This window comes from Pseudomonas sp. B21-041, assembly GCF_024748675.1.
Classification (GTDB): domain Bacteria; phylum Pseudomonadota; class Gammaproteobacteria; order Pseudomonadales; family Pseudomonadaceae; genus Aquipseudomonas; species Aquipseudomonas neuropathica.
Genome location: NZ_CP087175.1, coordinates 1909361 through 1967031 on the forward strand (window position 1 = coordinate 1909361; position 57671 = coordinate 1967031).

50 protein-coding genes, 4 tRNA genes and 2 pseudogenes (2 of these 56 running past the window's edge) are annotated in these 57671 nt (G+C 58.7%); 23 read left to right on the forward strand and 33 right to left on the reverse strand.

Annotated features, from left to right (window positions below):
- Both LOY43_RS08520 and LOY43_RS08525 read right to left on the reverse strand, forming a co-directional pair.
- Nucleotides 1-2296 carry the 5' portion of a PAS domain-containing hybrid sensor histidine kinase/response regulator gene (locus tag LOY43_RS08520; protein WP_220558347.1) on the reverse strand. Its footprint begins 1175 nt before the window's first position, so 2296 of the gene's 3471 nt are visible here — the first part of the coding sequence; the start codon lies at nt 2294-2296; its stop codon lies off the left edge, out of view.
- Between the two features lie 258 nt (nt 2297-2554).
- Nucleotides 2555-3097 carry a TetR/AcrR family transcriptional regulator gene (locus tag LOY43_RS08525; RefSeq protein WP_038364021.1) on the reverse strand — a complete coding sequence of 181 codons (543 nt, stop codon included), beginning with the start codon at nt 3095-3097 and terminating at the stop codon, nt 2555-2557.
- A 91-nt stretch (nt 3098-3188) separates the two neighbouring features.
- Here LOY43_RS08525 and LOY43_RS08530 point away from each other — a divergent pair, with 91 nt between their 5' ends.
- The 4 genes from LOY43_RS08530 to LOY43_RS08545 all read left to right on the forward strand — a co-directional run bounded on the left by LOY43_RS08530 (nt 3189) and on the right by LOY43_RS08545 (nt 7981).
- Entirely contained in the window at nt 3189-4376 is a 1188-nt protein-coding gene (locus LOY43_RS08530) for an MFS transporter (RefSeq protein WP_258709462.1), read from the forward strand.
- A 50-nt stretch (nt 4377-4426) separates the two neighbouring features.
- Nucleotides 4427-4738 (forward strand): cupin domain-containing protein, encoded by a 312-nt coding sequence (locus LOY43_RS08535; protein ID WP_095051094.1) that lies wholly within the window; start codon nt 4427-4429, stop codon nt 4736-4738.
- A 105-nt stretch (nt 4739-4843) separates the two neighbouring features.
- Nucleotides 4844-5995, forward strand: coding sequence for a TDT family transporter (locus LOY43_RS08540; protein WP_095124995.1), 1152 nt, complete (start codon nt 4844-4846; stop codon nt 5993-5995).
- Between the two features lie 99 nt (nt 5996-6094).
- Nucleotides 6095-7981 carry an MFS transporter gene (locus tag LOY43_RS08545; protein WP_258709463.1) on the forward strand — a complete coding sequence of 629 codons (1887 nt, stop codon included), beginning with the start codon at nt 6095-6097 and terminating at the stop codon, nt 7979-7981.
- Nucleotides 7982-8082: 101 nt separating this feature from the next.
- Here the strand turns inward: LOY43_RS08545 and sugE are convergent, their stop codons facing one another.
- The 3 genes from sugE to rdgC form a co-directional block, all read right to left on the reverse strand.
- On the reverse strand, nt 8083-8397 hold the full coding sequence (gene sugE, locus LOY43_RS08550; RefSeq protein ID WP_003223093.1) for a quaternary ammonium compound efflux SMR transporter SugE: 315 nt from the start codon (nt 8395-8397) through the stop codon (nt 8083-8085).
- A 118-nt stretch (nt 8398-8515) separates the two neighbouring features.
- A complete protein-coding gene (locus tag LOY43_RS08555; RefSeq protein ID WP_160056940.1) occupies nt 8516-9481 on the reverse strand; it encodes a bile acid:sodium symporter family protein in 966 nt (321 codons plus the stop codon).
- Nucleotides 9482-9642: 161 nt separating this feature from the next.
- Entirely contained in the window at nt 9643-10563 is a 921-nt protein-coding gene (gene rdgC / locus LOY43_RS08560; protein WP_064390914.1) for a recombination-associated protein RdgC, read from the reverse strand.
- A 159-nt stretch (nt 10564-10722) separates the two neighbouring features.
- On the opposite strand from rdgC, the gene LOY43_RS08565 reads away from it, so the two are divergent.
- The 4 genes from LOY43_RS08565 to LOY43_RS08580 all read left to right on the forward strand — a co-directional run bounded on the left by LOY43_RS08565 (nt 10723) and on the right by LOY43_RS08580 (nt 11257).
- Nucleotides 10723-10798: transfer RNA gene (locus tag LOY43_RS08565), tRNA-Val, on the forward strand.
- Between the two features lie 19 nt (nt 10799-10817).
- A tRNA-Asp gene (locus LOY43_RS08570) sits at nt 10818-10894 on the forward strand.
- Between the two features lie 191 nt (nt 10895-11085).
- Nucleotides 11086-11161 (forward strand) — tRNA-Val (locus LOY43_RS08575).
- Between the two features lie 19 nt (nt 11162-11180).
- Nucleotides 11181-11257 (forward strand) — tRNA-Asp (locus LOY43_RS08580).
- A gap of 114 nt (nt 11258-11371) precedes the next feature.
- Here the strand turns inward: LOY43_RS08580 and LOY43_RS08585 are convergent.
- Nucleotides 11372-12538 (reverse strand): catalase family protein, encoded by a 1167-nt coding sequence (locus tag LOY43_RS08585; RefSeq protein ID WP_095051097.1) that lies wholly within the window; start codon nt 12536-12538, stop codon nt 11372-11374.
- Entirely contained in the window at nt 12535-14343 is a 1809-nt protein-coding gene (locus tag LOY43_RS08590; RefSeq protein ID WP_258709464.1) for a di-heme-cytochrome C peroxidase, read from the reverse strand. The genes LOY43_RS08585 and LOY43_RS08590 overlap by 4 nt, the downstream gene beginning before the upstream one ends.
- Before the next feature lie 270 nt (nt 14344-14613).
- On the opposite strand from LOY43_RS08590, the gene LOY43_RS08595 reads away from it, so the two are divergent.
- From LOY43_RS08595 to LOY43_RS08625, 8 genes and pseudogenes are all read left to right on the forward strand, one after another.
- Complete coding sequence (locus tag LOY43_RS08595; protein WP_007919751.1) at nt 14614-15330, forward strand: FKBP-type peptidyl-prolyl cis-trans isomerase; 717 nt, start codon at nt 14614-14616, stop codon at nt 15328-15330.
- 294 nt (nt 15331-15624) lie between these two features.
- Nucleotides 15625-16080 (forward strand): YkvA family protein, encoded by a 456-nt coding sequence (locus tag LOY43_RS08600; RefSeq protein ID WP_095051099.1) that lies wholly within the window; start codon nt 15625-15627, stop codon nt 16078-16080.
- Nucleotides 16081-16192: 112 nt separating this feature from the next.
- Nucleotides 16193-16534, forward strand: a complete 342-nt coding sequence (locus LOY43_RS08605; protein WP_095051100.1) for a helix-turn-helix transcriptional regulator — start codon at nt 16193-16195, stop codon at nt 16532-16534.
- The gene (locus tag LOY43_RS08610; RefSeq protein ID WP_003223109.1) at nt 16531-16902 is read left to right on the forward strand and encodes a hypothetical protein; all 372 of its coding nucleotides are present in this window, start codon (nt 16531-16533) and stop codon (nt 16900-16902) included. Before LOY43_RS08605 ends, LOY43_RS08610 begins: the two co-directional genes overlap by 4 nt.
- Nucleotides 16903-17310, forward strand: a complete 408-nt coding sequence (locus LOY43_RS08615) for a tetratricopeptide repeat protein (protein WP_095051101.1) — start codon at nt 16903-16905, stop codon at nt 17308-17310.
- Nucleotides 17311-17551: 241 nt separating this feature from the next.
- A pseudogene (locus tag LOY43_RS08620) lies at nt 17552-21857 on the forward strand (RHS repeat-associated core domain-containing protein); the annotation flags it as partial.
- A gap of 38 nt (nt 21858-21895) precedes the next feature.
- Entirely contained in the window at nt 21896-22324 is a 429-nt protein-coding gene (locus LOY43_RS28820) for a hypothetical protein (protein WP_408980848.1), read from the forward strand.
- Complete coding sequence (locus tag LOY43_RS08625) at nt 22321-22698, forward strand: hypothetical protein (protein ID WP_134175106.1); 378 nt, start codon at nt 22321-22323, stop codon at nt 22696-22698. The genes LOY43_RS28820 and LOY43_RS08625 overlap by 4 nt, the downstream gene beginning before the upstream one ends.
- Nucleotides 22699-22734: 36 nt before the next feature.
- Here LOY43_RS08625 and LOY43_RS08630 read toward each other — a convergent pair whose 3' ends face one another.
- From LOY43_RS08630 to LOY43_RS08640, 3 genes are all read right to left on the reverse strand, one after another.
- The gene (locus tag LOY43_RS08630; protein WP_258709465.1) at nt 22735-24531 is read right to left on the reverse strand and encodes a bifunctional diguanylate cyclase/phosphodiesterase; all 1797 of its coding nucleotides are present in this window, start codon (nt 24529-24531) and stop codon (nt 22735-22737) included.
- 151 nt (nt 24532-24682) lie between these two features.
- A complete protein-coding gene (locus tag LOY43_RS08635; protein WP_258709466.1) occupies nt 24683-25507 on the reverse strand; it encodes a hypothetical protein in 825 nt (274 codons plus the stop codon).
- Nucleotides 25508-25615: 108 nt separating this feature from the next.
- Complete coding sequence (locus tag LOY43_RS08640) at nt 25616-27700, reverse strand: carboxy terminal-processing peptidase (RefSeq protein ID WP_258709467.1); 2085 nt, start codon at nt 27698-27700, stop codon at nt 25616-25618.
- 138 nt (nt 27701-27838) lie between these two features.
- Here LOY43_RS08640 and LOY43_RS08645 point away from each other — a divergent pair, with 138 nt between their 5' ends.
- A complete protein-coding gene (locus LOY43_RS08645) occupies nt 27839-28801 on the forward strand; it encodes a zinc-binding dehydrogenase (RefSeq protein ID WP_095050905.1) in 963 nt (320 codons plus the stop codon).
- A gap of 145 nt (nt 28802-28946) precedes the next feature.
- Here LOY43_RS08645 and LOY43_RS08650 read toward each other — a convergent pair whose 3' ends face one another.
- The 6 genes from LOY43_RS08650 to LOY43_RS08675 form a co-directional block, all read right to left on the reverse strand.
- Nucleotides 28947-29600, reverse strand: a complete 654-nt coding sequence (locus LOY43_RS08650; RefSeq protein WP_095124942.1) for an HAD family phosphatase — start codon at nt 29598-29600, stop codon at nt 28947-28949.
- Between the two features lie 34 nt (nt 29601-29634).
- A complete protein-coding gene (locus LOY43_RS08655) occupies nt 29635-30624 on the reverse strand; it encodes an ABC transporter ATP-binding protein (RefSeq protein ID WP_127926393.1) in 990 nt (329 codons plus the stop codon).
- Nucleotides 30621-31421 (reverse strand): ABC transporter permease, encoded by an 801-nt coding sequence (locus LOY43_RS08660; protein ID WP_258709468.1) that lies wholly within the window; start codon nt 31419-31421, stop codon nt 30621-30623. Before LOY43_RS08660 ends, LOY43_RS08655 begins: the two co-directional genes overlap by 4 nt.
- Nucleotides 31408-32244, reverse strand: coding sequence for an ABC transporter permease subunit (locus tag LOY43_RS08665; RefSeq protein ID WP_172604543.1), 837 nt, complete (start codon nt 32242-32244; stop codon nt 31408-31410). The genes LOY43_RS08660 and LOY43_RS08665 overlap by 14 nt, the downstream gene beginning before the upstream one ends.
- A gap of 5 nt (nt 32245-32249) precedes the next feature.
- Nucleotides 32250-33056, reverse strand: a complete 807-nt coding sequence (locus LOY43_RS08670; protein WP_095050908.1) for an alkaline phosphatase family protein — start codon at nt 33054-33056, stop codon at nt 32250-32252.
- A 180-nt stretch (nt 33057-33236) separates the two neighbouring features.
- Nucleotides 33237-34304, reverse strand: coding sequence for an ABC transporter substrate-binding protein (locus tag LOY43_RS08675; RefSeq protein ID WP_007916337.1), 1068 nt, complete (start codon nt 34302-34304; stop codon nt 33237-33239).
- 351 nt (nt 34305-34655) lie between these two features.
- Here LOY43_RS08675 and LOY43_RS08680 point away from each other — a divergent pair, with 351 nt between their 5' ends.
- The gene (locus tag LOY43_RS08680; RefSeq protein WP_064121017.1) at nt 34656-35369 is read left to right on the forward strand and encodes a UTRA domain-containing protein; all 714 of its coding nucleotides are present in this window, start codon (nt 34656-34658) and stop codon (nt 35367-35369) included.
- Nucleotides 35370-35772: 403 nt separating this feature from the next.
- On the opposite strand, the gene LOY43_RS08685 is transcribed toward LOY43_RS08680, so the two are convergent.
- The 4 genes from LOY43_RS08685 to LOY43_RS08700 all read right to left on the reverse strand — a co-directional run bounded on the left by LOY43_RS08685 (nt 35773) and on the right by LOY43_RS08700 (nt 41076).
- Nucleotides 35773-37107 carry an amidohydrolase gene (locus LOY43_RS08685; protein ID WP_258709469.1) on the reverse strand — a complete coding sequence of 445 codons (1335 nt, stop codon included), beginning with the start codon at nt 37105-37107 and terminating at the stop codon, nt 35773-35775.
- A 64-nt stretch (nt 37108-37171) separates the two neighbouring features.
- Nucleotides 37172-39325, reverse strand: coding sequence for a mechanosensitive ion channel family protein (locus LOY43_RS08690; protein ID WP_258709470.1), 2154 nt, complete (start codon nt 39323-39325; stop codon nt 37172-37174).
- A 77-nt stretch (nt 39326-39402) separates the two neighbouring features.
- Nucleotides 39403-39579, reverse strand: coding sequence for a hypothetical protein (locus LOY43_RS08695; RefSeq protein WP_162835980.1), 177 nt, complete (start codon nt 39577-39579; stop codon nt 39403-39405).
- 207 nt (nt 39580-39786) lie between these two features.
- Nucleotides 39787-41076, reverse strand: a complete 1290-nt coding sequence (locus LOY43_RS08700; RefSeq protein ID WP_007919200.1) for a M18 family aminopeptidase — start codon at nt 41074-41076, stop codon at nt 39787-39789.
- Between the two features lie 363 nt (nt 41077-41439).
- Between LOY43_RS08700 and LOY43_RS08705 the strand changes: the two are divergent.
- Both LOY43_RS08705 and LOY43_RS08710 read left to right on the forward strand, forming a co-directional pair.
- Nucleotides 41440-41811, forward strand: a pseudogene (locus LOY43_RS08705) (transposase); the annotation flags it as partial.
- A gap of 207 nt (nt 41812-42018) precedes the next feature.
- Nucleotides 42019-42960 carry a transposase gene (locus tag LOY43_RS08710; RefSeq protein WP_220558825.1) on the forward strand — a complete coding sequence of 314 codons (942 nt, stop codon included), beginning with the start codon at nt 42019-42021 and terminating at the stop codon, nt 42958-42960.
- A gap of 49 nt (nt 42961-43009) precedes the next feature.
- Here the strand turns inward: LOY43_RS08710 and LOY43_RS08715 are convergent, their stop codons facing one another.
- The 4 genes from LOY43_RS08715 to minC form a co-directional block, all read right to left on the reverse strand.
- Entirely contained in the window at nt 43010-43645 is a 636-nt protein-coding gene (locus tag LOY43_RS08715; protein WP_007960625.1) for an RluA family pseudouridine synthase, read from the reverse strand.
- Nucleotides 43646-43735: 90 nt separating this feature from the next.
- Complete coding sequence (minE, locus tag LOY43_RS08720) at nt 43736-43990, reverse strand: cell division topological specificity factor MinE (RefSeq protein ID WP_003223146.1); 255 nt, start codon at nt 43988-43990, stop codon at nt 43736-43738.
- Nucleotides 43990-44802, reverse strand: a complete 813-nt coding sequence (gene minD / locus LOY43_RS08725; protein WP_258709471.1) for a septum site-determining protein MinD — start codon at nt 44800-44802, stop codon at nt 43990-43992. Before minD ends, minE begins: the two co-directional genes overlap by 1 nt.
- 169 nt (nt 44803-44971) lie before the next feature.
- On the reverse strand, nt 44972-45709 hold the full coding sequence (gene minC, locus LOY43_RS08730; RefSeq protein WP_026000431.1) for a septum site-determining protein MinC: 738 nt from the start codon (nt 45707-45709) through the stop codon (nt 44972-44974).
- Nucleotides 45710-45826: 117 nt separating this feature from the next.
- On the opposite strand from minC, the gene LOY43_RS08735 reads away from it, so the two are divergent.
- Together LOY43_RS08735 and LOY43_RS08740 are read left to right on the forward strand one after the other, a co-directional pair.
- Nucleotides 45827-46759, forward strand: a complete 933-nt coding sequence (locus LOY43_RS08735; protein WP_258709472.1) for a lipid A biosynthesis lauroyl acyltransferase — start codon at nt 45827-45829, stop codon at nt 46757-46759.
- A 35-nt stretch (nt 46760-46794) separates the two neighbouring features.
- The gene (locus LOY43_RS08740) at nt 46795-47967 is read left to right on the forward strand and encodes a patatin-like phospholipase family protein (protein ID WP_258709473.1); all 1173 of its coding nucleotides are present in this window, start codon (nt 46795-46797) and stop codon (nt 47965-47967) included.
- Nucleotides 47968-48104: 137 nt separating this feature from the next.
- On the opposite strand, the gene LOY43_RS08745 is transcribed toward LOY43_RS08740, so the two are convergent.
- The 8 genes from LOY43_RS08745 to puuE all read right to left on the reverse strand — a co-directional run bounded on the left by LOY43_RS08745 (nt 48105) and on the right by puuE (nt 56262).
- The gene (locus LOY43_RS08745; RefSeq protein ID WP_007913962.1) at nt 48105-48890 is read right to left on the reverse strand and encodes an outer membrane protein OmpK; all 786 of its coding nucleotides are present in this window, start codon (nt 48888-48890) and stop codon (nt 48105-48107) included.
- Between the two features lie 374 nt (nt 48891-49264).
- Nucleotides 49265-50050 carry an outer membrane protein OmpK gene (locus LOY43_RS08750; RefSeq protein ID WP_016982869.1) on the reverse strand — a complete coding sequence of 262 codons (786 nt, stop codon included), beginning with the start codon at nt 50048-50050 and terminating at the stop codon, nt 49265-49267.
- Between the two features lie 154 nt (nt 50051-50204).
- Complete coding sequence (locus LOY43_RS08755; RefSeq protein WP_095114338.1) at nt 50205-51563, reverse strand: nucleobase:cation symporter-2 family protein; 1359 nt, start codon at nt 51561-51563, stop codon at nt 50205-50207.
- Between the two features lie 170 nt (nt 51564-51733).
- Nucleotides 51734-53044, reverse strand: coding sequence for a urate hydroxylase PuuD (locus tag LOY43_RS08760; protein ID WP_095050914.1), 1311 nt, complete (start codon nt 53042-53044; stop codon nt 51734-51736).
- 51 nt (nt 53045-53095) lie between these two features.
- On the reverse strand, nt 53096-53599 hold the full coding sequence (locus LOY43_RS08765; protein ID WP_034151759.1) for an ureidoglycolate lyase: 504 nt from the start codon (nt 53597-53599) through the stop codon (nt 53096-53098).
- Between the two features lie 141 nt (nt 53600-53740).
- The gene (gene alc / locus LOY43_RS08770) at nt 53741-54736 is read right to left on the reverse strand and encodes an allantoicase (RefSeq protein ID WP_007913974.1); all 996 of its coding nucleotides are present in this window, start codon (nt 54734-54736) and stop codon (nt 53741-53743) included.
- A gap of 87 nt (nt 54737-54823) precedes the next feature.
- Nucleotides 54824-55339: a 2-oxo-4-hydroxy-4-carboxy-5-ureidoimidazoline decarboxylase gene (uraD, locus tag LOY43_RS08775; protein ID WP_047292945.1), complete on the reverse strand. Its 516-nt coding sequence runs from the start codon at nt 55337-55339 to the stop codon at nt 54824-54826.
- A complete protein-coding gene (puuE, locus tag LOY43_RS08780) occupies nt 55336-56262 on the reverse strand; it encodes an allantoinase PuuE (protein WP_093441662.1) in 927 nt (308 codons plus the stop codon). The genes uraD and puuE overlap by 4 nt, the downstream gene beginning before the upstream one ends.
- A 421-nt stretch (nt 56263-56683) precedes the next feature.
- Here puuE and uraH point away from each other — a divergent pair, with 421 nt between their 5' ends.
- Nucleotides 56684-57037, forward strand: a complete 354-nt coding sequence (gene uraH / locus LOY43_RS08785) for a hydroxyisourate hydrolase (RefSeq protein ID WP_003223171.1) — start codon at nt 56684-56686, stop codon at nt 57035-57037.
- A gap of 133 nt (nt 57038-57170) precedes the next feature.
- Here the strand turns inward: uraH and LOY43_RS08790 are convergent, their stop codons facing one another.
- On the reverse strand, nt 57171-57671 hold the end of the coding sequence (locus LOY43_RS08790; protein ID WP_258709474.1) for a hypothetical protein. It continues 1386 nt past the right edge of the window; 501 of the gene's 1887 nt are visible here — the last part of the coding sequence; its start codon lies off the right edge, out of view — the gene reads right to left on this strand; it ends in the stop codon at nt 57171-57173.

Here is a 57671-nt window from a genome sequence, read left to right on the forward strand (position 1 = left end):
CCAGCCCTTCATTGGCTTCGGTCAGTGCCTGCTCGGCTTCGCGGAACGCGGTGATGTCGGTGAAACTCATGACGAAACCGCCCCCCGGCATCGGGTTGCCGATCAGTTCGATCACCCGGCCGTTGGGGAACAGCCGTTCAGAGGTGTGCGCGCGGCCCTGACGCATCCAGTGCAAGCGGCGGGCAACGTGGACTTCCGCTTCGCCGGGGCCGCACAGGCCGCGCTCGGCGTTGTAGCGAATGATGTCGGCAATCGGCCGACCGACGCTGATCAAGCCGTCGGGGTAGTTGAACAGCTCCAGATAACGACGGTTCCAGGCCACCAGTTTCAGTGACTGGTCGACCACGCTGATGCCTTGGGTGATGTTCTCGATCGCACCCTGCAGCAAGGCACGGTTGAACTGCAGCACCTCGGAGGCTTCGTCGGCGATGCGCACGACGTCCTCCAACTGCATTTCCCGACCTTCGATGGCGGCTTTTACCACTGCGCGCGTCGACGAAGCGCCGAGTACACCGGCCAGCAAGCGCTCGGTATGGGCGATCCACTCGCCGTCGGCATTCTGGTTGGGGTTGAAGCCTTTGCCCTGGCGATAGGCGAAGCGAATGAAGCTCTGGCGCGCACGTTCCTCACCGACAAAACGCGCGGCCAATTGCAGCAAGTCGTCGATTTGCACCGCCAGCATCGAGCGTGCGCTCGGCCGCGCACTGATCTCCTGACCGATGAAACGTCCGGCCTGCCAGTGTTCCGATACGCGGGTACGCGACAGCACCGAAACCCAGGCGAACAGAGTGAAGTTGCCGGCCAGCGACAGCACTACGCCTTGGGTCAGCGGGGTAATCGGCAGGTTCAGCGGATTGCTGTGCAACCACGCCAGCCCTGGAAAACTGCTTAACGACCAGCCAAGGCTGTGCGCGGCGATCGGCAGGATCAAGGTGTAGAACCACAGGAAAGTACCGGCGGCCAAACCGGCGAAAACGCCGCGCCGGTTGGCCTGTTTCCAGTACAGCGCACCGAGCATGGCGGGCGCCAGTTGAGTCACGGCGGCGAACGCGATCTGGCCGATGGTCGCCAGGCTTGCGGTCGAGCCGAGCAAGCGATAGCTGACGTAGGCCAGCAACAGAATCACGACGATGCTGACGCGGCGTACCGAGAGCATCCATTGGCGGAACACTTCGAACGGGCGCTCGGCGTTATTGCGCCGCAGCAGCCACGGCAACAGCATGTCGTTGGAGACCATGGTCGACAACGCCACACTGGCGACAATCACCATGCCGGTCGCCGCCGACGCGCCACCGATAAACGCCAGCATGGCCAGCGCCGGATGGGCCTGCGCCAGTGGCAGGCTGATCACGAAGGAGTCGGGCAGCACATCGCGTGGCAACAGCATCTGACCAGCGAGCGCGATCGGCACGACAAACAGCGCGGCCAAGGCCAGATAGGCCGGAAATACCCATTTGGCCAGGCGCAGATCTTGCGGGTCGATGTTCTCAACCACGGTGACGTGGAACTGCCGGGGCAGGCAGATGATCGCCATCATTGCCACGCCGGTCTGCACCACCATCGACGGCCAGTTGATGGTTTCTTTCCAGTATTCCTCGAGACGCGGTGCGAGCATGGCCTGGTTGAACAGGTCATCGAAACCGTCATACAGGCCATAAGTGACGAAAGCGCCGACGGCGAGAAAGGCGAACAGTTTGACCAGCGATTCGAAAGCAATCGCCAGCACCATGCCACGGTGGTGTTCGGTGGCATCGAGGTTACGCGTGCCGAAGACGATGGTGAACAGCGCCAGCACCAGCGACACGATCAGCGCGGTGTCCTGGGCGCGAGTGCCCATGGCGTCGGCACCGGCGCCGATCAGCAGGTTCACGCCGAGGACGATGCCTTTGAGTTGCAGGGCGATGTAGGGGAGGACGCCGACCAGACAGATCAGCGCCACGACCACCGCCAGCGATTGCGATTTGCCGTAGCGCGCGGCGATAAAGTCAGCGATGGAGGTGATGTTCTCCTGTTTGCTGATCATCACCATTTTCTGCAGGACCCACGGCGCGCCGACCAGAAGCAGGATTGGCCCGAGGTAAATCGGCAGGAATGACCACAATTGCTCGGCGGCTTGACCGACAGCGCCGAAGAACGTCCAACTGGTGCAATAAACCGCCAGCGACAGGCTGTACACCCAGGCACGCACGCGCGGCGGCAACGGCGCGCTGCGGCGGTCGCCGTAGAAGGCGATGGCGAACATGATGGCCATATAGGCCAGGGCGACGGCGGCGATCAGCCCGGTGGACAGCGACATGCAACACTCCCGACAAAAGACTCCCCGGCAATCCTGCCCGGGCGGACAGTCTCGCATGCGCGGGGCGGTTAGTCAGTGTCGACCAAGGTCGTGGCGTGGTGGGGTGTCGCAGGTTTGAATGGAGGCGTTGTGCGTTGACATTGCCAGGCATCGAACCCTGTAGGAGCTGTCGAGTGAAACGAGGCTGCGATCTTTTGATTTTTCAAAATCAAGATCTAAAGATCGCAGCGTGCCGCAGCTCCTACATGAATATCGGTGTCAGTCCTGACGCAGCGCAATATCGATCAGCCGATGTAGCTCATCCACCTCCAGCGCCGCCGCCGAAAACAGAATCCGGAACACCACCGGTGCGACCACCAGATTGATCAGCCGATCAACACTCGGAGCCACTTCATCCGGATGCCGCTCAATGATCGTCTGCAACTGCGCGCCAATGATCGTCACGCAATAGCCCGGCGTAGCACTGGCCTGCACGTCGCGCATCATGTTGCGCCCAGGCTCCGAACTCATCTCATCGAGATACTGCTCAGCCCACGCACGAATATCACTGCGCAAGCTGCCGGTTTGCGCCGGTTCGCTGTCCGGACGCATGCGGGCGAGGGCGACGTCGGCCAACAATGCCGACAGGTCACCCCAGCGCCGGTAAATCGTCGACGGTGTAACGCCTGCACGCGCGGCGATCTGCGGGACGGTCACGCTCGAGCGCTCCTGTTCTTGCAGGAGCGCACGGACTGCCGAATGAATTGCATCTTGCACCCGGGCACTGCGGCCGCCGGGGCGTAAACCTTCTTTAATAGCCATGGCGCAGACCTTAACACAAAGAATTTGCTTTAAGCGCGAGGCAGTAGCACACTCCGCAAAAGCAAAAAATTAGCTTTTGCGGAGTGTGCCCATGACCAGCCTTGCTTCCAATCGATCCAGCCTGTGGTTTCTGGCGATTACTTTACTGAGTTTTCTCGCCGCCTCCACGGCGCCAACGCCGCTGTATCACCTGTATCAGGATCAGCTGCACTTCTCGGCAACCATGCTGACGCTGATCTTCGGCGTTTATGCGCTCAGCCTGTTGGCGGCTCTATTAACAGTCGGTTCGCTGTCCGACCACTTGGGACGCAAACCGGTGATCTTCGCCGCCGTGCTGCTCAACGCGTTGGCGATGTTGCTGTTTATCTACGCCGACAGCGTGGCGTGGCTGATCAGCGCGCGTGTTCTGCAAGGGTTTGCCACCGGCATGGCCACCGCTGTTTTAAGCGCGACATTGCTCGACGCCGATCGTCAGCAGGGGCCGCTGATCAACAGTGTGGCTCCGTTGCTCGGCATGGCCTTGGGCGGCATGGGGTGCGGTTTACTGGCGGAGTTTGCGCCGGCACCTATGCAGCTGACCTATTGGCTGCTGCTCGCACTGTTTGTATTGCAAGGCATTTATGTCTGGCGCTTACCGGAAAGCGTCACTCCGCAAGCGGGGGCGTGGGCCTCGTTGCGGCCGACACTGCACGTGCCGATTCAAGCGCGGGCCACCTTGTGGCGCGTGTTGCCACTGAACACGGCAACCTGGGCGCTCGGCGGTTTCTACGCCTCGTTGGCACCGTCATTGGTGCGCACCGCCACCGGTTCGACTTCCAATCTGATCGGCGGCGCAACCGTGGCCGCCCTGACAGTGACCGGTGCATTGATGATTTTCACGCTGCGCAATCGTCCCGCCGCACGGGCGTTGCAGTTGGGTGCGAGCCTGCTGCCGATCGGTCTGGTATTGATTCTGCTGGGCGTGCACAGCGCCAGCCTGTCGCTGTTTTTCCTCGGCACGCTGGTGGCCGGTTGCGGCTTTGGCTCGGGATTCCTCGGCGCCGTGCGCAGCCTGGTGCCGCTGGCCTTGCCCCATGAGCGGGCAGGATTGATGGCGGCCTATTACGTGCTCAGTTATCTGGCGTTCTGCCTGCCGGCGTTGCTCGCCGGGCACTTGTCGCGTAGCTACGGTTTGCTGGCAACCACCGATGGTTACGGGGTGGTGTTGATCGTGTTGGCCATTGGTGCGCTGTTACTCAGCCTGCGCCCAGCCGCAGCCAAAGTGTGCCGCGCTCCATAACCCCCTCGATTTCGGTTAGCCTTGCCCAGCCTTCTCTCACGGATCGCCCCATGAAGATTATCCGCAGCAAGACCTTCACTGCCGAGCGCGCCTGGGGCGCGCTGGACATCGCCAACATGAACGGCATCACCACGCGCCTGCACTGGACGGATCAGCCGTACAAATGGCACATCAACGATGGTGAGGAAGTATTTGTGGTGCTCGATGGCCAAGTGCTGATGCATTACCGCGATCTGGGCGAAGAAAAACAGGTGCAGCTTGAGGTCGGTGACATCTTCTATGCGAGTGTCGGCACCGAGCATGTCGCCCATCCGCAAGGCGCAGCGCGGATTCTGGTGATCGAGAGCGAAGGCAGCGTCTGACTGCTTATTGGTAAAACAGATAACAGTTAGAGAAATTACCCGTTATATAGATATTCGATTCGGTTCTACCATGGACTCAACCTCACCAGAGGAGAGGACTCCATGATGACTTGCCCCAACAGCGCCAAACCCGGCATCAAACCGTTCCGCCAGCTTCAGCACCCGCGTGAAGTGATTCGCCAGTTCACCCCCAACTGGTTCGCCGCGACCATGGGCACCGGTGTGCTGGCGTTGGCGCTGGCGCAACTGCCATTGGCCATTCCAGGCCTGCACGCTATCGCCGAAGGTTTGTGGTTGTTCAACATTCTGTTATTCAGCCTGTTTACCGTCGCATACGCCGCGCGCTGGATGCTGTTCTTCGACGAGGCCCGGCGGATTTTCGGCCACTCCACGGTTTCGATGTTCTTCGGCACGATTCCCATGGGCCTGGCGACCATCATCAACGGCTTTCTGGTGTTTGGCTTGCCGCGCTGGGGTGACGGCGTGATTCACCTCGCCGAAGTGCTGTGGTGGATCGATGTGGCCATGTCGCTGGCTTGCGGCGTGTTGATCCCTTACATGATGTTTACCCGTCAGGAACACAGCATTGATCAGATGACCGCCGTCTGGTTGCTGCCGGTCGTGGCGGCAGAGGTGGCGGCGGCCAGCGGTGGTTTGCTCGCACCGCATCTCACCGATGCCCACTCACAACTGGTGATACTGACGACGAGCTACGTGCTCTGGGCCTTTTCCCTACCGGTAGCATTCAGCATTCTGACCATCCTGCTGCTGCGCATGGCCCTGCACAAACTGCCCCACGAAAATATGGCGGCGTCGAGCTGGCTGGCCCTCGGCCCGATCGGCACCGGTGCGCTGGGCATGTTGCTGTTGGGCGGTGATGCGCCGGCGATATTCGCGTCGAACGGTCTGCCCGGTATCGGTGAAATCGCCTCGGGTGTGGGGCTTATTGCCGGGATAACCCTGTGGGGCTTCGGGCTGTGGTGGATGCTGATGGCGCTGCTGATCACCGTGCGTTACTTGCGTGACGGCATCCCGTTCAACCTCGGCTGGTGGGGCTTCACCTTCCCGTTGGGCGTGTATTCGCTGGCAACTCTGAAACTGGCGAGCACCCTGAACCTGACGTTTTTCAGTGTCGTCGGCACGCTGTTGGTGATGTTGCTGGCGCTGATGTGGCTGATCGTCGGCAAACGTACCGTGCAAGGCGCCTGGCGGGGCGAGCTGTTTGTCTCGCCGTGCATCGCAGGTTTGAAGAAATAACCTGAAAAGTTTAGGTAAGGTGTGGCCTGGATCGCGGTTCGAGAATCCAATAAGCAGTACCCAGGCCTCTCTACCTTAAACATCAGGGAAACACGGAAGATGAGTCACCCCTCACAGTTCAACCTGCTGCGCACCCGGCGCTTCTTGCCGTTCTTCATCACGCAGTCGCTCGGCGCGTTCAACGACAACGTGTTCAAACAGTCGCTGATCCTCGCCATTCTCTATCGGCTGACCATCGAGGGTGACCGTTCGATCTGGGTCAACCTGTGTGCGTTGCTGTTTATCCTGCCGTTTTTCCTGTTCTCGGCACTGGCCGGGCAGTTCGGGGAAAAATTCGCCAAGGACGCGCTGATCCGTCTGATCAAGCTCGCGGAGATCGCGATCATGGCCGTAGGATCGGTCGGTTTTCTCTTCGATCACTTGTCGCTGATGCTGGTGGCGCTCTTCGCCATGGGTACCCATTCGGCGCTGTTCGGGCCGGTGAAGTATTCCATCCTGCCGCAGGCCTTGCGCGAGGATGAGCTGGTGGGCGGCAACGGCCTGGTGGAGATGGGCACGTTTCTGGCGATTCTTGCCGGGACGATTGGTGCCGGGGTCATCATGTCCTCTTCGCACTATGCACCGTTGGTGTCCTGCGCCATCGTCGGGATCGCCGTGCTGGGTTATCTGGCCAGTCGCAGCATTCCGCGCGCGGCGGCATCCTCCCCGGAGATGCGCCTGAACTGGAACATCTTCAGTCAATCGTGGGCCACGCTGAAGCTCGGTCTGGGCCAGACGCCAGCGGTGTCGCGCTCGATTGTCGGCAACTCGTGGTTCTGGTTTGTCGGGGCGATTTACCTGACGCAGATTCCCGCCTACGCCAAGGAATGGATGCACGGCGATGAGACTGTGGTCACCCTGATTCTCACCGTGTTCTCGGTCGGGATTGCGCTGGGTTCGATGCTTTGCGAGAAGCTGTCCGGGCGCAAGGTCGAGATCGGTCTGGTGCCGTTCGGTTCGTTCGGTCTGACCGTATTCGGTTTGCTGCTGTGGTGGCATTCCGGCGGGATTCCCGACAGCGTCAGCGGCCACAGCTGGATTGAAGTGCTGGGCTTCGTGCACACCTGGGCGGTGTTGGTCGACATCCTCGGCCTCGGCATTTTCGGTGGTTTCTACATCGTGCCGTTGTATGCCTTGATCCAGTCGCGCACCGCCGAGAACGAGCGGGCAAGGGTGATTGCCGCCAACAACATTCTCAACGCACTGTTTATGGTGGTCTCGGCCATCGTCTCGATTGTGCTGTTGAGTGTGGCCAAGCTGTCGATCCCGCAGTTGTTCCTGGTGGTGTCGCTGCTGAATATTGGCGTCAACGCCTACATCTTCAAAATCGTCCCCGAGTTCAGCATGCGCTTCATGATCTGGCTGCTCAGCCATTCCATGTACCGTGTCGAGCACCGCAACCTTGAAGCCATTCCGGATGAAGGCGCGGCATTGCTGGTGTGCAACCACGTGTCGTTTGTCGATGCGTTGTTGATTGGTGGCGCGGTGCGTCGGCCGATTCGCTTTGTCATGTACTACAAGATCTACAACCTGCCGGTGCTGAACTTTATCTTCCGCACGGCGGGGGCGATTCCGATTGCCGGACGGAATGAAGACATCCAGATCTACGAAAAGGCTTTCACCCGGATTGCTCACTATTTGAAGGCCGGTGAGTTGGTGTGCATCTTCCCGGAAGGCAAGTTGACGGCGGACGGCGAGATGAATGAGTTCAGGGGCGGGCTCACGCGGATTCTCGAAGAGACACCGGTGTCGGTGATTCCGCTGGCGTTGCAAGGGCTGTGGGGGAGTTTCTTCAGTCGCGATCCGAACAAAGGGTTTTTTCACCGATTGTGGTCGCGGGTGACGTTGGTGGCAGGAGCGCCGGTGGGCGTTGATGCTGCTGAGCCGGCGAAGTTGCAGGGGTTGGTCGGGAGTTGCGCGGGGCAGTTAGATAGCCGGCGATTTTAAGGTCCTCTTCGCGAGCAGGCTCGCTCCCACATTCGATCGCGTTCCGTCAGAGGAATACGATCAACTGTGGGAGCGAGCCTGCTCGCGAAAGCGGTAGTGGCTTAAGCGCTGACCTTAAGCCCAATCAACCCGGTAATGATCAACGCCACACTGGCCAGCCGAATCAACGCCATCGACTCGCCAAACAGGATGATTCCGGCAATCACCGTGCCCACCGCACCGACGCCGGTCCAGATCGCATAGGCGGTGCCCAACGGCAATTCCTTCATCGCAAGGCCGAGCAGGCCAAGGCTGATGGCCATGGCCGCAACGGTCAGAACGGTGGGGAGCGGGCGGGTGAAACCGTCGGTGTATTTCAGGCCGACGGCCCAGCCGACTTCAAACAGGCCGGCGAAAAACAGAATGATCCAGGACATGAAAGACCTCCATCGATAGACGGGGTCGTCCCCAGATTAATGACTCGATCGAGCCGCAGGGTCGTCCCCGCGTTGCGCGCTAGTTTGACCAGCATTAACCCGGGATCAAGTTTCGAGGTCAGTCAGCCGCTTGCTGCGCCAGTGTCTCGCGATCTTCCTTTTCACTCATGCGCCGGAAGTACGTCGACAGCAGGGCGCCGGAAATATTGTGCCAGACGCTGAACAGCGCGCTCGGCACCGCTGCCAATGGCGAAAAATGCGCACTGGCCAACGCGGCGCCCAATCCCGAATTCTGCATGCCCACTTCCAGTGCCAGCGACTTGCGTTGGGCCAGCGGCAGCTTGAACAGGCGTCCGGTGAAGTAGCCCAGCAGATAACCGAAGCTGTTGTGCAACATCACTACGGCCATGATCAGCAGGCCGGATTCGGCGATTTTCGCTTGGCTGGCGGCCACCACGGCGGTGACGATGATCACGATGCTGACCACCGACACCAACGGCAACACATCCACTGCGTGGCGCACTTTGTCGCCGAGCAAGCGTTGGGCAACCACGCCGAGAATGATCGGCAGCAACACCACTTGCAGGATTGACCAGAACAGCTCCATGAACGACACCGGCAACCACGCCGAAGCCAATAGCCAGATCAGCGCCGGCGTCAGCAGCGGGGCGAGGAGGGTGGTCACGGCAGCAATGGCCACCGACAACGCCAGATCACCTCGGGCCAGCCAGGTCATCACGTTGGACGAGGTGCCGCTCGGGCAGCAGCCAACCAGAATAACCCCGACGGCGATTTCCGGCGGCAGATGAAACACCTGGCAGAGCAACCACGCCACACCGGGCATGATCACGAAATGTGCAACCACGCCCAGCGCTACGCGCCACGGGTGGCGGGCAACGGCAGCGAAGTCGTCGAGTTTGAGGGTCAGGCCCATGCCGAACATGACAAGCCCGAGCAGCGGTACGATCGCGCTTTTCAGGCCGAGGAACCACGCCGGTTGCAGGAACGCTATCACCGCGAAAATCAGAACCCAGTAAGCGAAGGTATTGCCGACAAAGCGGCTGAGTGCAGCCAGTGCGCGCATGGCTTGTTCCTTATTGTTTGTTACACCACAAAACATTGTGGGAGCTGGCTTGCCAGCGATGGCGGCGTGTCAGACTCCCTATAAGCCATCTGTAACACCGCTATCGCTGGCAAGCCAGCTCCCACATTTGAACCGGTTCCATCAGTTGGAACTGGTTGGATTTAGATCCCCTGCGGAGTCTCTTCCCCACCCAACGCTTCAACCAGCGCTGGCAGGAAATCACCGAAGGTCAGCATCATCAGCGTGAAGCTGGCATCCAGTTGACCCAGCGCCTCGTCGCCACCGTCCTGCTCCGCCTGATCCTGCAACAGATCTTCGAACTTCAGACGTTTGACCGTCATCTTGTCGTCGAGCATGAACGACAGTTTGTCCTGCCAGGCCAGCGACAACTGAGTGACGACTTTGCCAGTGCTCAGGTGCAGCTGGATTTCTTCGCTGGTCAGGTCCTGACGCTTGCAACGCACGATGCCGCCATCTTCGTGGGTGTCGCGCAGTTCGCACTCGTCCAGTACATAGAAGTCATCAGCGGCTTTTTGGGTGGTGACCCAGTCAGTCATGACCGCAGTCGGTGCCATTTTCACGGTCAGCGGACGGACGGGCAGGGTGCCGATCACTTCACGCAGGGTCGACAGCAGGTCTTCGGCACGTTTCGGGCTGGCCGAGTTGACCAGGATCAGACCCTGTTTGGGTGCGATAGCGGCAAAGGTCGACGAGCGACGAATAAAGGCGCGCGGCAGGAACGCCTGGATGATTTCATCCTTGATCTGATCGCGTTCCTTCTTATAGACCTTGCGCATCTGTTCGGCTTCGATCTCTTCGACCTTTTCCTTGACCGCGTCGCGCACGACGCTGCCCGGCAGAATGCGTTCTTCTTTACGCGCGGAAATCAGCAGGAAGTCACCGCTGACGTGCACCAGTGGAGCATCTTCGCCTTTGCCGAACGGCGCGACGAAACCGTAGGTGGTCAACTCCTGGCTTGCACATGGACGCGCCAGTTTGGTGGCCAGTGCAGTTTCCAGCGCCTCGGCATCGACAGGCAGGTCTTGGGTCAGGCGATAGATAAGCAGGTTTTTGAACCACATGGGGTGAGTCTCTCCTTTATACAAAGGGGGGCATTATTGTCTTCGCCGTCCCATAGGCCAACCCTTCTCTAAGCCTTTGGAAGGCCTGAGAAAATTATTTAAAAAAGTGCTTGCCAGAGGTTGGGTCGCTCCGTAGAATGCGCGCCACACCGAAGCGAAGGGTGATTAGCTCAGCTGGGAGAGCGTCTGCCTTACAAGCAGAATGTCGGCGGTTCGATCCCGTCATCACCCACCATTCGTTTCAAGTGTTTAGCGCAGCGGTAGTTCAGTCGGTTAGAATACCGGCCTGTCACGCCGGGGGTCGCGGGTTCGAGTCCCGTCCGCTGCGCCATATTCGGTAACCTGGACCACTGAACGCCAGGTCACCACGGAAAAACCCGCCAAGGCGGGTTTTTTTCTGCTCCAAGGTTGTACCCGCGGGATGTGTCGTTTTACTGGTTTTCGGATTTATTTGAAAAAAAATTCAATTAAATCAACACTTTACGAAAACTTGTGGCATAATGCGTCCCGTAACGAAGCGAAGGGTGATTAGCTCAGCTGGGAGAGCGTCTGCCTTACAAGCAGAATGTCGGCGGTTCGATCCCGTCATCACCCACCATTCGTTTCAAGCGTTTCGCGCAGCGGTAGTTCAGTCGGTTAGAATACCGGCCTGTCACGCCGGGGGTCGCGGGTTCGAGTCCCGTCCGCTGCGCCATATTCGGAATCTGGAACACTGAACGCCAGATTCCACAGAAAGCCCGCCTAGTGCGGGCTTTTTGCTGTCCTGGATTTATTGATTCCATGTCCTCAAAGGTGCTTTGACACCGCTCTACTGCGCGGCATTCTGGCTGTGCCGATAATCGCTCACTGCCTCATACACCGCTTTACGCAAGCGGTTGATTCCGCCAATCGGCCGATGCGCCTCAAGCCCGAACCACGGATTGAACGAAAGATTGTCACACGCCAGATTCAGCGCCGGTGTATCGAAGTCCTGCGGTGGCAGAGTGATCCGCGCTACGGTTTCAAACGGCGAATCCTGCTCGCGCCATTCGATGCTGGTGTCTTCGATCGGCATGTACTTGTTGGCATCCTGACGCTGGATCTGCAGGACGAAACACGCCGGTATCCGGTCCGTCGACAGTTGCTGGTTTAAGGCGCTGCGCAAGAAATTCGGTAAATCATGATTCTGTTTTGGCAGTGTGTAGTCCGGGCAGTTGTCCGGGGCCGGCGCCACCCGAAACTTTGCATTGGCTTCACCAAATTTGTACGGCGATACCGAAAAATAAGTGGTCGCGGTCGGACTGTCCGGCGGCGGTGACAGGGTTGCCAGCGCAATAAACAAATGGCGGACCTGCCATGTGCGCGGGTCCCATCCCGGAAAAAATGCCATGACCTTTTTGCCGTCAGCCTGCGCCGACACGTTCTGACGATACTCGGCGACATCGCTGACAAAAAAGTTCGGGTGGCTGAACATCACAAAATCCTGCTCAGGCTGTGACTGGCGGTTGCCGAGCAGCTGTTTTCCCGAAACGTCCAGCAGTTTGATCGCCATCCCCCGGGCGTCGCGCAGGCTGTCGAACTGTGGATAGGCATTGCCATTGGACAGGCGAATCATCGCTTGCCAGGTTTTTCCGGGCTCACTGAACACGCCCTGTCGCAGCGGTTGCGCCAGTTCCGGCAGCACTTGCACCTGCGCCTTCACGCAGCCATGGGCCTTGGCATGGGCGTCGCGCAGATAACGGGTGCCTTCGCGATGCTGATCGACGATGCGCACGGCGGTCTGGATCACGTCCTGTGTCATCGCCGCTTCGCCAGGCGGAACCTGCTCCAGCGCCGACACCGGGCCGCGGTGATGCCAGGCAAACCATGCTGTGGCGATGGCCCAGCCGAACAGGCCGATGACGAGCGCTATCAACAGAACCTTGCCCAGTACACGACCCAGCCACAACCAGATTCTGGCCAGCAGCGACTGTTCTTTCTTGAAGGTTGAGATCATGGCAGTTGCGCCTCCAGTGGGCCGCCGAGGACTTTCAGGTACTCAAGAAGTGCCCAGCGTTCTTCGGGCTGCAATAGCCGGCCAATCACGCCGTTGCCACGTTCGCCGGCGCGGAACTCATGGCCGCTGTTGTGGTTGCCGGTGATGCGCGTGTCGAACAGGAAGCCATTGGTAAACGCTTCGGTGCGATAACCCAGATGTCGCGGATCGTATTCAACGGTGCCTTTGAAAAAGGTCGTGACGCGTTCATCCTGCGGCGACAGCAACTGATAAATGCTCGGCACTGAACCGTTGTGCAAAAACGGCGCGGTGGCCCAGACACCGGCCAGTGGGCGCGCCTTGTAAGCGACTTTTTCGCGTACGCCGATGGGTAGGCCGAAGCCGTCCAGGCGTGGTTTTTCCTGCGGCGTGACGTTGGCTTCGCGATAGGCGCGGTCTTCGACGAAGGCGGTGACGTAAGCCAAGCCCTTGGCCACCGATAACTGGCTCAAGTCCAGTGGCTCCTTGGGTGTCGGATGCAGCTTGACGTCCATTTTTTCGAGTTCTTTCAGATCCCACTGCAGGGCTGTGAGGTCGAAACGGTGGTTGGCGATATTGTCGGCAGCGGTCGGGTCGGTGCCGATGACAGCGACTGGCAGCATGTGCAAATGCTGCACCCAGCGCTCACCTTCCTGAGTCTGGCGCGGTACGTGACAACCGGCGCAGTTCTCGACAAACAGCGTGCGGCCCTTGGTTGCCAAGGGTTTGTCGATGGCGCCAAACAGATCCTCTGGCCAGGCTGGTGGCTTGAGCCTTTGCAGGGTTTCTTCGATTTTGTGCAGATCACGCACACGCACGCTGGAGGCATAGCGTGCTTCGCCCTGCAGTGGCTGGCCGTTGTCATCGAAAAAATTCAGGGTGGCGCCGACGCCCAACGCTTCACCGATATTGCGTGCCATCGGCTGCTGCGCCGAGCCGTTCCACTGCACCCAGTCGAATGACCACATATCCCAGAGCTGTGGATAATCCACCGGGGCATTGGCCACGCGGTAGTTGGCGGGGGAAATCGCATCGCCAAACGTCGCGTTGGCAATGCGTCCGAAGGCATCGGCGCGGCCGGGGCCTTCTTCGGTCGGGTAGAGGCCGCGATGGGTATCGTTCCAGGCGACTTTGAGGAATGTATTCAGTGAGGTTTTGAAGTCTTTGCGCAATTGCTCGTGACGCGCGTCGTAGTCGTCGCCCAGTACGGTTCTGGCGAAACGTTCGAATTTCCATGGGTTGTAGTAAGTGGAGGTCAGACTTGCCACCAATGCCTGTCCGAAACTGCCGCCGCGCAAAGTAGGCACACTGGACGGCAGCACATGTTGCGCGGTACCCCCGTCAATTCGCACGGCCTGACCTTTGAAGCGCAATTCGCCGGTGTGGCAAGCGGCGCAAGTGATGTCCAGATATTGTTCGGTGCTGCCGGGGTTCTGATGTCGGGCAAAACCGACGGGGAGGTTGCCGGGGTTGGTCGTCGTGGCTTTCTGCTGCGGGTCGATCAGAAAACCGAAACGCGCCAGGTAATCAGGCGAGGCGAAACGTTGCGCCGAGAAGGGCAGTTCCAGCGCCTGGAACCACTCATAGCGCAGGCCTTTGACCTGCGTACCCTGGGGCGTGAAATAGTAGGTTTGCCGGTCTTCGTCACTCCACTGATCGAGGTAATGCACCTGCTCGGCGGGGGTGTAGAAGGGCAGTTTCGGATTGGCGACGTAATACAGGACCACGGCGAGAACCAGTCCCAGCAGCGCGATGATCAGGGTCAGCACACGGAATAAAAGGCGCAAGTTAAACATCCTTGTCGAATTGTTCCGCTGTTATGCCTGAGCCGGACCCGATGCGGCAAGTGGCCATTACGCCAGAAGATGTAAGCAGAGACGCCAGTAATTGTCGGGACAAGATGACAGAAGCTTCATCGTCGCTTCGCCCCAATGCGTTTTAATCCCTGAACTTATCGGAAGATTCCTGCTCTCATGCCGGTAGCCATTGGTCGTGGCGGCCTGATAAGCTCGCGGCTTTACTCGATTGCCCTTTCGGCGCATGAACAAGGAAATAGCATGAAACAGCATCGGTTGGCGGCGGCGGTTGCCCTGGTTAGCCTGGTCCTCGCGGGTTGTGATTCGCAGACCAGCGTAGAGCTGAAAACCCCGGCGCAAAAAGCTTCCTACGGTATCGGCCTGAACATGGGCAAGAGCCTGGCTCAGGAAGGCATGGATGATCTGGACTCCAAAGCGGTAGCCCAGGGCATCGAAGATGCCGTCGGCAAGAAAGAACAGAAGCTGAAAGATGAAGAACTGGTCGAAGCCTTCGCCGCGCTGCAGAAGCGTGCTGAAGAGCGTATGGCCAAGATGAGCGAAGAGTCGGCAGCCGCCGGCAAGAAATTCCTCGAAGAAAATGGCAAGAAAGCAGGTGTGACGACCACCGCTTCCGGCCTGCAGTATGAAGTCGTCAAGAAAGCTGATGGCCCACAGCCTAAGCCGACTGACGTAGTGACCGTTCACTACACCGGCAAGCTGACCAACGGCACCGTCTTCGACAGCTCCGTCGAGCGCGGCAGCCCGATCGATCTGCCGGTGAGCGGCGTGATCCCGGGTTGGGTTGAAGGTCTGCAACTGATGCACGTTGGCGAGAAGTACAAACTGTACATCCCTAGCGATCTGGCTTACGGCGCTCAGTCGCCAAGCCCGGCAATCCCGGCCAACTCGGTTCTGGTCTTCGACCTGGAACTGCTGGCCATCAAGGATCCAGCTAAAGAAGCCGCTGCTGCCAAGTAATCGGTAACGGGTCTGACAACAACGCCTCGCTTATGCGGGGCGTTGTTGCATCTGGACCCTGCCAAGGGTAAACAGAGCGAACCGATGGCGGTCGAGAGAGTCATAGCCAATGAGACTGCCATCGCTAGCCGCCCTGAGCAGCCAAGTCAATGAAATATTGGGGTTTTTTATGTGAGTAAAAAACGCCCGATCTGAGCGCAGCCCTTATGAAACGGGGCTTTCAGCGCTGAAATGCAGCTCTGTTCACAAGGTTATCCACAATTTGTGTGGATAACATTTCAACGGGAGGAATAGATGAAAGCTCCGTGGAATTTCGCTCGATTCCTGCCCTTGGCCGGCCGTCTGTTGGCGCGTGGCCGTTTACCGACCTTACTGTTTGCGGTTGCCAGCAAAGGCGCCGCGCAAGGCAATCGTCTCGGTAAACTCAAGGACGATTTACGCTTGCTTCAGGCATTGTGCCTGGCCTACTGGCGCGGCGAGTACCGCGCTATCAGTGGCAAAGCCCTGGTGTCGGTGGTGGCGGGTTTGATGTACTTCCTCAGTCCGGTGGATGCGATTCCAGATTTCATTCCCGTGTTTGGCATGTTCGACGACATCGCCGTCCTCGCCTGGCTGATGAAAACCCTCGACGATGAACTCAATGCGTTTCGCCTGTGGCGTAACCGTCAGCAACCGGAAAAACTGGCAGTCGTCGAACGCCTGCCGGATACCCCCGAACAACTGCAACTACAGGGGCCGAAAAAAACCTGATTCTCAGCACCCACCTACAGATAGATACCCCCCGCGACCTTGGCCGCTGTTAGGATTACACTTCTAGGGAAAAGTGCCGACTCGCTAAGTGTTGTTGTCCTACGGGGTAGTCATGGATATTCAGATAATTGCACGCGATGGCGAACCCGAATACGCGGTTCTGCCGTGGGCTCAGTATCAGGCTCTACTAAAAGCAGCAGGCATCAACGAAACACCGTCGCGTCCGGCAGCCACGCCGCTCACGGCCTCACCAGACGCGATACTTCCAGGTCTGGATCAACTACGCAGTTTGCGCGAAGGGAAGGGCATCGCCATTGAGGCGCTGGCCCGCACGGTAGGCATCAGCCCGTCTTATCTGGCCATGATCGAAAGTGGCGAGCGTCAGCCCGACGCCGCGATTCGCCGCAGCCTGGCCTGGGAATTGACGGTGCCAGGGTGGAGGGATGAATCGTGAGCGTACGCATCAGTCGTCAACATTGGGACGGATTGCTCGGGGAACTTGATCAGGCGCGTCGCCAGCGCCATCTGCTGACTTATCGGGCGTTGCTCGAGCGGTTGCAATTGCCGACGCCGGCCATGCAAACCCTGACGGCCGCGCTTGAACATCTGGCCGCGCTGGATGCCAAGGCCGAACAACCGTTGCGCAGTTCGCTGGTGATCAGCCAGGGCGCCAGTCGCCTGCCGCGCACAGGTTTCTTCGAATGTGTTGAACGTCTGGGGCGTTTTTCCGGGCCATCCGACGGCGTTGCCGCGGCTTCCTGGCATGCCTCGGAAGTGGTCAGGGTCTTCGAGTACGAGTACCCGGAATCGGCAGAGGCCTGAGTGTTTTTACGACTCAAGGCGCGGGCCAGTTACTGGCTGGCCCGCAGGCTGTTTCACTGGTCGTGGTTTGTCCGCCAACCGCGAGGCTGGCGCTGGCTTGAAGGGCAGTTTGCGCGCATGGCCAACCTTGGCGATGTTGGTGCACAAAGCTTCTACGGGCACATCCTGACCTTTCGTGGTGTCGGCCTGGGTGCACGTGAAGAAGGTGTTCGCCTGTTGCGGCTGGCCGCGCTCGCGGGTGATGGCAAAGCGGCTTATCAGGTCGGCGTGATCAGTTTGGCCGGAACGCCGAGCAAACCGCCGGATCCTGTCGAAGCCGCCCGCTGGTGGGGCATGGCGGCCAAAGCCGGACACCCGTTGGCGGAGCTCAAATTGAAAGAGCTGAGTACTCGCGACTCAACACTGTAAATCCATTTGTGTCTGCCCGAACAAACGCGGCGTGAGGTTTTCCTCACGCCGCGTTTGCGTTTTTGCGCGCCTGTTTATCTGTGAGCTGTTTTTTACAGACAAGTCCTACAGTCATCGCCTACTTGCCTGACTTCTTTCCCGATTGATCCCCCGCACAGTTCCCGCGCCTAATTTTTTTGCGCGAGGGAACGCCCATGTTTGATCCGCTTATCCAGTCCACTTCGCCCATCCGCGTGCGTTGATGGACGCCGTCACCCGCATCGAGCAAGCACTCGACAGCTTTCCCGACACCCTCAGCGTTTACCGCGAACAGCTCAAACATTGGGCCAATCGCGCGGCGGAGGAGGTCAGCCACGCGGCGGATCTGCCGTCACTGATGGGCATGGAGCGGATCATTCGCTTCGGCTCCGATAGCACTGCCGTCAGCAGCACCGACAACGCGTTTTTCTCCGGTGTCGTCCAGTGCCCGAAGAGTGGCCCGATGCTGATCGAAAGCAAATTCGAGTCGGTCTACGACATTCCGCTGGGCAACATCGTGGTCGATGTGATCGCCATGAACAGTGGCGAAACCGCCCCCATCACCCTTGATGCGCAAGGCAAAGGCTCATTCAAAGGAATACCTGGCAAGTTCTACCGGGTGCAGGTGCACAGCGCTGTCACTTCGGGTCAGGTCGAGGACCTGTTCAAAGCCTATGACGGCCTGACCGCGGAGCTGGATGGCTGGCTGCGCAGTGAATGGCAGAGTTTCAAGCCACAGTGGTCGCAGTCGGTGGCGACGGCGGCGGGCAACGGCATGCTGGCCGGGAGTTGGGCGGCGATCGAGGGCGTGTGGGACAGCATTGGTTTGCTCTCGGACATCCTCAAGGATCCCGGTCAGTTTGCTGAGCGCTTGGGCAGTGGCGCGGCGGATCTGATCGAGCTGGCGAAAACCGCGCCCGAGGTCATGGAGAAGCTGCAACTGCTGGTCAGTGACGAGGCGGCGCTGTGTCTATTGCTGCGCACTGCCAGCTTTTGGCTGGAGATGCTGCCACCCAGTGAAATCGCCGGCAAAACTGCTGAAGCGGCGTCGATGATGATGGTCCAGTTGCTCATCGATGTGCTGATCAGCGTCGTCTTGACGTTCGTCAGTGGTGGCGCAGGCATCGCTTATCTGACGCTGCGTCTGGCGGATCGCGCCGTGCAATTGCTCTCGGCGGTAAAGCGTTTGGTGAAGGCGATGTTTGGCATCGTCGAAGGGTTCATCAAATACGTCGATCAATACAAAACCGTTGCCGCCCGTGGCATCGCCGCCGGGGTGAAAAAAGGCCGGATGCAATTGCGCTGGGATGCGCAGCGCAACACCTTGTTGAAGAAAGACGAGCATCACGACGACTCGCCGGATCAGGCGAAAAACCCCAACGGCGACAGCGCCGATTGCGTGCCGCGCACCTGCACCAACGGCTGCCCGGTGTCGATGGTCACCGGCGAAGAACTGCTGACCCTGACTGATGCGGTGCTCGATGGCGTATTGCCGTTTGAGTTCACGCGGTTGTATCGCTCCAGCGCCGCCGAAATCGATGTCGGGTTGGGGTTTGGCTGGAGTCATTCGCTGGCGCATCGGCTGGAATTTGCCGGCGACGAGGTTGTTTGGGTCGATCACGAAAACCGGCGTACCCGTTTTCCGTTGCCGAGCGTTGAGCGGCCGGCGATTCACAACAGTTTGTCGCGGGCGGCGATTTTTCTGGGCGATGAGCCGGAAGAGCTGATCCTCGCGCTGGCCGGGGACACCGCGCGGTTTTATCACTTTCGCGCAGGACGGCTGACGGCGATCAGCGATGCCTATGGCAATCGTCTGACGGTGCAGCGCGATCGCTCTGACCGTGTGCAGCGACTGGATAACGGCGCCGGGCGTTCGCTGCTGTTGCGCTATGAGCAGGCGCAGTTGGTCGGGGTCGATTACCAGGTGTTTCGCGAAGGTGACTGGGGCACCGAACAGGCGCTGGTCAGTTACAGCTACGACGCTTATCAACACCTGATCGAAGCCACTAACGCCGTTGGTGACAGCGAGCGTTACGACTACGACGACGCTCACGTGATTCTGCAGCGGCAACTGGCCGGCGGCGCGAGCTTCTTCTGGGAGTGGGAGCGGTCGGGGAAAGCCGCGCGCTGCGTGCGTCACTGGGCATCGTTCTCGCAGATGGACACGCGCTACGTCTGGAACGATGACGGCAGTGTCGCGGTGCATTATGTCGATGGCACCGAAGAGACCTACGTCCACGACGAGCGTGCGCGGCTGGTGCGTCAAGTCTCGGCGGATGGTGGCGAGCAACTCAAGGCCTATGACGATGCCGGGCGCTTGATCGCCGAGCAGGATGCCTTGGGCGCTGTCACCGAATACCGCTACGACGAGGTCGGACGGCTGATCGCGCTGATTCCGCCGGACGAGGCGCCCACGTCCTACGAGTATCGCAACGGTTTCCTGCATCGGCGTTCGCGCGGCGAGGCGGTGTGGATCTACCGGCGCAATGCCGAGGGTGACGTCACCGAAGCGGTCGACCCCGACGGTCAGGTCACCCATTACTACTACGACACCCGGGGGCAATTGCTGTCGATCCGTTATCCGGACAGCAGCCGGCATCGTTTGGTCTGGAACAGCCTTGGCCAGTTGACCGAGGAAACCCTGCCCGATGGTGGCGTGCGGCGCTTTTCCTACGATGCACTGGGGCGGCGGACCACAACTGCGGACGAACACGGTGCGGTCACCCGGCAACATTGGGATGCCGTTGGCCGACTGATTCAGACGACATTTCCTGGCGGCAGCACCCGCGCCTACAGCTACGGCGCCTACGGTCAGGTCACCGCCGAGCGCGATGAACAGGGGCACATCACCCGTTATGAGTATGACGACGATCTGCACCTGGTTTCGCGGCGGATCAACCCCGACGGCACGCGGGTGCAGTACCGCTACGACCATGCGCAACTGCTGCTCACCGAGATTGAAAACGAATCCGGGGAAAAGTATCGGCTGGATTACACGCACCACCGGGCTGATTCGTCAGGAAAGCGGTTTTGACGGCCGCCGCACCGCGTACGCCTATGACCTCAACGGCCATCTGCTGGAGAAGACCGAGTTCGGTGATGACGGCTCTTGTTTGCTCACCGCTTATGAGCGCGATGCTGCCGGGCCGGTTACTCGTCAAAACCCTGCCCGACGGCATCAAGGTCAGTTACCAGTACGACCGTCTCGGTCGTCTGATCGGTGTCGACGACGGCCAGCAACACCCTTTGGCCTTCGAGTACGACCGTCAGGACCGGCTGATCACCGAGCATCAGGGCTGGGGCACCCTGCGTTACCGTTACGACGCCTGCGGCCAGCTCAAACGCATGCGTCTGCCGGACAACAGCGTGCTCGACTACCGCCACGCCAAGGGCGGCGCGCTGAACGGGATTGACCTCAACGGCACGCCGTTGACCCGCCATGTCTATCAGTCCGGTCGCGAACTGCAACGCCAACAAGGTCTGCTGCTCAGCGAATACTCCTACGACGATCAAGGACGATTACTCGCCCACGCCGTAGGCCATCAGCGCGATGCCCTGTACCGCCGCGATTATGCCTACAGCGCCAACGGCAATCTCGCGCACATCGCCGACACCCGCCACGGCCAGCGCACCTACGGCTACGACGCCCTCGACCGGCTGATCCGCGTACGTCACTCGCGCGACGAACTGCCGGAATCCTTCGCCCACGACCCGGCCGGCAACCTGCTGATGCAGGACCGCCCTGGCCCGAGCCAGATAAAGGGCAATCGCCTGCTGATGCAAGGCGATCGTCATTACGACTACGACGCCTTCGGCAACCTGATCCGCGAACGTCGCGGCCGCGCGCAGACACTCGTCACTGAATACCGCTACGACTGCCAGCACCGCCTGATCGGCCTGACCCGCCCGGACGGCCAGACCGCCAGTTACCAATACGACGCCTTCGGCCGGCGTATCCGCAAAATCGTCGACGGCGAGATCACCGAGTTCTTCTGGCAGGGCGACCACCTCGTCGCCGAAAGCAGCGAAAGCGAATACCGCAGCTACGTCTACGAACCCGGCACCTTCCGTCCGCTGGCGTTGCTCGACGGCAAAGGCCCGAAAAAAGCCTGTCCCGTTCTACTACCAACTCGACCACCTCGGCACCCCGCAGGAACTCACCGACTACAGCGGCGACATCGTCTGGTCCGCGCAATACGACGCCTACGGCAAAGTCGCCGCCCTGACCCTGGCCGGCGACGACTACCTGAACCAGCCGCTGCGCTTTCAGGGGCAGTACTTCGACGGGGAAAGCGGGCTGCATTACAACCGGCACCGGTATTACGACCCGAGGTTGGGGCGGTATCTGACGCCGGATCCGATCAAGTTGGCGGGTGGGTTGAATCAGTACCAGTACGTGCCGAATCCGACGGGGTGGGTGGATCCGTTGGGGTTGAACTCCAACTGCCCGCCGCCGAATAAGCCTGGGTGTGAGGTGCCGGGTGGAAGTGATGGGGCTAAGGTTGATGAGGGGGAGCCCGCCCTGCCGGAGATGTCGGCGCAGGAACGGCGAGCGAGGATTGATGACTTGGCGGAGGCAAATGCTTTTAGGCGTTTGGATGAAATGGAGAAAGCCACACCAGGCGCACACTTCGTAGAAAAACATGGCAAACAAACCACATTGGCCTCTCAGCAAGAACGTTCAGTGACGGGAAGAAATCCATCGACCGGAGTCATAGAGCTTTACACCAATGGAAGGCGAGCAGGGCAGCCAAAAATTCCCAGTGCAGCCACTCACTTTTTTAGTAATCGAGACCAACTGAACGCCATACATCGTGCCCAGCTTATTTTTAGGCGGAACGGACAGATCGCGTCGAAGGAGCCAATGAATATGGGCAAAATTGTAGGTGAAGGGTACAAGAGGGGGGGAGTCATTTACGGACAGCAAACACATGCGGTAGTAATTCTTGATAGAGCTGGCAAGCCGATAACCTCTTATACGGAATTTATGGAATGAAACGTAAACCTGAGTATTTTGTTTTGCGTGGTCTGCTGTTTCTATTTGATATAGAAAATACTGACGACGACGCTCGTGAAAAAATCATTGTTTCAAAGAACGTGAATGATAAGAAGGAGCTTGCCGAGCTATTCGATATTCTTATGAAGCCTGAGTTTCTCTCTTATAGCGTTGAAGAGCGCGAGTGGTGTGTTGAAACTTTGAAACACTATTTGGACGTCGATGATGACTTTGATGCGGTATTCACGAAAATCACCACCTATTTCGATGATGATGTAGAGGATCAACGGCAGTTTATGCAGGTTTTGTTGAATTGTTTATTGAGGTATCAAATCGAAAATCTAAAGGTTGACCCAGTAAAGAATTTTGATTGAGCTGCCTCTTCGCGCGGCCAGAGGGTTTGGCAGCTTTCAGGAATCAACATTGGCCAATAGCTGCGATTGGCGCAGGGCGGGCGCGGCAAGACTATCAATCAAATGCACGCTACACCCCGGAACATTCTTCGCATGATGCTTCGCCTGCGAAGCCATTTCCGCGAGTTGACTGGCATCCAGGTGTGCGCAAGCCTCGGGATGCAAATGCACCACGCCAATGGAAAGCGACAACAACGGAAACTCCTGCCGCACCCCTTGGCGATTCGGCGCAATAAAACATCCCGCCTCAAGGTGTTCAGGCCGGTAGAACCGTCGGCATTGGCTCTGAAAGTCATCAAGCAGTTGATTGAGTCGTTTGCGCCAGTCTTCAGGGCCAAGGACGAGGAGGAAGTCGTCGCCGCCGATATGGCCAACGAAGTCGCGGCTCGGGTCTACCCGCTCGTTCAGGCATTGCGCCAGGCACAGCAAAACTTCATCACCACGCCCGTAGCCATAGATATCGTTGAAGGGTTTGAAACTGTCGATGTCGACATAGCAGATGACCGACTCGCGCCCCTGCTGCAGCAACCGCGTCAGGCATTGCTGGATCGGCACATTCCCCGGCAACAAAGTCAGCGGATTGGCATACCGCGCCTGTTGAATCTTCAACTCGGTGATCAGTTTAAGCACGTCGATCACCCGGCCAAGACCCAGGTAGCCGCCGTTAAGAGTAATGATGAAGTCTTCTTCAATGCGTTGCCGCGCGCGGCTGGTGATCAGGCGACTGACCTGTTGCAGTGACTGGCTCATTTCCACGGCGAGGAAATCGTCGTTCATCAGGCGGCTGATCGGTTTACGGGCGAACAGGTCGGTGGCGAAAGGTTTGAGCAGGGCATCCGACAACGAGTGGCGGTGGACGATGCCGCAGGGTTGACCTTGTTCGTCGAGTACTGCCAGTGAGTTGAGGTTGGCCTGGCGGCGGAAGGCTTCCAGCACGGTGGCGGTGGGTGTGTCGCGATGCACGGCCGGTTGGTCGTTGAGCAGGGCGCTGAGGTCACTGCCTTCGTCGTTCAGCGCAACGCTGCTGCTGTCGTGTTTGGGCATCAAGGCGCGGGCATCGCGCGGTGGGTGTTCTTGGGGGCGGCCAAGCAGGTAGCCCTGCACCAGATCGACGCCCATTTCCGTCAGCACCGCGAGTTCTTCCGGCAACTCGATGCCTTCGGCAATGACTTGTGCGCGTGAGGCTTTGGCGATTTGCAGGATCGAGCCGACGAACTCGCGCTTCAACGCATCTTGATGAATGCCATCGATGAAGTGCCGATCGATCTTCACATAATCCGGGCGCAGTTCCGACCATAACCGCAAGCTCGAATAGCCGGCACCGAGATCATCCAGCGCAATGGAAAAACCCATGGCCCGATAGTGATGCAAGGCGGTTTGCAGCAACTGAAAATCGTCGATGGGCGTCTGTTCAGTCAGCTCGATCACTACCTGACTGGGCGGAATGCCGAAATCCTGCAGCAACTGCAACGTGCGCCCCGGTTGATGCGCGGCTTCAAGCAAGGATTCCGGCGAGACGTTGAGAAAGAGTTTGCCCGGCAGTTGCTGCTCGTTGAAGCGGCGGCAAGCGCTCTGGCGGCAGGCGATCTCGAGTTCGCTCAAACGCCCGGCCTGACGGGCCACGGCGAACAGCGCGATGGGCGAGTGAAGAGGGCTGTTGGAAGGGCCGCGAGTGAGGGCTTCGTAACCGAGGATGCGCCGTTCCGAGAGGCTGATGATCGGTTGGAACAGGCTGTGTAAACCGCTTTGAGTCAGGATCGAGCTCAAGGCACTCAGCTGTTCGGTCGTGGTCATGGCAATCTCTGGCGATAAAAAAAGGACTGGGAGCGCTCTCGATGAAGAGAGTGGCTCCCAGTCCTTTATTGCACGACAGAATGATGACTGTTTGATGACTAATTTGGATTTTAGCTACGGAAATAGTGAGCTCTGGGCAATCTCATCAATGCTATTTTTTTTTCGGCGAAGTAGGCACGGTTTCCGCAGAGGATTTTTCTAAACACGCGATGCTAAGAGATAGTGCATCATGTGGGGAAAATATTATTAGTCCAGAACCATCGATTGATGCAACAGTGTGTTCGCTCGTTTGAAATATGGTTTCATTACTTTCAACTAAAATCGGAGTTCCAAACTTCTCGGTAAATATTTTTATCAAGGTTTCCTGTTTTTTTAGAGCGGATTTTTTTTCCTCTTCTTCAGTTGGTATAGGTCGTGATTGATCACCAGTTAAGTAGTCGTCAAATAGTGTTTTGTAGTGGAAGAAGGCCTTGTTTACAAGGTTGGTTTCATTGCATTGGAATTGATAGTATGTAATTCGACTGAATAGACTATCTGAAATGTCGGTCGAGCTGAAAATCCTTTTTTCTGTGTAATCGGTGTTTTTGTATATAACGGGTACTTTGGTGTAATCATCGAAAATTTTGATTTCGCGAAACCCTTTCGGAAATGGATTTTCGGCGGAAAATCTGTCTTCTTCTTGAAGTCTAATCACCTTTTTTTCGAGTTCATTCTTGGAAGCCTCAAGGTTGATTATTTTTGACTCAAGTCGACTGGTGAGCGTGGCTGTCTTACTTGCGTTATCATTTTTTATATTGGTGTTTTTCTCGACGCTTTCTTTGAGCTCGTTTTGAGTTGATGTCAAAGTGTTTGTTAGTTCTATGATTTTATTGTTGTTCTGTTTTTCATATATTGGGACTATGTATTGATGAAATATAGCTATTGTTGCTGCGATGGCAGACGCGCCGACAAATAATGGGTGCTTTGTGAATTCCATTTTATCCGCACTTGACTAGTGAGTTGGAGTTTAAAAAAACAGGGCTAATAAAACTAGCCCTGATTTTTATTTCGAAGGATGGGGAAACTTGAACGTTTAAATCGCCCTCTACTTCTTGGCCACCTGATTGCTCAGCTTCAGGTAATCCAGCAGCACGCGCCCGGTTTCGCTCAGGTAAGCATCGTCTTCCGGTTTGACCTTGTCCGGGTCAGCGGCCGCAAGGGCGTCTTCGTCTTCTTTCTTCAGTTCTTTGAGCGGCTCTTCGCCTTTGGCCTTGCGACGGATGTTTTCCATCACTAGTTGCTTGGCGTCGATGTCGTTGTGCTGGGCACGGCGTTCGGCTTCGTTGAGGCTGACGGTTTTTTCTTCCATCAGTTTCTGCGCCAGGGCGAGCTTGTCACGGATGAACACGAACTCGGCATCCTTGGCGGTGCGCGTGTCATGCTCGGACTTGAGCTGCGCCAGGAACGGCTTGAACGGATCGGCCGCCGGTTTGATCGCTGCGCGGATGGTGTCCCACGGCATGGCTTCCGGCAGTGCGCTCTCGCCGATTTCCTTGGTGTCGATCAGCGACGGGTAGTCGATGTCCGGCAACACGCCCTGATGCTGGGTGCTCTGACCGGAAACCCGGTAGAACTTGGCCAGAGTCAGCTTCAGTTCGCCATGGTTCAGCGGCTGAATGGTCTGCACGGTGCCTTTACCGAAGGTCTGGCCACCGATGATCAGCGCGCGGTGGTAGTCCTGCATGGCGCCGGCGAAGATCTCCGAAGCCGAGGCGGACAAGCGGTTGACCAGCAACGCCATCGGACCTTTGTAGAACGCGCCCGGGTTTTCATCTTCGAGGACGTCGACACGGCCATCGGCATTACGCACGAGGACGGTCGGCCCCTTGTCGATAAACAGACTGGTCAGCTCCGTGGCTTCCTGCAGGGAACCGCCGCCGTTGTTGCGCAGGTCGATGACCACGCCGTCGACTTTGTCTTTCTGCAGTTCGGTCAGCAGTTTCTTGACGTCGCGAGTGGTGCTCTTGTAGTCCGGATCACCAGCGCGGAACGCCTTGAAGTCGAGGTAGAAGGCCGGGATCTCGATCACGCCGAGTTTGTAGTCCTTGCCGTCCTGTTTCAGGTTGAGCACGGACTTCTTCACGGCCTGGTCTTCAAGCTTCACCGCTTCACGGGTGATCGGCACGATCTTGGTGGTCTGGTCGTTCGGCGCATTGCTTGCCGGAATCACTTCCAGACGCACCACGGTGCCTTTCGGGCCACGGATCAGCTTGACCACTTCGTCCAGACGCCAGCCGACCACGTCGACCATCTCTTTGTTGCCTTGGGCAACACCGATGATCTTGTCGGCCGGGGCAACCTGTTTGGTCTTGTCAGCCGGGCCTGCCGGCACCAGACGCACGACCTTGACCTGGTCGTTGTCGCTCTGCAACACGGCACCGATGCCCTCGAGGGACAGGCTCATGTTGATGTCGAAGTTTTCCGCGTTATCCGGCGACAGATAGTTGGTGTGCGGATCGTACGACATGGCGAAGGTGTTGATGTACGCCTGGAAGATATCTTCCGGACGGGTCTGGTCCAGGCGCGCCAACTGGTTCTTGTAGCGCTTGGTCAGGGTTTCCTGGATCTGCTTCGGCTCTTTGCCGGCGATCTTCATCCGCAGCACTTCGTCCTTGACGCGTTTGCGCCACAGGTCGTCGAGTTCAGCGGTGGATTTGAGCCAAGGTGCGTCCTTGCGATCAATCAGCAAGGTCTCCTTGGTGGTGAAGTCCATCTTGTCGACGCCTTTGTTCAGCTCGGCAAGGGCGAAGTCCAGACGCGACTTTACGCGGTCCAGATAGCGCTTGTAGATGGTGAACCCGGCGTTGAGGTCGCCGCTTTTGAGGAAGTCGTCGAACTGGGTCTTCCACTTGTCGAATTCGGTGATGTCGCTGGCCATGAAGTAGCTGCGCGACGGATCCAGCAGCTTGAGGTAGCTGTCGTAGATGATCACCGAGCGCGCATCGTCGAGCGGCGGCTTGCTGTAGTGGTGACGCTTGAGCAACTCGACGACGTTCAGGCTGGCGATGACTTCATCGCGATCAGGCTGCAACTTGTCCCAGCTGTTGGCTGCGAATGTAGTGCCCGACACCGGCAACAAACCGATACCGATGAAAAGAGCGAGGGCGGTGCTGGGGAGCAAATGCTTCATGCTGATTCGACGCGGGGACAATTGATAACGCATATTAGGCCGTCTTTGAAGTCGCCGGTTCTACGAGAGCCGGTCGCATAATGCAAAAAGCCCGGCGCTACAGCTTCGGGCTCAGTCCAGACTCACTATGGAGGCACTGTGAAGGCATTGCAAGGCGTTGACGGTCAAGTGGCATGGGTTGAAGAGCCGAGTCCTACGTGCGATGTAGGACAAGTCCGCATCCGAGTGGCGGCAGCGGGCCTCAATCGCGCCGATTTATTACAGAAAGCAGGGCTTTATCCGCCCCCACCAGGTGCCAGCCAAGTGCTTGGGCTTGAGTGCTCCGGGGTGATCAGCGAGGTCGGCGCCGGCAGTGCCTGGCAGGTTGGCGATAGGGTTTGCGCCCTGCTGGCCGGGGGTGGCATGGCCGAAGAGGTAGTCGTCGACGGCCGGCATGTGCTGCCGGTTCCCGAAGGCGTCTCGCTGATCGAGGCCGCCGCATTGCCTGAGGTTTATGCAACAGTCTGGCTGAATGTGTTTCAACTTGCGGCGCTCAAACCGGGTGAGAAAGTTCTCCTGCATGCCGGCGCAAGTGGAATCGGTTCAGCCGCCATTCAGTTGTGCAAGGCGTTCGGCAATCCATGTTGGGTAAGCGTCGGTTCGGCCGAGCGTTTGGCCTACTGTGAGGCGCTGGGTGCGCAGGGCGGGGTGCTGCGCACCGATGATCTGGAGAGCCTGCGTGATTTCGGGCCGTTCAATGTGATTCTCGATCCGGTCGGCGGCAATTATTCGGCGCTGAACCTCAAACTGATGGCGCTGGACGGCCGTTGGGTGTTGATCGGTTTGATGGGTGGCCGTGAGGCCAAACTGGATCTGGCGCAGGTCTTGGCCAAGCGTGTGCAACTGCTGGGCTCGACGTTGCGCAGTCGTGACGATCAGTTCAAGGCGGATCTGTTGAGTGATCTGGGCCAGCAGGTGTGGCCGTTGTTTGCCGAAGGGCGGTTGAGTCCGCAGTTGGCCAAGGCGTTTGCGGTGAAGGATGCCGAGGCGGCGTTTACGGAGCTGGCGAGCAACAAGGTGGCTGGCAAACTGGTGTTGGTGATTGACGAAAGTCTGAGCTGAGACCAGGGCAAAAAGCCCCTCACCCTAACCCTCTCCCAAAGGGAGAGGGGACTGACTGAGTTGTTCTGTCGAGGTACATCGACCTGACACATGGTGTCGAACTCGGGTTCGGAATGTCAGCCTGCAATTGCAGATTAAATCTTTGTCATTTCCACAGGTGGATTGGCCAGCCGGCTTTTTCGGCGTGCTCCAGAAGCACTGGATCCGGATTCACCACGTGTGGGAAATCCACCTTCAGCAACAACGGCAAATCATTACGCGAGTCGGAATAGAAACTCGCACCCTCCAGGTTTTCCTCTTCAGCATCCAGCCATTCCAGCAAACGCGTGATCTTGCCTTCGCGGTAGGTCAGGGTGCCGACGGTGTGGCCGCTGTAAACGCCATGGGCGACTTCCAGTTCAATCCCCAGAACTTCATCAATGCCCAATCGATCGGCAATCGGTCTGACCAGATGCGTGCCCGACGCCGAGATCACCAGAATCCGGTCTCCCGCCTTGCGGTGGGCGGCGATGGTCTTGGTCGCGTCGCTGAAGATGATCGGTTCGATAAAGTCTTCCACCCACGGCCCGACCAGATGATCGACTTCTTCTGGCGTACGGCCGATCAGCGGTTCGAGGCTGAACTCCATGTACTCTTCCATGCGCAATTTGCCATGGCTGTAGGCGTCCATCAGTTCGTTGTTCTTGCGCATGAACGACTCGGGATCGACCCAGCCCAGGCGCCCCATCTGCTCGCTCCAGAGGGTGGCGCAGTCGCCGTGGATCAAGGTTTCGTCCAGATCAAAAATTGCCAGGGCCATCAGTGCAGTTCTCTCTTCAACGTCAGCAAAGTCATCAGGCTACCTCACACAGGGCCGTTGGATCGATGGAAAGCGCCAGTCGCTGACCGTCGGGATGGAGATCGGCCGCCGAGCGGTTGAGCACATCCACCACCAGTTCCACGCCGCGCGCTTCGATCCGGTAACGGATGACGTTGCCGAGCAGGCTGTGGCTGCGGATCTGCGCGTCGAGTTCGCCGTTGAGGCTCAGTTCGATGGCTTCCGGGCGAATGGCGATGCGGTGGCTGATCGGGCGCTGCAGCAGCTTCGACGCATCGTCGGCATCGAGCAGGTTGTAGTTGCCGATGAAGCCTGCGGCGAACACATCGACCGGTGCGGTGTACAGGGTTTCGGCATCGCCGCTCTGGACGATTTTTCCCTGATTCATCAGGAAAATCCGGTCAGACATGGTCAGCGCTTCTTCCTGATCGTGGGTGACGAAAATAGTGGTCAGGCCGAGTTCGCGCTGGATCTGCCGGATCTGTTCGCGCAGGTGCTTACGAATCCGTGCATCGAGCGCCGACAGCGGCTCGTCCAGCAGCAACAAACGCGGACGTGTCACCAGTGAACGGGCAAGGGCAACCCGCTGGCATTGACCACCGGATAACTGATGCGGATAGCGGCTGGCGAAGTCGTTCAGTTCAACCAGTTTCAACACTTCCGAAACGCGTTTATGGCTGTCGTCGGCATTGACCTTCTGCATGCGCAAACCGAAGGCGACGTTTTGCTCGACGGTCATGTTGGGGAACAGCGCATAGCTCTGAAACACCATGCCGATCCCGCGTTTCTGCGGACTCAACGGCACGATATCGACGCCATCCAGCAGGATCTTGCCGCCATCCACTGGCGTCAGTCCGGCAATGCAACGCAGCAGGGTGGATTTGCCGCAACCGGAGGGGCCGAGCAGGGTGACGAATTCACCCTTGTTGATTTCGCAGTCGATATCGCTGAACACGGTGGTGCCGGCGTAACTTTTCTGCAGGTGTTGGACGCTGACATAGCTCATTCGCTTTTGTCCTTGTTCAAGATGTTGGCGATCCAGGTCAGGACCAGCACGAAAAAGAAATACGAAATAACCAGCGCGCTGGTGAAGTGGCCGCTGCTGTTGCGCATGTTGTTCAGATACACCTGCAGGGTTTCGTAGCGGGTGCCGACGAGGATGTTGGCAAACACGAACTCACCGAACAGGAACGAGAACGACAGCAGCAACGCGACCATCAGGCCTTTGCGCAGGTTCGGCAGCACCACCAGAAACGCTGCCTGAACGGTGCTGGCGCCGAGCAGTTGCGCAGCGTCCATCAGGTCGCGCAGGTTGATCGCTTGCAGGTTGTTGGTGATTGCCCGGTACATGAACGGCAGCGCCACGGTGAAGTAGCAACCGATCAGAATCCACGGCGTGCCAACCATCGCCATCGGCCCGGAACCGTAGAGCTGCAACAGGCCCACCGATGACACCACCGGCGGCACCGCGAAGGGCAGCAGGATGAGGATGTTCATCAGCGCATCGAGTTTTGGAAAGTGGTAATGCACCACGAACAGCAGCGGCAGGATCAGCACGACTGAAAGCACCAGCGCGCCAACGCACACCAGCAATGACTGGCCGAATGCGTGCAGGAAACGCGGATCGCTCCACAACTGGATGTACCACTTGAAGGTGAAGCCGCTGGGCAGAATGGTCGCCGACCAACTGCTGGCGATCGAATAAACCAGCGTGCCCACGAGTGGTAGCAAGAGGATCGCGAACAGCAGGTAAACCACGACGCGGTGGTAGAGGCCGGCCGGGCCGGATTCAGCGCGAGACATGGTAGCTCCTCTTCAACAGCAGTTGATGCACGACGGTGACGATGGTCATCAGCGCCACCAGCACCACGGCCAACGCGCTGGCCAGATTTGGATCGAGGGAAATATCGCCGGAGACCATCGCAGCAATACGGATCGGCAGGACGTTGAAGTTGCCCGTCGTCAGCGCATACACCGTGGCGTACGCACCGAGGGCATTGGCCAGCAGGATCACGAAGGTGCCGAGCAACGCCGGGGTCAGCACCGGCAAACCGATGTGTCGCCAGAACTGCCAGCCGTTGGCGCCGAGCAACGCGGCCGACTCGCGCCAGTCTTCACGCAAGGCGTCGAAGGCCGGGTAGAGCAGCAGCACGCCAAGAGGAATCTGGAAATAGGTGTAGAGGATGATCAGCCCGGTTTTCGAGTACAGGTTGAAATCCTGAATGATCCCCGACTGCTTCAACATGATGGTTATGCTGCCGTTGAAACCGAGCAGGATGATGAACGCGAAGGCCAGAGGCACCCCCGCGAAGTTGCTGGTCATGTTGGCGAAGGCGTTGACGAAGTTGCGCAATTTCGAGTCGACCCGGCGCAGCGAATACGCACCGAGTACTGCGATGATGATGCCGAACACACTCGACCAGAAACTAATCTCCAGGCTGTACTGAATCGCCTGCAAGTAAAATTTCGAGCTGAAGATTTTGCTGAAGTTGGCGAAGCCCCAGCCGAACTCTTCCGATTGCAAGCTGTTGATCATCACCCAGACCAGCGGGGCGATTTCAAAGACGATAAAGAACAGCGCGAAGGGCACCAGGCACAGCGCCGCCAGCCATTTGCCGCGAGTCATCGAGTTCACTTGAGCAACTCCCGGCACACAGGTTTGTCGTGGGGCACGCCGAGCAGTTCGCAGACGGTGCCGCAGATTTCGGTCTGCTTGGGTGCGGCGCCAGCGTCGAGGCTGAACGCGTCACCGAGGACAAACAGCGGCACCTGGCGTTCTTCCGGCAACAGGCCGTTGTGCGAGCGATCGTTGTTCATGCCGTGATCGGCGGTCACCAATACCTGATAGCCCGCGTCGAGCCAGCTTTGCAGATAGTCGGCAAGGATGATGTCGGCGAAGCGCGCGCTGTTGCGGTATTGCGAAGAGTCGAGGCCGTGCTTATGCCCGGCGTCGTCGATGTTCATCGGGTGGATCAACAGGAAATTCGGATCGTGGCGCAGGCGCAGGTTTTCCGCGTCGGCGAACAGATGCGAATCCGGGTAGTGATCGCTCCAGTAGAAATGCCCGTGCTGGATCGGCAGCGACAAATTGTCGGTGTGGCGGTCGCGGGCGGCTACGAACGGCGAACGGTTATACAACTCGCTAACCCAGTGATACGCCGCTGCAGCAGTCTTCAGACCGGCATCGCGGGCGTAGTGATAAATGCTGCGCTGATTGGACAAGCGCGAGACGTTGTTGTGGACGATGCCGCTGTCGATCGGCGGCACGCCGGTGAGGATGCATTCATAAAGCGGTCGGGACAGGGCCGGCAGTTCGCACTCCAACTGGTAGAGCGCGGCGCGTCCTGCGCCAACATAAGCCTGCAGATGCCCCATGGCGTGACGCGCGACCTCGTAGTTGAGGCCGTCGAGCACGACAAGGATGACGTTGTGCTTCATAGGGGCAAAAACTCCGCGAAACAGGAAATTTCAGATTCAGCCGAGATCCCTGTAGGAGTGAGCCTGCTCGCGATAGCTGTTGAACATTCAACGACAATGTTGACTGAACTACCGCTATCGCGAGCAGGCTCACTCCTACATGGGGATTTGTTTCAGATCACACAGTAGTGATCAGCCGCTTTATTTCATCTCTACGATGACTTCCTCGTTCCACTGCTGTGGCAGGGCCTTGGAAGTCTTTTCCCACGCATCGGCGTCTTTGATCGGGGTGACCTTTTTGTACTGCTCGTTCGGCAGCAGTTTGGCCTTCACGTCTTCCGGCAGTTGCAAGTGCTCGGCACGGATCGGGCGGGCGTTACCGCGGGCGAGGTTGGTCTGGCCGGCGTCGCTGAAGATGTATTCGCGGGTCAGCTTGGCGGCGTTCGGGTTTTTCGCGTACTTGTTGATGATGGTGGTGTAGCCGGAAATCACCGAACCGTCGGACGGGATCAGCACCACGTAGTCATCCGGGTTGGCCATCTTGGCTTTGTAGCTGAGGCCGTTGAAGTCCCAGACCACACCGACTTCGATCTCGCCTTTTTCCATGGTGGCGATGGTCGGGTTGGCCATCGACAGACGACCTTGCTTGGCGATGTCGGCGAACAGCAGCAGGGCAGGCTTGATGTTTTTCTCGTCGCCACCGTTGGCCAGTGCCGCAGCGAGAACGCCGTTGGCGGCTTGGGCGGCGGTGCTCACGTCACCGATCGAGACTTTGTATTTGCCGCCCTTGAGATCAGCCCATTTGGTTGGCACTTCGGAGCCGTGCAGCAGTTTTTTGTTGACGATGAAGGCGATGGTGCCGGTGTAGGCCAGCGCCCAGTTGCCGTCCTTGTCCTTGGCCCAGTCCGGGACTTGATCCCAGGTGCTTGGCTTGTACGGTTGCACCACGCCTTGCTTGACCGCGATCGGGCCGAAGGCCGCACCGACGTCGCCGATGTCAGCGGTGGCGTTGTCTTTTTCGGCGGCGAACTTGGCGATTTCCTGGGCCGAGCTCATGTCGGTGTCGATGTGTTTCAGGCCGTAGGTTTTGGCCAGGTCTTCCCAGGTGCCTTTCCAGTTGGCCCAGTCATCGGGCATGCCGACGCTGTTGACGGCACCTTCCGCTTTCGCAGCGGCTTCGAGGGTTTTCAGATCGGTGCCGGCCGCCATGGCGGAGGTGCACATTGCAATGGTCGAGCCTAACAGTGTTGCCAGGAAAAGCTGTTTCATTCCGAAGCTCCTTGGTCGTGTTCAACGCTGCGATTGCGGTGTGTGTTGGTCTAGGTCAGCAATACCTGAGCCAATTTAAGGGGGCTGGATGACACTTTGATGTCGGCGGCCTTGTGTCAGGCCTTTTATTTGCCTGGTATTGGCGGCTGCCAGATAAGCGTAGACCATGCCCAAAGGCCCGCAGAGCAAGGGACTTGGCCGGTGTATTGCAAGTCGTGAAGACGACCGTTCGGTAGTTTTGTCATCTCGCGGTCATCTGCACTGCCTAGGCTTGCAACATCAGGAAACGGCTTGATCGCCGTGCAGTTTTGCCCCGAAACAGTGCTGGTCTAGTCCAGATAGGTAACGTTGATGCGCGATGAGGCAACAAAAGCGGTGACAGCGATTGGCCAGGTGTTGCAGGAGCAACTCGATCACGGGTTGCTGGCGGCGGGCAGCAAATTGCCGGCCGAGCGCAAGCTCAGTGAGTTGTTCGGTACGACGCGGATTACTGTGCGAGAGGCGTTGCTGCAACTGGAGGCGCAGGGGCAGATTTATCGTGAGGAGCGCCGTGGCTGGTTCGTCTCGCCGCCGCGTCTGGCCTATAACCTGATGCAGCGCAGTCACTTTCACGCGATGGTCAGTGCGCAAGGGCGGGTGCCGTCGACCGAGGTGATTTCGGCGCGGTTGCAGCCGGCGTCGGCGGCGGTGTGTGCGTGGTTGCAGTTGCCGGCGTTGTCGAGCGTGATTCAGATTTGCCGGTCGCGGCGGATTGATGGGCGGTTGGTGTTGTATGTGGAGCATTATTTGAATCCGCAGTTTTTTCCGGGGATTCTTGAGTTTGATTTGAATCAGTCGATCACCGAGTTGTATGCGCGGCATTACGATTTGCACTATGGGCGGGTGCGGTTTGAGATTGTGCCGACGTCATTGTCGGTGGATGCGGCGGCGGCTTTGCGGGTGTCGGTGGGGAGCCCGGGGTTACGGATTGCTCGGGTCAATTATGATCAGCATGAGCGGTTGATTGATTGTGATCTGGAGTTTTGGCGGCATGATGCGATTCACGTTGGGGTTGATGTGGTTTGATCGTTTTGGGGGGCATATCCGTTGCTTCGGGTGGTGCTGATTAGGGTTCCGCCCTTACGGCGGGTCACTTTTTCCAGACGCCGAAAAAGTAACCAAAAAGGCTTGCTCCTGCGTGCGGCCCGCTCGCTGGGGCTCGGGGTTCCTTCGCTCCGGGATCAATCCCTCCACTCAGCCTTCCGACGTCGCCCGTGGATCAAGATCAAGAACGGTACTCGAGCTTGCGCTCATTGTGTTGAGTGGTGAGAAGCCGAAGCGATACAGGTTTACCGGTTGGCTCAATCCTCGTGGGAGCTGGCTTGCCAGCGATGGCGGCCTGACAGCCGACCTGTTTCTGGCAGGCTGTACAGGGTCCAAATGTGGGAGCGAGCTTGCTCGCGAAGGCGCCCCCACAGTCACCTCATCCCTACTTGCCCGCCCCCGCATTGGCATACAGATAATCCGTCGCCAACGAGGCCAATGTTCTCACGCCTACCACCAGCGCCGACTCATCGACAAAGAACCCCGGATTGTGATTCGGCGCTGCCTTGCTCATGTCCTGGTCTCTTGGCGTCACGCCGAGAAACACAAACAGTCCCGGCACTTCCTTGGCAAAGAACGAGAAGTCTTCCGCGCCACCCACCAGCGGTGCATTCACCACATCATCCTTGGCCGCCCACTTCAACGTCGGCAGCATTTTTTCCGTCAGTGCCGGGTTGTTGATGGTCGGGTCGTATTTTTCGATGATGGTGACGTCGGCTTTGGCGCCGCCGCTTTCGGCGATTTTTTCCACGGTCTGGCGGACGTCGGCATGCAGTTTCTGGCGGATGCCGTAGTCGTAGGAGCGGATCGTGCCGGTCATGTCGACGGATTCGGGAATGATGTTGTAGCGCGTCCCGCCGTTGATGGTGCCGATGCTGACCACTGACGGATAAGACGAGATATCGGTGCGGCGGCTGACCACGGTTTGCAGGCCGACGATAGTTTGCGCGCCGACGGTGATCGGGTCGATGCCGTCCCAAGGGCGGCCGGCGTGGGTCTGTTTGCCGAGGATTTTGATGCGCAGGTCGTCGGAGCTGGCCAGGGTGGCGCCTGGGCGGAAGGCGATCTGGCCGGCGGGAACACCGGCCCAGACGTGCAGGCCGAAGACCGCATCGGGTTTCGGTGATTTCATCACGCCTTCCTCGACCATCATTTTCGCGCCCCAGGTGTTTTTTCCGTCGGGGATGAAGTCGCTTGGGCCTTCTTCGGCAGGCTGAAAGTAGAACACCACGGTGCCGGGCAAGGTGTCGCGCATGCCCGTGAGAATTTTCGCCGTGCTCAGCAGGATCGCGGTGTGGGCGTCGTGGCCGCAGGCGTGCATGACGTCGACTTCTTTGTCGAGGTAGGTGCCTTTGGCTTTCGAGGCGAAGGGCAGGTCGGCGACTTCCTTGACCGGCAGCGCGTCCATGTCGGCGCGCAGGGCCACGGTCGGGCCGGGCAGGGCGCCTTTGAGCACGGCCACTACGCCGGTGCGGGCGACGCCGGTTTTGACGTCCAGGCCCAGAGCTTGCAGTTGTTTGGCGACCAGTTCGGCGGTGCGCTTTTCGGTGTTGCCGAGTTCCGGGTGGGCGTGGATGTCGCGGCGGGTTTCCAGCAGTTCCGGCTCGAGCTTGTGCGCTTGTTCGGCGATTTGCGTGCGGGTGCTTTCCAGCGTGGCGGCACCGGCGTGGCTGGCGAACAGGGTGAGTAGAACGGCTTGGGCAATGCGCGTCAGTTGCATCGGTCTCTCCTTGATTATTGTTGTCGGGCTTCCCTGCCTGTGACTGCAACCGCGCGCCTGAGTGCTATTCCTTCGGCTGACCGCCACCGGCAGTGATCACTTGCACGCTCATGCGCGGCGTTGCCAGGTCGAGTCCGGCTTCGTCGAGATGGCGTTTGAGCGACAGGTTGAACGCCCGGGACACTTCCCACTGTTTGATCGGTGCGGTCTTGAACCGCGCCCGCAGAATTGCGCTGCCGGACTCGAAACTCTCGACACCCTGAATCTCCAGCGGCGACCAGATGTTGCGCCGCTGCAACGGATCGGTGCGCATCTTCTGGCCTACTTCGCGCATCAGTTTGATCGCGTCGTCGATTTCCATGTTGTACGGCACTGCGACGCGGAAGATCGCGTAGCCGAATTCCCGTGAGTAGTTCTTGATGCTTTTGATTTCGCTGAACGGGATGGTGTGGACGATGCCGTCGATATCGCGCAGGCGCACGGTGCGGATGGTCAGGCCTTCGACAGTGCCGAGGTGGCCGCCGACGTCGACGTAGTCATCGATGGCCAGCGAGTCTTCGATGATGATGAACAGACCGGTGATCAGGTCCGCGACCAGTGACTGCGCACCGAAACCGATGGCCAGACCGATCACACCGGCACCGGCCAGCAGTGGCGTGACGTTCATGCCCATGTTCGCCAGCGCGACGATCAGCGCAATGATGAAGATCGCCACGAACAGCACGTTGCGGATCAGCGGCATCATCGTCTGCGCCCGCGCATTGGCCAGGCCTTTGCGCGAGCGGGTCAGGGCGTGGTGCACGGCGGTGTCGGCGAGGATCCAGATCAGCCAGGAGAAAATCAGTGTGCCAATCAGGCTGAACAGTTTGACGCTTATGTCATGGCCTTCGCCTTCGGCAAAACCGATCAGCGACTGGCCCCACACGCGCAGGCCAAGTTCAATGAAGACCAGCCAGACCAGCAAATGCGCGAGGGTGTAAAAGAAGTTTTTCAGACGCTCGGAATACAGCGCGTGACGTTTCGGCCCGCGTTGCGGTTTCAAGGAATGACGGCGCACGAGGCCGTTGATCACCATGCACAACACCAGCAGCACGGTGCAGATCAGCGACTGGCGCAAGGCGGTGCTGGTGTCGCCGGCGGAGACGAAGGTGGCGAATAGCGAGATGCCGACCAGCACCAGCGCCGGCACGTACCAAAAGGTGCCGAGGATTTCGATGGTATCGCTGAGGGCGCGGCGGGTCAGGCGTCGCGACAGCGGCTGGTTGCGGATCAGGTGCGCAATCGGTCGGCGGAAACGCAGGATAAACAGACCGGTCGACAGCGCCGCGAGGACATTGGCGATGGTCGCGGCGGTGTGGGCCAGATGCACGCCGAGGCTTTCGATCAGGCGTGGATCATTCAGCGCCTCGCCGAACGCGGCGAAGCTGCCGATCAGCCACAGCGGCCGGAACGCCTGATGACGGAGGATGTACAGTGCACGATGGCGGTGCGGGCCGTCGAGCAGGGAAAACGCAATCACGCAGATCGCCGAGAAACAGGTGCCGACCACCAGCACATAGGCCAGCACCATCGCCAGGCTTTTACCTAGAGACGACGGCAAGGCGTAGCTCATGTAAACGGTCATCACTAAAGCGATCAGCCATGGCCCGAGCTTGCGTAATGCAAAGCGCAGCATGTCGAGGGCTTTGGGGTGTTGCGGCAGTTCTTCGGTGAGGCCGAAACGCATGCGTACCCGGTGACCGAGCCAGATCAGTGCGGCGGCGAGCAGACTCCACACCGCGAGGATCATGGCGAAGCCGAAGATGATCGGCAGCCATTCGTTGGCCGGCAACATCATGCCGCTCAGCTCTTCCTTGGCCAGGTCGAACTCGTTGCCCCAGCGGTTGAGCGGGCTGTCGGCGCCGGTGAATTGTTTTTCGAAGTTGGCGAGGGTGCCGCCGATCAAGCCGAGCACGCCTTCTTCAGGGCTGGCCTGAGCCTTTTTGGTGGCGTCGCGCAGTTTCTTCAGATCGGTCAGCAACTGTGCGCGTTGCTTGTCGTTTTCCAGCGACTTGATGACTTCGTCGAGGGACTGGCCGAGCGGTTCCTGCGCTTCGGGCTGCGCTTTGTTGGTGTTGAGCAGACCGGGTAAACCGACCGCTTGGGCGGGCGCCAGCGGCAACAGCGTCATCAGGCAGACGAGGAACAGGCTGGGCAAAGCAAAAAGACGAGCGAACACTAGGCGGTCAACCTCGCAAGGGGCGGATTCGCTGGAGTGTACGAGGCCCACTAATGCATTGCGAGCCGGGCGCGGATTTATTCGTTGAGTTTGGCGAGGATCTTGTACACCACCGTGGCGAGGATCGTCAGCATGCCGATCCACATGGCGAACACCCCGGCGTTCTTGTCACGGAAGTTGAAACCGATCGCCAACAGGATCATTCCGCACAGGATGGGAATGAGCATGGCGTGGAACGAAGACATCGAGATCATGGAGACTGCCTTGTCGAAATGAATGATGTAAGTCTAGGTCGGTTTTGGTGGAGCGGTTCTGATGTGTATCAGAATTGAGTCAATCCAAAGATGAAATATGTGTGGTCTGGACTGCCGCTTTTCGCGAGCAGGCTCGCTCCCACAGTTTGGAATGCATTTCAAACTGTGGGAGCGAAGGTGCGACGATTCGACCTGCTCGAGAAGGTTTTAAGGCAATTCGCGGCAGGCGTAGAACGCGCTCAGCACTTTGACCAGGTGCGCCAGGTCATGGCTGCCGCACAGTTCGCGGATCGAGTGCATGGCGAAGGTCGGCAGGCCGATGTCGACAGTGCGCACACCGAGGTGGCTGGCTGTGATCGGGCCGATGGTCGAGCCGCAGCCCATGTCGCTGCGCACCACGAAGCTCTGTACCGGGACTTCTTCGGCCATGCACAGATGGCGGAAGAAGCCGGCGGTTTCGCTGTTGGTGGCGTAGCGCTGGTTGCTGTTGACCTTGATCACCGGGCCAGCGTTGAGTTTCGGGCCGTGGTTGGCATCGTGCTTTTCCGCGTAGTTGGGGTGCACGCCGTGGGCGTTGTCGGCCGAGACCAGCAGGGATTTCTGGATGGTGCGGACGAACTCGTCACCTTCCGGCAACAGACGGCGCAGTGTCTGTTCGAGCATCGGGCCGTCGGCACCGCAGGCCGAGCAGGAGCCGACTTCTTCGTGGTCGTTGCACACCAGCACGCAGGTTTCGTCGGTTTCAGCGGTGAGCAAAGCTTGCAGGCCGGCGTAGCACGACAACAGGTTATCGAGGCGCGCGCCGGCAATGAAGTCGCCATTGAGGCCAATCACTGCAGCACTTTGCGTGTCGTAGAAGCTCAGCTCGTAATCGAGTACGACATCGGCGTTCAGGCCATGTTCGCGGGCCAGTTGATCGGTGAGCACGGCGCGGAAATCGACGCGCTCGTCACCAGCAAATTGCGCAAGGATTGGCGGCAGTTCGGTCTGTGCGTTGATCGCCCAGCCTTGATTGGCTTCACGATTGAGGTGAATCGCCAGGTTGGGAATGATCGCGATCGGCGCCTTGAAATCGATCAGTTGGCTTTCAACCTTGCCGTCGCGGCGAAAGGTCACGCGGCCGGCCAGCGACAGATCACGGTCGAACCACGGTGCCAGCAACGCACCGCCGTAGACTTCAACGCCCAGTTGCCAGAAGCCCTGACGCTGCAGTTCCGGCTGCGGCTTGACCCGCAGGCACGGGCTGTCGGTGTGCGCGCCGACCAGGCGGATGCCGCCGTGCAGTGGCGAAGTGCGGCCCATTTTGATCGCGACAATCGAGGAGTCGTTGCGGGTGACGTAATAGCGGCCGTTTGGCTCGGTGGTCCATGGCTCGCGCTCGTCGAGGCGCACGAAACCGGCAGCCTCAAGACGCTGCACCAGACTGGCAGTGGCGTGGAACGGGGTAGGGGAGGCCTTGAGAAAGTCGATCAGGCCTTGGTTCAACTCTTCGCGCATAAGAAACTCCAGACAGCAATGGGCGGGAGTTTAACGCATCGGCCGGGGAATTGAATCTGCACCCGAACCCTTGTGGGAGCGAGCCTGCTCGCGAAAGCGATTGATCAGTCAACATCAATGCTGAATGTGAAACCGCTTTCGCGAGCAGGCTCGCTTGTATGGTAGGACTTGAAGGGAGGAGGAGGGACAAGGCTCGATTCTGACTGTTGACGCAGCACAGACCGTGGGAGATTTCGCCCCTCCTCCTTTCACCCAAGCGCCGATAAAGAATGCATCTGGCTAGACCGACGATAGGAACAAGCCTGCGCCTCTGGGTGAGCCCTTCAAGTGCTCAAACCTTATCCCGGAGGAAATCCTGTGGCAATGCCGGTCGCTCTATCAAATCCGATCGTTGGCGTGGATGTCGCCAAAAATGAACTGGTGATTTATCAGGCCGATAGCGATCTGCTTGAAGCGATTCCCAACACCAAAACATCCATTAAGCAGTGGCTGAAGGCCTTGCTCGGCCCCGTGTCTATTGCCATTGAGGCAACCAACATCTACCACCTGGAATTCGCTGATTTGGCCTATGCGGCCGGTTGCACGATTTACATGGTGGGCGGCTATGAACTCAAACATTACCGCGAAGGCGTGAAGATCCGCGCCAAAACCGACGCCTTGGACGCCAAGTTGCTGGCCCGTTACCTGAAGAACGAAGCCGAGGAGTTGCGCCCCTGGACCCCGCCATCACCGCTTGTATGGTAGGACTTGAAGGGAGGAGGAGGGACAAGGCTCGATTCTGACTGTTGACGCAGCACAGACCGTGGGAGATTTCGCCCCTCCTCCTTTCACCCAAGCGCCGATAAAGAATGCATCTGGCTAGACCGACGATAGGAACAAGCCTGCGCCTCTGGGTGAGCCCTTCAAGTGCTCAAACCTTATCCCGGAGGAAATCCTGTGGCAATGCCAGTCGCTCTATCAAATCCGATCGTTGGCGTGGATGTCGCCAAAAATGAACTGGTGATTTATCAGGCCGATAGCGATCTGCTTGAAGCGATTCCCAACACCAAAACATCCATTAAGCAGTGGCTGAAGGCCTTGCTCGGCCCCGTGTCTATTGCCATTGAGGCTACAAACATCTACCACTTGGAATTCGCTGATTTGGCCTATGCGGCCGGTTGCACGATTTACATGGTGGGCGGCTATGAACTCAAACATTACCGCGAAGGCGTGAAGATCCGCGCCAAAACCGACGCCTTGGACGCCAAGTTGCTGGCCCGTTACCTGAAGAACGAAGCCGAGGAGTTGCGCCCCTGGACCCCGCCATCACCGCTGTACCGCCAGCTCCTGAGCCTTTTCCGCCGCCGCGCGGCTTTGGTCCAGGCAAGGGTCGGCCTGGTGCAGAGCTGGTCGAATGAGCCGCTATTGAAGGCAGCTTTTGCTGAACAAATAAAATCCATGCAGCGGCTTGAAACGATGATCGAAAAGACGATCAACGATCAGCTCAAACAAGCCGGTTTGCTCGGCCAATTGAAGCGTTGCCTGAAAGTTGAGGGCATTGGATTTCTGACCGGAGCGCGCCTGCTCACGGCGTTTCAGCGGGGGGAATTTAGCAACGCGGATGCGTTTATCGCCTTCCTGGGCATGGATTTAAGGGTATCGAAATCAGGGCAAAAGGACGGTCGCCGCAGCTTGACCAAGCGCGGAGACCCCGAGGCCCGCCGACTTTTGCACAACGCTGCGATGTCGGCTAGCCGTACGAAAGCCTGGAAAGGGTTTTACGAGGCCCAAAGAGCACGGGGTTTCAGCACCACGCAGGCGTTGGTGATGCTGGCTCGCAAACTTGCTCGGGTGGTATTCGCCTTGCTGAAAGGGCAAAGCGAATACCAGACAAAAGTCAGTTGAGGGCTTCCCCTCAACCATAGAATCTCCCACAGGGGGGCAGTGTGGTCTGTCAGAACGGCGCGGGGCACTCGAAGCGCAGGCGTTCGCCGGTTTGCGGGTGGGTGAAGCTGAGCATGCTCGCGTGCAGGCACAAACGTGGCCATGCCGCCAGCGCCTGCTCATGGGCGTAGAGCCCGTCACCAAGCAGCGGATGCCCGATCGACAGCATGTGCACGCGCAACTGATGCGAACGGCCGGTGATCGGCGTCAGCTCAACGCGGCACCAGTCACCGCAACGCTCCAGCACACGCCAGAAGGTCAGCGCATGCTTGCCGAATTCGTGGTCGACGACATGGCGCGGTTTGGTCGGCGGGTCGTAACGCAAGGGCAAATCGATGCTGCCACTGTCCAGTTCCGGCTGACCCCAGGCCAGTGCGGTGTAGGCCTTTTCAGTTTCGCGGTCATGAAACTGCCGCGACAGTTCGCGATGCGTATCGGCGTCACGCGCCAGCAGAATGATGCCGGAGGTTTCCCAGTCCAGGCGATGGACGATGCGCGCTTCCGGGTAGCCGTTTTCCTGCAGGCGGGTAATCAGGCAATCCTTGTTGTCGTCGGCGCGACCGGGCACCGAGAGCAGCAAGGTCGGTTTGTCGACCACCAGCACGGCGGCGTCCTGATGGATGATGCGGATGTTGGACAGCGGCATTAAAACAGCCTCGTAACAAATGCCAACGGCGGTTCAGGGCCATCCCGCATGGGGATGGCCCTGAACCGCCGTCGTACCTGCCGGATCGACTCAGCGATCAGGCAGGGTGATGTTGAGTTCCAGAATCGAGCAACTGCCCTGGCTTTCCAGTGCAACATGTACGTCGTCGTTGCCGATGTTGACGTACTTGCGGATCACGTCGACCAGTTCCTTCTGCAAGGCTGGCAAGTAATCCGGCGTGCTGCGCTGGCCGCGCTCATGCGCCACGATGATCTGTAGACGCTCTTTCGCTACCGAGGCGGTACTTGGCTTTTTGTTGGCACGAAAGAAGTCAAAAAGGTTCATTACCTACCTCCAAACAGGCGCTCGAAGAATCCCTTCTTCGTAACATCGAGGAAACGATGTTCTTTTTCTTTGCCCAGCAGACGATCAACGGCATCGCTGTACGCCTGACCTGCATCGCTCTGGTCGTCGAGAATTACCGGGACGCCCGAGTTGGACGCCTTGAGGACGGCTTGGGATTCCGGAATCACGCCAAGCAGGGTGACGGCTAGAATTTCCTTCACGTCTTCGACGCCCAGCATCTCGCCGTCGCTTACGCGTTGCGGGTTGTAGCGGGTCAGCAGCAGGTGTTCCTTGATCGGCTCTTCGCCTTTTTCGGCACGACGCGATTTGCTGGCCAGCAGGCCCAGCATACGGTCGGAGTCACGTACCGAGGACACTTCCGGGTTGGTCACGATGATCGCTTCGTCGGCGAAATACATGGCCAGGTGAGCACCTTTCTCGATGCCGGCCGGGGAATCGCAGACGACGAAATCGAAGTCTTCCTTCAACTGCATCAGGACTTTTTCCACGCCTTGGACAGTCAGCGCGTCTTTGTCGCGGGTCTGACTGGCGGCCAGTACGTAGAGGTTTTCCAGGCGCTTGTCTTTGATCAGCGCTTGTTGCAGGTTGGCTTCGCCGTTGACCACGTTGACGAAGTCATACACCACGCGGCGCTCGCAACCCATGATCAGGTCAAGGTTACGCAAGCCCACGTCGAAGTCGACGATCACTGTTTTGTGGCCGCGCAGAGCGAGGCCGGTACCGATAGCGGCGCTGGTGGTGGTCTTACCCACACCACCCTTGCCGGATGTAACCACGAGAATCTTGGCCAAGGTGTTTCACCCCTAAGGAAGAAGGACTTTTTAGCCCCTGAAAAACATCTCTTGAAAACTACTGCAGTCGGACAGCCTTGGCTGGAATTTGGCTTTGAGCCTTTTTCCTACTTCGTTTGAGCCGTTTTCGCTACGTTTTAGAGATGCTTGGAAAATGCGGCAGTATCCGTTAAAGCCGAATGATGTTCAACACGTCGCCCGACAGGCTGACCTGTACGCCCGAGCCCCACATAGGGTCGCGACGCAAATCTTCGGAAACCTTGTAGTGACCGGCGATGGAGATCAGTTCAGCGCTCAATTGCTGACAGAAAATCCGTGCCTTGGTGTCACCCTTCACGCCGGCCAGCGCCCGACCACGCATCGGGCCGTATACATGGATGTTGCCATCGGCGAGAAGTTCCGCCCCCGGACTGACCGAAGACACCACGACCAAATCGCCACCCTGGGCATATATCTGTTGGCCACCACGTACTGGCGTGGTGATGACGCGGGTCGGTTTGACCGTTGGCTCAGGCGGCTTTTCCGGTTTCTTTTTGACTTCGGCTTCGGGTGTTTCCAGCGGCCGTTCGCGGGCGCCCGACGGCGGCAGCACCGGAATGTCGATAGCGATGGCGGCGGCAATGTCTTCGATGCGACTGGCGCGAATCGCCAGGGTGCGCAGGCCATGTTGACGGCAGACGCGCATCAGGCCTGGCAGATCGACGGCGCCTTCGCTCGGCGGCAGTTTGTCCAGCGCCAGAACTAGCGGCGCGTTGCTGAAGAAGTTCGGCGCCTGGGCAACTTTGGCGGCCAATTGCCGATCGAGGCTTTCGAGGTCGTTACGGGCCAGTTCCAGCACAGTAATGGCCAGCATGCTGCCCTTGAGCTGGAATACGGGATCTTGGTCTAACGGTTCGGTTTGGCTCATGTCGGCATACAACGGCTTGTCACTAAAAGTGCCGAGACTTATAACGAGAACGCCCGCAGGCCGCAAGCCGGGTCGAACGATGTAGAATGCGCGGCCACTGTATTTACGGAAGCTTTAATGGATCGCCCGCGTTTTCGAAAAGCATTTCTTGCTCCACGCTTCTGGCCGCTCTGGTGCGGTCTGGGGCTTTTATGGCTGATCGTGCAGTTGCCGTATCCGGCCTTGCTGACCATCGGTCGAGTTTTGGGCGCGCTGATGTATCGCGTGGCCGGCGACCGGCGGCGCATCGCCAAGCGCAATCTTGAACTGTGCTTCCCAGAAAAAACCGCCGCTGAGCGCAAACGCCTGCTCAAGGAAAATTTCGCCTCCACCGGCATCGCCTTTTTTGAAATGGCTATGAGCTGGTGGTGGTCGCGCGAGCGTCTGGCCAAGCTGGCCCACGTTGAAGGCCTGGAGCATTTGCAAAAGGCCCAGCGCGAAGGCAAAGGCGTGATTTTGATGGCGGCGCATTTCACCACGCTGGAAATCGGCGCGGCGTTGCTCGGCCAGCAGCACACCATCGACGGCATGTACCGCGAGCACAAGAATCCGTTGTTTGACTATGTTCAGCGTCAGGGCCGCGAGCGGCACAACCTCGATTCGCTGGCGGTGGAGCGTGACGACGTGCGCGGCATGCTCAAGCTGCTGCGTTCCGGTCGCGCGATCTGGTACGCACCGGATCAGGACTACGGCGCCAAACAGAGCATCTTCGTGCCGCTTTTTGGCATTCAAGCCGCGACCGTAACTGCGACCACCAAATTTGCTCGTTTGGGTAAAGCGCTGGTGGTGCCGTTCACGCAGGAGCGTCTGGCCGACGGCAGCGGTTATCGCTTGGTGATTCATCCGCCGCTGGAAGATTTCCCCGGCGAAACCGAAGAAGCTGACTGCATCCGCATCAATCAGTGGGTCGAGAGCGCTTTGCGTGCCTGCCCCGAGCAGTACCTGTGGGCGCATCGACGCTTCAAGAGCCGGCCACCGGGCGAGCCGAAGTTGTACGCCAAACGCGGTTGATTCCCCCATCCTTTCAAGCACCATGGAGTGTTGCGATGAGCCCAACTGAACCGGTCACAGGTTTGATTCTTTCCGGCGGCGGGGCTCGGGCGGCGTATCAGGTGGGGGTGCTGGCGGCGATTGCCGAATTGCTGCCGTTGGGCGCGGACAATCCGTTTCCGGTGATCGTCGGCACCTCGGCCGGTGCGATCAATGCGGTCAGCCTCGCCAGTGGCGCTACCGATTTTCGCGCTGCGATCGAGCGTCTCACCTTGTTCTGGCAAGGCTTTCGCAGCCATCGCGTGCTACGCAGCGACTGGCCCGGGGTTATCCGTCAGGCCAGCCGTTTTGTCAGCCACAGCCTGCTCGGCCTCGGCCGGCAACTGCCGGTGGCGCTGCTCAACAGTTCGCCGCTGCGCGCACTGCTCAATGAAAAGCTGCACATGCCCGGTATCGCCGAATCGATCGCGCGCAAGCAATTGCATGCGGTGGCGGTGACGGCGTTCGGCTACGAATCCGGGCAAGCGGTGACGTTCTATCAGGGCGGCGGCAAGATCGATTCATGGCTGCGGCATCGGCGCATTGGTGTGCCGACGCAGCTGTCGGTGGATCACCTGCTGGCCAGTTCGGCGATTCCCTTGTTGTTCGCGCCGGTGAAAATCGGTGATGAATATTTCGGTGACGGTGCGGTGCGGCAATCGGCGCCTATCAGCCCGGCGCTGCACTTAGGGGCGAGCCGGGTGCTGGTGGTCGGTGTCAGCGGCAACCCGCGCGGGTTTGATCCGCAGCAGCCGCTGGAGCGCGCCTACACGGGGCAACAGCCGACGCTGGCGCAGATTGGCGGGCACATGCTCAACAGCACGTTCATTGACAGCCTCGAGAGCGACATCGAGTTGCTGCAGCGTCTCAACCAGTTCAGCCACTTGATGCCTGCCGGCACGCCGACGCGCGAGTTGGGCGTGGCACCGGTGGAGGTGTTGGTGATTTCGCCGAGTCAGCCGATCGATGAGATTGCGGCACGGCATCGCCAGGAGTTGCCGGCGGCGTTACGTCTGTTTCTGCGCGGGCCGGGGGCGACCAAGACGAGTGGGGCAGGGGTGTTGAGTTATCTGTTGTTCGAGGCGGGGTACTGCAGCGAGTTGATTGATCTGGGGCGGCGTGATGCGTTGGCCAAGCGCGAGGAGTTGTGCCGGTTTCTCGGGCTATCCGAAGCGGTGGTTCCATCCTGAGATCGGTGGTGCGGCAATCGCTGGCAAGCCAGCTCCCACAGGGCTTTGCGTCGTAAACAGATTTTGTCTACACCAAAGAACTTGTGGGAGCTGGCTTGCCAGCGATGGCGTCCTCGCAGACGCCACTTACACCCGCATCAGAAGTGGAACTTCACCAGGAAGCTCGTGGTGCTCTGATTGGTCTTGAACGCACCGGTGTCGTCGATGCCGTACTTGTCTTTCCAGTAGTCGTACTCCACACCGACGTACAACTGCTTCTCGCCGAAGCTCAGCGCCTTGCCCAGGTCGTATTTGACTTGCGGGTTGAAGTGCAGGTTGGCGTGGTAATCACCCTTGGAGTTGGAGTCGTTGTCGGTGACCCAGTCCATGAAGCCGTCGATCAGGATATCCGACTTGCCGACCGGGATGGTGTAGGACCAGACCGGGGTAATCTGCCAGACGTTGTCACCGGCGCGAGCACCCTGGGTGTGGCGCTGGTAGAAGTTCAACTGGAAGTAGTCGAAGCCCGGGATCGCCAAGTCGAAGCCTGGACCGATCAGGTACGACTCGGTGTCGCCTTCGCCGAACTCGTAAGTCATCGCCACCAGGACGTCTTTGATCGGGCCGAACTCGATCTTCTGGTCGAGCACTTTACCCAGCGAGATGCGCGGGCTGAACTCACCGTAGTAGGTGTTCGGACCATTGCTGAAGTCCTTGCCACCGTTGTAGAAGATCTTGTCGAGGAAGAAGAAGTTGTCCCCGTACTTCCACGCATCGGCGTGCTCGAAGGTGACGGTCTGCTGGATGCGCGGGTTGACCTGGAAGTCCTTGCCATACAGGTAGGTCAGGCTGTTGTTCTGCCACTGCAGCAGGCCTTCGGCCATGGCCTGGCCGCCGGCCAACATCGATCCCGCGAGCATCAGGCTGGTGCACATACGTTTCATTCGGTTGCTCCCAAAGTAGGTGTTCCACGTTATTTTTTTAAGATCGGCGCTCTGGTGTGGCGCCTTTTTTCGTTGCTGCAAAAAACTCATCCGATCGGTCAGCTTCGTTGCTGTTAGCAAGAGCTGAGCCAAGGCTTTCGAAAAGCAAAAAGACACCCGCTCGGCTGCTAAAAAACAGTCGATTGAGTGTGTTTTCGGGATGCCTCGGTACTGACCGGAGCCGGGATAAGTTGGCTTTTCGGTCAGGAATTAAATCCGGGCTTTTTTTTAGACCGAATTCAGGAGGCCGCGGAGAATACTGACTCCTCGGCCAGCTCTCAAGTGCCCCGCAACAGAGCACCGACGACAGGTATGGGGCACGGTTGCGGGCCATCTTAGAAGTGCACCTTGACCAGCAGGCTGGCGGTGTTCTGATTGGTGTCGAAGTTGTGGGTGTTTTCGACGCCGTATTTATTTTTCCAATAGCTGTATTCGGTGCCGACATACAGTTGCTTGTGGCTCCAGCCCAAAGCTTTGCCCAGGTCATATTTGATCTGCGGATTGATGTGCAGGTTGGCGTGGTAGGTGCCGCGTGAGTTCTCATCGTTGTCGACTACCCAATCGAGGTAGCCGTCGATCAGCACATCGGAATTGCCCAGGGGAAAGCTGTAGGACCAGCCGGGGGTGATCTGCCAGACGCCATCGCCGGGACGCGGGCCTTCGGTCTGGCGGCGGAAGATGTTCAGGGTGACGTAGTTGAAGCCGGGCACCTTGAGGTCGAAGCCGGGGCCGATCAGATAGGCCTCGCTGTCGCCTTCGCCGTACTCGTAAGTCATGGCGAGCAGCACGTCCTTGATCGGGCCGAACTCAAGTTTCTGGTCGAAGATCTTGCCGAACGAGAAGCGCGGGGTGAATTCACCGTAGAAGGCGTGCGGGCCTTTGTTCGCGTCTTCCTTGCCGTTGTAGAAGATCTTGTCGACGAACAGGAAGTTGTCGCCGTACTTCCATTTGTCGGCGTGCTCGAAGGTCAGCGTCTGCTGGATCGACGGGTTGATCGCGAAGTTCTTGCCGTACAGATAGCTCAGGCTGTTGGTCTGCCACAGCAGTAAATCGCCGGCCATGGCCTGACTCGCGGCCAGCAGGCCGCCACTCAACAGAACGTTGGTTTGTGTGCGAATCATCTGTTGCTCCCTCTTGTTTTTATTGTTTGAGGCGCAGAGCTTTTTTTGCCCTTGTAGGAGTGAGCCTGCTCGCGATAGCGGCAACACATCAGTTGACTGAAAAAATGCTATCGCGAGCAGGCTCACTCCTACAGGGGGTACATCGGTGTTGCTGTTAGTGCTGGTGTGCGTGGCAGTCGTTGATCGCCGCGCGCTCTTTGCCGCCGAGAATGTTGAACAGCAAGTTCAGCGTCAGCGCGCTGAGCGTTGCCATGGCGATGCCGCTGTGGGTAATCGGGCTCATCCACATCGGCAAATGCGCAAAAAACTCCGGACGCACCACCGGGATCAGGCCCATGCCGATGCTCACCGCGACCAGCAACTGGTTGCGCCGGTCACCGATGTCGGCTTCCTGGAGAATCTTGATGCCGGTGGCCGCGACCATTCCGAACATCGCAATCGCTGCGCCGCCGAGTACCGCCGGCGGAATCGACGCCACCAGAAACGCTGCTTTCGGCAGCAGGCTCAACACGATCAGCAAGCCACCGGCAACGATGGTCACCGAGCGGCAACGTACTCCGGTCATCTGCACCAGACCGATGTTCTGGGCGAACGAGGAGTGGGTAAACGTGTTGAAGAAACCAGCGACAAACGAGGCGCCGGCATCACACAGCAAGCCGCGACGCAGCATGCGCGGGCAGACTTCCTGGCCGGTGATCTTGCCCAGCGCGAGGAACATCCCGGTGGATTCTACAAAGATGATCACCACCACCAGACACATCGACAGGATCGGTGCCAGTTCGAATTTCGGCATGCCGAAATGCAGCGGAGTGACGAACTGAACCCATGGCGCGTTGGCCATGCCGCTCAGGTCGACCATGCCAATCGCGCCGCACAGGATGTAGCCGAAGCACATGCCGATCAGTACGGAAATGTTGACCCAGAAACCGCGCATGAAGCGGTGGACCAGCAGAATAGTGCCCAACACCAATGCGGCGATGGCCAGATAAATCGGTGAGCCGAATTGCGCAGCGGCAGCGCCACCACCGGCCCAGTTCACGGCCACGGGGAACAGTGACAAACCGATCGAGGTGATGACCGTGCCGGTCACCAGCGGCGGGAAAAAGCGCACGACCTTGGACATGAACGGCGCGATGAGCATGCCGAAGAAACCGGCGGCGATCGTGGCGCCGAAGATGCCTTGCAGGCCGATACCGGGCATGCCGGCCATGGCGACCATGCTGCCGACAGCGGCAAAACTGGCGCCCATCATCACCGGCATGCGGATGCCCATCGGGCCGATGCCCATGGACTGCACGATGGTGGCGATGCCGGCGACCAGCAGGTCGGCGTTGATCAGGAAGGCAATTTCTTCACGACTCAGGCCAGCGGCCTGTCCAATGATCAGCGGCACCGCGATGGCACCACCGTACATCAGCAGAACATGTTGCAAACCGACCAGGATCAGTTGCAAAAGGGGCAATCGCTGAATGGCGGGTGCGTCGGGGATGCGCGCTTTGGACAGCTCGGACATGCAACACCTCGGATCTTTTTATTCTTGTGATTGAACAGCTGCCGGGTTGCTCACAGCTGTTTCTGTGCATCAGGTAACAACCGCGTTGCGGCGAATCGCTGGCAAGCCAGCTCCCACACAGGCAGTGCAAAACCCTGTGGGAGCTGGCTTGCCAGCGATGCTTTTACTGCTTAGTTGGTCTGTGCTCCCTGGGCGATCCATGCACCGATCAGGTCACGTTCCTGCTGGGTCATCTGCGTGATGTTGCCCAGTGGCATGATCTGCGTGGTGATGGCCTGCGCCTGGATGCGCGCCGCGTTCTGGCGGATCTGCTCAGGGGTGTCGAGCATCACACCCGCCGGAGCTGCGCTGAACAGCGGGCTGGTCGGTTTGGCCGAGTGGCAAACCGCGCAACGTTCTTGAATCACGTTGTGCACTTTGTCGAAGGCCGGACCTGCGTTGGAGGCTTGCGCCGGTGCTGCTGCAGGTTCGGCAGGGGCTGCCGGTGCTGCTTCAGCCGGTTTCGCGCCACCGCCCAGTGCCGTTTCCGGCAGCGGTTGGTACTCGATTTTGGCTGGCGCCTTGGCCACTTCCGGCGCGGTCGACATTGGCATCGGGCCGGTGACGTACGCCAGACTGATCATGCCCACCGCTGCCACAGGCAAGGTCCAGGCAAACTTGTGGCTGTCATGACGGGTGTTGAAGTAGTGACGCACCAACACCGCCAACACCGCGATCCCGGCGAGGATCAACCAGTTGTACTGGCTGCCATAAGTGCTCGGGAAGTGGTTGCTGATCATGATGAACAGCACCGGTAGGGTGAAGTAGTTGTTATGACGCGAACGCAGCAATCCTTTGGCTGGCAGCGCCGGATCCGGCGTACGGTTTTCGGCAATCGCCGCGACCAGGGCACGCTGCGCCGGCATGATGATGCGGAACACGTTACCGACCATGATGGTGCCGATGATCGCGCCGACGTGCAGGTATGCACCACGACCGCTGAACACTTTGCTGAAGCCATACGCCGCGCCGATGATCAGCACGAACAGAATGAAGCCGAGCAGAGCAGGGCGTTTGCCCAGTGCCGAGTCGCACAGGAAGGAGTAGATGAACCAGCCGATAAACAGCGAGCCGATACCGATGGCCACGCCTTCAGGGCCGCTCAGGGTGCTGCCCGGAGCCAGCAGGTAGAGCGTTGGATTGGAGTAGAACACCACGCACAGCAGCGCGATACCCGACATCCAGGTGAAGTAGGCTTCCCATTTGAACCAGTGCAGGTTCTCCGGCATCGCCGGTGGGGCCAGTTTGTATTTTTCGAGGTGATAGATACCGCCACCGTGGATCGCCCACAGGTCACCGGCCAGGCCGGTTTTCGGGTTGACGCGGTTGAGGTTGTTCTCCAGCCAGACGAAGTAGAACGACGCGCCGATCCAGGCCACGCCAGTGATCATGTGAACCCAGCGCACGCTCAGGTTCAGCCATTCCAACAGATGTGCTTCCACAGTCTTTACCTCTCGCCTGTCACTCTTGTTGTCGAGTGATCAGACCTTCTCTTATTGGTGGGGGGCGAGGATCAAACGCTCATCCTCTTTGAAAAAATGCTCATCGCAGTTATTGCCTGTGCCACTGCGATCAACCACCAGGAAGTCATCCCGCTTTTCGATCGTCAGCACCGGATGGTGCCAAACGCCGCGATGGTAATTAATGCCCTGCCTGCCGTTGGTGACGAAGGCGCGGACCAAGCCTGATACAGGTTCATCGCCAACTGGCGCGACCACGATCAGAAAGGGGTTGCCGAGCAGCGGAATGAAAGCCTGGCTGCCCAGCGGATGGCGTTCCAGCATGCAAACGGTCAGCGGCATGTCCTGCGCGTCGGCGCGGAAGATGCTGATGATCGCGTTGTCCTCAGGCTGAGCGGTTTCGACCGTCGCCAGTTTATGGAAGCGCATGGTCGAACCGTTGTTGATCATGAAATGATCGCTGCCGTCGGTTTCGATCACGTCACCGAAAGGGGCGAAGGCTTCTTTGCTCAGCGGTTCAATCGTTAGTGTGCGCATGCTGTTCTTCTTTTCGTTGAGTGATCGTTCCCACGCTCCGCGTGGGAATGCAGCCCGTGACGCTCCGCGTCACATCCTGAGTGGACGCAGAGCGTCCAGTGATGCATTCCCACGCAGAGCGTGGGAACGATCATTGCGTTGTTATTTAGCGACCTTGCCGAGAACGCGCAGGCGGCTCACACCACCATCCGGGAACACGTTCAGGCGGATGTGGGTGATCGGGCCCAGCGCCTTGATCTGCTCGACGAAGGTGTGTTCGGCGTGCATTTCCAGTTTCTGGCTTGGCAGCAGTTCACGCCAGAACAGCGACTGGGTTTCGATCTGGCTGTCAGTACCGCCTTTCACGAACGCGCCCTGGATCGAGCAAGTGTCCGGGTAGTTGCCTTTGAAGTGCAGGGTGTCGACGACGATCTTCTCGATCTCGCCCGGGTGACCCAGCGCGACGATGACCCAGTCATTGCCTGGCGTGCGACGACGTGCAGTTTCCCAGCCGTCGCCCATGTTGATGCCACGGCCCGGGTTGAGGATGTTGCTCATGCGGCCGAAGTGTTCGTCGGAGCAGGCGAGGGCGCGGCCACCATTCAGGGCCGCAGCCAAGTCGACTTGCTCGTTGTCGCCAACCGCCGACCAATCGCGGAACGGAATGCCGTACACGCGCAGACGGGCAACACCGCCGTCCGGGTAGATGTTGAAGCGCAGGTGGCTGAAAGCTTGGTCGTTGCTGATTTCGTGGTAGTGATGGCTGTTGCCCTGCAGCTCGACGGCCGACAGCACTTCAGTCCACTGGGTGTTTTCATCAGGCTCGCCCGACGCCAGGAAGCACGCTTCCAGAGAGGCCGATGGCGGGAAGTTGCCGGTGAAGAATGAAGTATCGATGTCCACGCCTTTGATCGAGCCCGGTACGCCCAGACGAATTACGGCGCTGTCGAAGCCTTCGAAGCGCTTGCGGCGTGATTCCCAGCCGTCCATCCACTTGCCGTTGTCATCGAACACGCCCTCCTTCCATACGGCCGGGGTCGGTTGGAACAGACGATTGGCGTCTGCGAACCAGTCATCGGTGACCGAAATGATTTTGGTGCCCAGACGGGCATCGGCCAGGTTGACGAATTTTTCGAAAGGTACGGCGTAAGCTTTCATTCTTCTTGTCTGCCTTTAAAAAAGTGGCTGGGGATGCTTGCAGGACCCTGGGTACTCTCCGCGTTTGATGTACTCGGGTCAGGCTTGCTAAAGAGTCAGTAAACGGAACAGGGCGATCTTGTTGATCTCCGCCAGCGCGCATTTGAATTCGGTATCGACCGAGTTGTGAATGCGCGTTTCGAACGCCGCGAGGATCTGATGCCGGTTGCTGCCTTTTACCGCCATGATGAAGGGAAACTTGAACTTGGCTTTGTAGGCGTCGTTCAGCTCGGTGAAGCGCTGGAACTCTTCGGCCGTGCATTGGTGAATACCGGCGCCAGCCTGTTCATTGGTGCTGGCTTCGGTCAGTTGGCCCTGGACGGCGGCTTTGCCGGCCAGGTCCGGGTGAGCGTTGATCAGGGCCAGTTGACTGGCATGATCGGCGCTCAACAGGATGTCGCTCATGCGCTGGTGCAGGGTTTCGATCTCGTCGATCGAGGCATCTGCGCCCAGGTCGTAGGCCTTCTCGGCCACCCATGGCGAATGTTCGTAGATGTCGGCGAAGGCGTTGACGAAAGCGTCGCGGCTCAGGGTCGACGGTTGCAGGGTTTGAAAGCGGCTCATTTCGCGGCCTCTTGGTACGGGTGAGTTTCGTGCCAGTGACGCGCGATGTCGACGCGACGGCTGAACCACACCTGTTCATGACTTTTGGCGTATTCGATAAAGCGTTTGAGCGAAGCGAGGCGACCCGGACGACCGATCAGGCGGCAGTGCAGACCGATCGAGAGCATCTTCGGCGCTTCGGCACCTTCGGCGTAAAGCACGTCGAACGCGTCTTTGAGGTATTCGAAGAAGTCGTCACCCTTGTTGAAACCTTGCACCTGGGTGAAGCGCATGTCGTTGGTGTCGAGGGTGTACGGGATCACCAGATGCGGCTTGCCGGTCGGGTTGTTCGGTTCCCAATACGGCAGGTCATCGTCGTAGGTGTCGCAGTCGTAGAGGAAACCACCTTCTTCCATGACCAGGCGACGGGTATTCGGGCCAGTGCGGCCGGTGTACCAGCCCAGTGGGCGCTCGCCGGTGATTTCGGTGAGGACGCGGATCGCTTCGAGCATGTGCTCGCGCTCCTGCGCTTCGTCCATGTACTGATAGTCGATCCAGCGGTAGCCATGGCTGCAGATCTCGTGGCCGGCATCGACCATTGCGCGGATCACGTCCGGGTGGCGCTGGGCGGCCATGGCCACGGCGAAGATGGTCAACGGAATGTCGAATTCCTTGAACAGTTTCAGAATCCGCCAGACCCCGGCGCGGCTGCCATACTCGTAAAGCGATTCCATGCTCATGTTACGCGCGCCTTGCAGCGGCTGAGCGGCCACCATCTCGGAGAGGAAGGCTTCGGACTCTTTATCGCCGTGCAGAATGTTGCGCTCGCCGCCTTCTTCGTAATTGAGTACGAACGACAGAGCGATGCGGGCATTGCCCGGCCAGTGTGGGTGAGGAGGGTTACTGCCGTAACCGATCAGGTCGCGTGGGTAGTCAGCGCTCACTGCAGTCTTCCTTCTTATTCGTTGACAGATGGGTGTGGCGGCCTGGCAGGCTGGCGTCACAGCGATGGGCTGATTGTATACAACTTTATTCGCAATTTGTAAGCCTGAATTTTCGCATTTTTCGCCGACTGTCATCTTTTACTGGTATTGGCGTGAGCCTGCAAGAAACCTGCCTGACCAGTCAGTTAATGGATAGAAGGTGCAATGTATAGGCGTGTTGCTGGCAGAACGCGGGGAAACCCCCGATTGGCGGGGGTGGTGTGAAAAATGTCGTTTTTATTGTGTACAATTTTTTTGAAAAGTGTCTTAATCAGTCGCTCGCCGCAGCTTTTCGTGCTCCGAATCGGTGCGGTCTCCTTTTTATCTGACTTCGGGAGGCGCGAGGTCTGACTGCTTCCACGCAGGCAGGCGCGCAGAATCAATGGGACGTTTGACAACACACGTTTTGGACGCTGCACACGGTTGCCCGGGCAGTTCGATCAAGGTCGAGCTGTACCGCGTTGAAGGTTCGCACCTGGAATTGGTCGCCAGTGCGATAACCAACAGCGATGGCCGGGTCGATGCGCCGCTGCTGCAAGGCGATGATTATCGTACCGGGGTTTATCAGGTTCAGTTCCACGCTGGCGATTACTACCGCGCCCGCGGCGTTCAGTTGCCGGAGCCGGCATTTCTGGACGTGGTTGTACTGCGCTTCGGCATCTCTGCCGAACAGGATCACTACCACGTGCCATTGCTGATTTCGCCTTACAGCTATTCCACGTACCGGGGCAGTTGACCCCCAAGCAGCTGCCCCCCGCCGGGAAGCGACTGCGCATATAGCTTCTTTGGTCTTTCGCCCGCTCACACTGCGGGCTTTTTTATGCCTGAGTAATCTGCCCGCCTGTGCTGCAGAGAACTCCGGAGCTCATTCAGCTGTGTCGGGTGACAATAAGGTTATGTTCGTGAGTGGGGAGAGGCTCGTTGGTGCCCAGCAAAAAAATGATTCTGTTGGTGTGCAAATGCACCATCAACTCGTCTTTGACCTGCACGTCCATGTTGTCGACAAAGACTCTTTTCTTGAGCCAGGCAACTGGATCAGGGAGAAAAACAGTATTGTTTTGAATCCTGTCCATGAACAGGATGAAAACAGGATCAACCCCCGTTCGCTTGATCAATAAGGCATTCCCCTGGTTGGCGCCGAAATCATGGGCAATGTAGTAGCCGTGTGCGCTAAGAAGATCTTTGAACAGTGTTCGCGTTGTTCGGCGACCCCTTTGGTGTTGCGAGCCGGAGAACAATTTCGGGTTGAAGTCGATTCTTCGCAGACCTTCAGCGGAAGGTAGCGGCATACGCATGTAGCCATTTACGTCAGTCGCAAGCGGCGAGAGGAGCATCAGCGGGTCGCTCAAGTCTTGACGAGCGACTCTGTT

Excerpts from the sequence above, each read along its gene's own strand:
- LOY43_RS08525 (WP_038364021.1), bottom strand. The coding sequence starts at position 3,097 with ATGGCTATTAAAGAAGGTTTACGCCCCGGCGGCCGCAGTGCCCGGGTG.
- LOY43_RS08530 (WP_258709462.1), top strand. The coding sequence starts at position 3,189 with ATGACCAGCCTTGCTTCCAATCGATCCAGCCTGTGGTTTCTGGCGATT.
- LOY43_RS08535 (WP_095051094.1), top strand. The coding sequence starts at position 4,427 with ATGAAGATTATCCGCAGCAAGACCTTCACTGCCGAGCGCGCCTGGGGC.
- LOY43_RS08540 (WP_095124995.1), top strand. The coding sequence starts at position 4,844 with ATGACTTGCCCCAACAGCGCCAAACCCGGCATCAAACCGTTCCGCCAG.
- LOY43_RS08545 (WP_258709463.1), top strand. The coding sequence starts at position 6,095 with ATGAGTCACCCCTCACAGTTCAACCTGCTGCGCACCCGGCGCTTCTTG.
- sugE (WP_003223093.1), bottom strand. The coding sequence starts at position 8,397 with ATGTCCTGGATCATTCTGTTTTTCGCCGGCCTGTTTGAAGTCGGCTGG.
- LOY43_RS08555 (WP_160056940.1), bottom strand. The coding sequence starts at position 9,481 with ATGCGCGCACTGGCTGCACTCAGCCGCTTTGTCGGCAATACCTTCGCT.
- rdgC (WP_064390914.1), bottom strand. The coding sequence starts at position 10,563 with ATGTGGTTCAAAAACCTGCTTATCTATCGCCTGACCCAAGACCTGCCT.
- LOY43_RS08585 (WP_095051097.1), bottom strand. The coding sequence starts at position 12,538 with ATGATCTCAACCTTCAAGAAAGAACAGTCGCTGCTGGCCAGAATCTGG.
- LOY43_RS08595 (WP_007919751.1), top strand. The coding sequence starts at position 14,614 with ATGAAACAGCATCGGTTGGCGGCGGCGGTTGCCCTGGTTAGCCTGGTC.
- LOY43_RS08600 (WP_095051099.1), top strand. The coding sequence starts at position 15,625 with ATGAAAGCTCCGTGGAATTTCGCTCGATTCCTGCCCTTGGCCGGCCGT.
- LOY43_RS08605 (WP_095051100.1), top strand. The coding sequence starts at position 16,193 with ATGGATATTCAGATAATTGCACGCGATGGCGAACCCGAATACGCGGTT.
- LOY43_RS08625 (WP_134175106.1), top strand. The coding sequence starts at position 22,321 with ATGAAACGTAAACCTGAGTATTTTGTTTTGCGTGGTCTGCTGTTTCTA.
- LOY43_RS08630 (WP_258709465.1), bottom strand. The coding sequence starts at position 24,531 with ATGACCACGACCGAACAGCTGAGTGCCTTGAGCTCGATCCTGACTCAA.
- LOY43_RS08635 (WP_258709466.1), bottom strand. The coding sequence starts at position 25,507 with ATGGAATTCACAAAGCACCCATTATTTGTCGGCGCGTCTGCCATCGCA.
- LOY43_RS08640 (WP_258709467.1), bottom strand. The coding sequence starts at position 27,700 with ATGAAGCATTTGCTCCCCAGCACCGCCCTCGCTCTTTTCATCGGTATC.
- LOY43_RS08650 (WP_095124942.1), bottom strand. The coding sequence starts at position 29,600 with ATGGCCCTGGCAATTTTTGATCTGGACGAAACCTTGATCCACGGCGAC.
- LOY43_RS08655 (WP_127926393.1), bottom strand. The coding sequence starts at position 30,624 with ATGAGCTATGTCAGCGTCCAACACCTGCAGAAAAGTTACGCCGGCACC.
- LOY43_RS08660 (WP_258709468.1), bottom strand. The coding sequence starts at position 31,421 with ATGTCTCGCGCTGAATCCGGCCCGGCCGGCCTCTACCACCGCGTCGTG.
- LOY43_RS08665 (WP_172604543.1), bottom strand. The coding sequence starts at position 32,244 with ATGACTCGCGGCAAATGGCTGGCGGCGCTGTGCCTGGTGCCCTTCGCG.
- LOY43_RS08670 (WP_095050908.1), bottom strand. The coding sequence starts at position 33,056 with ATGAAGCACAACGTCATCCTTGTCGTGCTCGACGGCCTCAACTACGAG.
- LOY43_RS08675 (WP_007916337.1), bottom strand. The coding sequence starts at position 34,304 with ATGAAACAGCTTTTCCTGGCAACACTGTTAGGCTCGACCATTGCAATG.
- LOY43_RS08680 (WP_064121017.1), top strand. The coding sequence starts at position 34,656 with ATGCGCGATGAGGCAACAAAAGCGGTGACAGCGATTGGCCAGGTGTTG.
- LOY43_RS08685 (WP_258709469.1), bottom strand. The coding sequence starts at position 37,107 with ATGCAACTGACGCGCATTGCCCAAGCCGTTCTACTCACCCTGTTCGCC.
- LOY43_RS08695 (WP_162835980.1), bottom strand. The coding sequence starts at position 39,579 with ATGATCTCGATGTCTTCGTTCCACGCCATGCTCATTCCCATCCTGTGC.
- LOY43_RS08700 (WP_007919200.1), bottom strand. The coding sequence starts at position 41,076 with ATGCGCGAAGAGTTGAACCAAGGCCTGATCGACTTTCTCAAGGCCTCC.
- LOY43_RS08710 (WP_220558825.1), top strand. The coding sequence starts at position 42,019 with ATGCCAGTCGCTCTATCAAATCCGATCGTTGGCGTGGATGTCGCCAAA.
- LOY43_RS08715 (WP_007960625.1), bottom strand. The coding sequence starts at position 43,645 with ATGCCGCTGTCCAACATCCGCATCATCCATCAGGACGCCGCCGTGCTG.
- minE (WP_003223146.1), bottom strand. The coding sequence starts at position 43,990 with ATGAACCTTTTTGACTTCTTTCGTGCCAACAAAAAGCCAAGTACCGCC.
- minC (WP_026000431.1), bottom strand. The coding sequence starts at position 45,709 with ATGAGCCAAACCGAACCGTTAGACCAAGATCCCGTATTCCAGCTCAAG.
- LOY43_RS08735 (WP_258709472.1), top strand. The coding sequence starts at position 45,827 with ATGGATCGCCCGCGTTTTCGAAAAGCATTTCTTGCTCCACGCTTCTGG.
- LOY43_RS08740 (WP_258709473.1), top strand. The coding sequence starts at position 46,795 with ATGAGCCCAACTGAACCGGTCACAGGTTTGATTCTTTCCGGCGGCGGG.
- LOY43_RS08745 (WP_007913962.1), bottom strand. The coding sequence starts at position 48,890 with ATGAAACGTATGTGCACCAGCCTGATGCTCGCGGGATCGATGTTGGCC.
- LOY43_RS08750 (WP_016982869.1), bottom strand. The coding sequence starts at position 50,050 with ATGATTCGCACACAAACCAACGTTCTGTTGAGTGGCGGCCTGCTGGCC.
- LOY43_RS08755 (WP_095114338.1), bottom strand. The coding sequence starts at position 51,563 with ATGTCCGAGCTGTCCAAAGCGCGCATCCCCGACGCACCCGCCATTCAG.
- LOY43_RS08765 (WP_034151759.1), bottom strand. The coding sequence starts at position 53,599 with ATGCGCACACTAACGATTGAACCGCTGAGCAAAGAAGCCTTCGCCCCT.
- alc (WP_007913974.1), bottom strand. The coding sequence starts at position 54,736 with ATGAAAGCTTACGCCGTACCTTTCGAAAAATTCGTCAACCTGGCCGAT.
- uraD (WP_047292945.1), bottom strand. The coding sequence starts at position 55,339 with ATGAGCCGCTTTCAAACCCTGCAACCGTCGACCCTGAGCCGCGACGCT.
- uraH (WP_003223171.1), top strand. The coding sequence starts at position 56,684 with ATGGGACGTTTGACAACACACGTTTTGGACGCTGCACACGGTTGCCCG.